The following is a 57,671-nucleotide window of genomic DNA, read 5'->3' on the forward strand; positions in this document are numbered from 1 at the left end:
CAGTTTTCAATGAGCTTCGTTGCCTGAAACGCTTTCCGCTGTCTCAGCGACAACTTCTATATACTACCATGTACCTGCTTAAGTTGTCAAGAACTTTTTTGAATGTTTTTTCATGTTCTTGTTTTTCATCCAACATGGTACTTGGCGTTCGCTCGTGGCGACAAGAAATAATATATCATGAAGCAGAGTCTTTCGTCAACTGTTTTTTTTAAAAGATATTTTATTTTGTTAAATGCTTGCCACAAAGCACTCTTTCTAAGGGTTACCAAGAAAGACTTTTTTTATTTGAGGTCTATATTATAAACAGAAAACGCTTTCTTGTCAAGTTAAAAAAACTCCCCTCTAAAACTAGAAGGGAGTTACATTGTCTATGGTTTAAAGACGTGTTTCCAATTCTGCTGCTAATTCTTCATGCCCCGGTTTACCCAGTAATGCAAACATATTCTTTTTATATGCCTCTACTCCTGGTTGATCAAAAGGATTGACTCCATTTAAGTAACCGGAAATCGCAACGGCCATCTCAAAGAAATAAATGAGTTGTCCCAAACTCTCCTCATCCATCGCAGGTATGGTTACAACAAAATTTGGGACTTGTCCATCTGTATGTGCTAGTAGGGTTCCTTGGTAAGCTTTTCGGTTTACTTCTGCAATTGTGGCTCCTTCAAGGTACTTCAGCCCATCTAAATTTTCTTCAGCTTTAGGAACCTCCATTTCATGACGAACTTGGCCTACCTGGATAACTGTCTCAAATATATTTCTTTTCCCATCTTGAATAATCTGTCCTATAGAATGAAGATCGGTTGAAAAGTTTGCAGATGCAGGGAAAATTCCTTTATGATCCTTCCCTTCTGATTCACCGAATAATTGTTTCCACCACTCACCAAAATACTGAAGCGCGGGTTCATAGTTAACCAGAATTTCAGTGTCTTTTCCTTTGCGATATAAACAATTCCGCAATACAGCATACTGGAGGGCTAAGTTTTGTTCAAAGTCTGTTTGAGTATATCGCTCCATTGCCTTCTGGGCACCAAACATTAGTGCATCAATATTAGCGCCAGTTACTGCGATAGGGAGTAGACCTACTGCTGTTAAAACAGTAAACCTACCTCCAATTCCGTCTGGAATCACAAAACATTCATAGTCTTTCTCATCCGCTTCTTGTTTTAATGCACCTTTTGCACGATCTGTCGTTGCATATATGCGCTTATTAGCTTCTTCTTCTCCATATTTACTAATCAATTTTTCTTTCAATACACGAAAAGCAATCGCAGGTTCCGTCGTAGTTCCCGATTTAGAGATCATATTAATCGAGAAATCGCGCTCACCAATCACTTCAATTAAATCATTAAGATAGGTTGAAGAAATATTATTCCCTGCAAATAATACTTGTGGTCTATTTAGATTTGGAGCCATTATATTGTAAAAAGTATGATTTAAGAATTCAATTGCTGCCCGAGATCCTAAATAAGAACCCCCTATTCCTACAACAATTAACACCTCAGAATCACTAACAATTTTATTTGCAGCTTGTTTAATACGTTCATATTCCTCTTTATTATATTCTTGTGGCCAGTTGACCCAATCGGTAAATTCAGCCCCAGCCCCTGCGCCCTTCAGCAACTGTTCCAAGGCTAATTGTCCATACAATTTGAGTTGTTCTGCTTCATGCTCGCCAATAAAAGTTTGAGCATTCTGATAGTTAAATGTGATTTCCTTCATTGTAGTAACACTCCTTTTCTAGACTTCCACTTTAGTATTGAATTCATTTTTATCAATAGATTCTAGCGCTTCCTCTATCCAACTAGGCATTTTCTCCTCGATGGTTTTAAAGCCTATTTTAGGACTGTTTCTTTTCTTACGTTTCTTACTTCTTTGCGGAAAACTAGGCACATTTATTTTTTCTAGCGCTCTCATTGAAAGTGAAAACTTCTTTGTATACTCATCGATATCAATCACTACGACTTTGACTTTGTCTCCAATTTTTACAAAATCATTGATATCCCCCATATAGCCATGTTTACACTCAGAAATATGGACAAGCCCCTGTTCTTCCTCTGTTAGATTCACAAAAACACCATAATTTTGAATTCCTGTGACTTCTCCTTCAATAATATCCCCAATTTTAAAATGGCTAGCCATTACTTAAATCTCTCCTAGAAAATTATTCATGTATTGTAATTGATTCAATTATAACATCTTGAACCGGCTTATCTTGTACACCAGTCTCTACATCTTGAATTGCTAAAACATTTTCCATCCCACTAACTACTTGTCCAAAGACAGTGTGACGATGATCCAACCAAGGTGTCCCACCTTGCGTCTCATATACATTAATAATCTCTTCAGGATATCCTAAGTCTTTCATTTGACCTAACATATCTGCCGGTACTTGACTTGCCGTCACGATGAAGAATTGACTTCCATTAGTATTAGGCCCAGCGTTTGCCATTGAAAGAGCTCCGTAGATGTTGAAAAGTTCAGCAGAAAATTCATCTTCAAAAGATTGGCCCCATTTGCTCTGGCCGCCCATACCCGTTCCTGTTGGATCGCCACCTTGAATCATAAAATCTTTGATAATCCGATGAAAAATCACACCATCATAGTAGCCTTCTTTGGCTAAAGACAGGAAATTTTCAACGGTTTTGGGTGCCTGATCTTGGAACAAGGCCAAACCAATTTCGCCATGATTAGTATGTAAAGTAACATTTGCTGAGTCTTCTGATAAATTAATTTGTGGATAATTTGCCATTCAATAATCTCCTCATACTTTCTTTTCTTATTCCTTTTCTATTTTAACCTAATTAATTGAAAATTTATAGTTAAAGCCTTATATTTTTGATAAGATAGAAAGCGACAAGAAAAACACAGAAGGAAAAGGATGCTATGAATTACCCACTTATTACAGCCTTTGCTGCCATATTTTTCGCTCAAGCCCTCAAGTACCCGATTGCTTTTTTTTCTAGAAAATCACCCGAACTCAAAATCATGACTTCCACAGGAGGAATGCCCTCTTCTCACTCCGCAGCTGTTTCAAGTCTAATCGCAAGTTTAATCTTTGAATATGGTTTTTCTTCTCCTTATGTTGCGATTGCAACCATCTTTGGGGTCATCATCATGTTCGATTCGATGGGAGTTCGACGTCAGAGTGGAGAACAAGGAATTGTTATTGATATTCTTGTTAAATATCTAACCGATAAAAAACAAAATATTAAGAAAGAAATCGTTGATAGAAACATGACACATAGTGAAAACCCCTTAGCAAACCAGCTAGAAATTGATCATTACGAAGACCTCGTTATTAATAACTATCTTGGTCATAAACCTACCGAGGTTTTCGCTGGAATTATGACAGGAGGCTTTGTAGCGATTGTTGCTCGCATGATCTACCTATCATTCTATTCTCAATAACTACTAGGAGGTTCTATGATAACTACAACACCCATATTTGATATTACAATTATTGGAGCTGGCCCCGTCGGGCTCTTCACAGCTTTTTACGCACAAATGCGAAATGCAAAAGTCAAAATAATTGACTCACTTGAAATGGCTGGCGGGCAACCTACTCATTTATACGGTGAGAAAACTATCTATGATATTCCAGGTTTTCCTGCTATTAAAGGGCAAGATTTGGGTCAACAATTATTAAAACAACTAGACCGATTCGATACTACTTTTTGTCTAGGGGAAGAAGCCTTAAAAATCATTCCTCCGAACCAGCCAAACTCTTACTTTGAAATTCTAACCAATCAAGCAACTCATTATTCCAAATCCATCATTATTGCTGCTGGAAATGGTGCTTTTCAACCAAGAAAATTAAATATTGATGGCGCAGATCAATTTGAACAATCGAATTTATATTATCTCGTTACCGACATCCAACAATATCACAATCAAGTAGTCGCTATTTGTGGAGGTGGCGATTCAGCTGTTGATTGGGCATTAACATTAGAAAAAACAGCCAAAAAAGTTTATATCATCCATCGTCGTAATCAATTCCGTGCGCTTGAACATAATGTTTCACTCTTAAAAAATTCATCAGTTGAATGCTTAACTCCATACTTACCTAAGCAATTAATCGCCAAAAAGGGATATATCCAGCAATTGGTGCTTGAAAAAGCCAAAAGCACGGAATTAAAAACGATCGCACTCGATCATCTTATCGTCAATTATGGATTCTCAACTTCAATCGGAGCCATTAAAGAATGGGGTCTCGAGATCGCCCATAACCAAATTCAAGTCGATCATCATTTAGAAACAAATATTAAAGGCATTTTCGCCGTTGGCGATATCGCTGATTACGAGGGGAAAGTACGTATTATTGCCAGCGGCTTTGGCGAAGCTCCGATAGCCGTTAACTACGCTCTTGCCCATGCCGATCCAGAATATAAACAGTCACCCTTACATTCAACTAGTCTATTTGAAGGAGAATAAGATGACCAATCAAGAAGTGTTTTTAAAACAAAGTTTATTAGAACAACAAGCTCATGAACTATTAAATCAACGCGGTGTCGAAATTAAAGATATTGCAGAAATTGTATTTGATCTACAAAAAGGATACATTCCGGATTTAACAATGGACACCTGTATTGAACATATCCACGGCGTTCTCCGAAAAAGAGAAGTTCAAAATGCTGTCATTACAGGAATCGAAATTGATATTGCAGCTGAAGAAGGTCACTTCTCCCCTCTCTTAAGCGATATGCTGATGCGTGATGAAGGTCTATACGGAATTGATGAAATCCTAATCTTGTCGATCGTAAATGTGTACGGTTCTATTGGACTTACTAACTTTGGCTATGTGGATAAATTAAAACCAGGTATTATCGGGACTCTAAACAATCAGAAAGATGAACATTGCAATACTTTTATCGACGATATTGTGGGAGCCATTGCGGCAGCTGCTGCTAGCCGAATAGCCCATGCTCAGCCGAAAACAGATTATGTAAGTATTCCCCCCAAAACACCTCACAATAAAAAACCTTAATAAAAAAACTAGCCCAGGGTTTAAAATAAACCTTGTGCTAGCTTTTTTAATTTAATTTCTTCGATAATAGTCCTTTGACCATGACAATATATAATTCATATAAAATAACCGTTATTAAAAATATAATCATAAAAAAACCTTGGGGCAAGACTTGAATCACCGGGTCTGCGACCGGGTCAAACAGCCATAAATCATTCCTAAAAAATACTTGATGAAACCATACAAAAACTTGATCGAACGCTAGCAATAAGGCTATGATCGCAAACACAGGCCAAACAATTGCTAAATTTAGCCAATGCTTAAGAAATGGAATTTTCCTTCTTCCTTTCTTTAATAGAATCATCAATACAAAAGAAACCACTAATGAAATAATTGCGATCATTAAAACTAATTGAACTAAAAATTTCACCTCTTCAAAATGCTGAAGCCCTGCAGCAGATGATGAAAAATCTGGCATTTCTAACTGAGTTTTATTAGGGGAAACCAAGTAGGTTAGAATCGCATCATAATTAACCATTAATTCTTGCTCGCTTAAGTTTACCGCTTGATGCATTGGAAACCAAGCGTTATACAACCGATAAATGAATGGAGACAAAGCGATACTAGACACAACAGCTAATGATAGACTAGCAACCACAAAAATCAAACTATGAATCGCTTGCTTAATTTGCTTCATTATCAAAATCAATCGCTCCTAAATCGCTACAAATATACGTTGGCTGATAACGCGTTGGATCGACATCCGCTTCTGTACTAACGCCTGTTAGAACAAGAAGCGTATCTACCCCCGCAAGATGACCTGCTTGAATATCCGTTTTATAATTATCTCCTATCATTAAGACGTCTTCTTTTGCTAGTTTCATCTTTTTAATAGCTGCTTCCACAATTGAAGGAGAAGGTTTTCCTATTAAATGCGCTTTTACTTGACTCGCTTCTTCTAAAAAAGCTGTAATTGCACCAGAGCTCGGAGAAGATCCCGTTTCGGTTGGAATTAATTGGTCTCGATTGGTTACAATAAATTCGGCGCCATTCAATAAAGCACGTGTTGCAGTGGTTAAGGTTTCATAGTTAACTTGGCGGTCCAAGCCTTGGAGAACAAGTTGAGCATTCTCTGACATATCAAGATCCAACCCTGCTTTTCTCACGGCATCTTTTAACGAGGCTTCTCCCAACACAAAAATACTCTTATTATTATGAAACTCCTTTAAATATTCAACCGCAGCAATCGCAGATGTATAGATTTGGCTTGGACTAACAGGCAACTCTAAATAATGACCCAAATGCTGATAAATTTCTTCTACCCCGCGCGTAGCATTATTCGTCATAAACATGTAGGCTAAGCCTTTGGCCTTTAAGCGATGAACAAAATCCTCTGCTGAAGTTAAACGTTGTTTTCCAACATACGTAGTCCCATCTAAATCCAATATGTAACCCCGATATGACTTCATCGTCACTCTTCACCCCTAGTTTGTTAGATTTTTTTGCTTTATCGTAAAATTGTGCTGTTTATGAATGGTTTTACTTGATTTATTCCCTTTATTTTTTTGGTTCGAGCGCTTAATTTGAAAATCATCCTTTCCAACCATTTCTTTATCATGAAGATTTCCCCTTGAGTTCCCCTTATTTTTCCCTTTTTCATTGATACTTTTAGAAGCAGGTCTTTGACGTTGCTGAGTCTGTTTACCTCGTATGCGGTTTTTGGAATTACGAGCATAGGGTCGCTTGTTTCTTGCTGAGTAATGACCTTTACTTTGAAGAGATCCTAAACGTCCAGATAATAAGTTCTCCACTAATTCTGGATACTCTTTAAGACAAGACTCTTTTGCTAATACAAAGTACTTTGCTCCAAAATTGCAATACTCCAAGAGATAATCCTCTAAAGAATCAATCCTTTGGTCATAAGCGACTTTAGGGGTTCCAATTTGATAAAATCCCCTCAACCTTAATTGCTGAAATGCCCAATCCGCCACAATATAATCAAACTTACTAAAATAATCTTGGTAACGATTTAGAAAAGCTTCATAGTCATAGGCATCCTCATGATTCAAGATTAACTGATAAACTTGGTCTTCAATCATTACCTGCCCATCATCAATCTTCTTTATCTTTTTCTCTATTTCAACAGATTGAGGCTCTTCCTTAAGAATCTCTTTTAATTGAAGATCCAAATGATCTAATTTTTCTTCATGTTCTAACATAACTGACTCCTTACTTATCCTTTCAACGGAAATTTCTTTTTTAAATATTCTGCCATTACATGGCGAATAAAATCTGGAAAATATAACTGAATGTTACCATAATCTCTCAGCTTAGGAAAAAAAGGTACGAAAGCATAATGATCAATACAGGCAATTCGATACTGCTGATCCAATTCAATGGGCTTATCTTCTACTAACCATTCTTCTCCATCGAAGATGAGACCAGCAAAAATAAATCGGCCAAATATCTTTCCTCTAAAGCCTGAACCTGCAACTAGCTTATATTCCAAGTCTTCTTCTTGCATTCTCATTTCTTCCAACATTTCATGCATTCTTGACCCTTTCATCGTTAAACTTGAAACATGAATAGGATGAGGGAGAGCTTCATGCAAATGGTTCAAGCTAATTTTTCCTGCCGGCAAATCAGCTAGAAAAAGACCCGTCGAAAGAAAAGCGAACTGAGCATCTGCTTTTTGCTTGATAGCTGTTAGAGCGTGTTGAATAAAAGATTGGTTGCCTTCTGTATGCTGACTATAGAGAGAAAAAGGAAGTTCCGCAATCATCTCCTGACTTAATAAATCGCGCCCTTTTTGTTCATAGTCTTCCCACTGCTCCATTCCAACTAGTTCTTGGATTTGCTCTATAGACAAAGTAGAGGCTTGGATCGTTTTAGCTTTAGAATCAAATTCAATTTGGCCCACAAACTCTCCAAATCTTCCACAGGCTGCTAATAAAGTATCTCCTATCATTTCACCATTCGGCAAATAATGATGACTGTGTGCTCCTAGAATGACATCCAATTGTGGAAAACGCTCAGCCATGATTCGATCTTCTTGTAATCCAAGATGAGATAACAAAATGATAAAGTCAAGTGGTTCATTACCTGAGTCCAATAATTTTAACTGTGTTTCTAAACAATCATATACATCAAGCACCTGATAGCCGTTCAACCGGTAAGAAGCATAGGGAGCTGTTAACCCAATAAAAGCCATACGCAAGCCAGCTATTTCTTTCACCACAAACGCATAAGCCCAATGTGGAAGATCCCCTGACTTTTGATCGATTAGGTTTGCACAGGTGACTGAAAAATTTGCCTTTGCATACAATGCTTCTAATTGATTTTTGGTGAAATTCAAACCTTCATTGTTTCCAATAGTAACCACATCATACGATAAATCATTAAATAAATCGACCACCACTTGTCCTTGGGTCGCTTCAACAAGGGGGTGAACGGTATCCATTGCATCGCCAACATCACATAGTAACAATTGATCACCACGCTGCAAAATCTCCTGACGATGTAAGTTCACATAATGAGCAATACTATCCCAATGCTCTAAATGACTGTGAAGATCGTTCGTATGGATGATATAAAACTTCATTCTTACCCCCTCTTTCCTCGCATATTATAACAATTTTAGCCAGCAAGAAACAAATCAGATACAAAAAAACTCAGATCTCTATGATGCAGACCTGAGTTCCAAAAAATTTATGCCATAATAAATGAACCTAATAAAAGGTAAGCAATCATTGCTATAATCATAGCTCCCATAATATAATGGGCCGTTTGTTCAGTAAGTCGGGGGATCGGGCGAGCTATGACAAAGCCGAAGGAGAGCGCTAACAAAACGATGGCTAAAAGATATTGAAATAGCTGTCGTCCAATAAGATAAGCAATAAAACTAATAAGGGGAAGCACAACGGCTACTGCAATTAGAGGCAACCCTTGATAACTATCCTCTCTCTCAGCTTGCAATCCCTGATATTCAACCGAGCGATTAAAGTGGGCTAAGCGAATAGCCACTGCTAATAAAAATAAAGCAACTACTAAGATCGCCCATATTTGACCATCCGCAACCGATAATAATGTTCCTGCAGGGATCAAACCAAAACCAACAAAATCCGCTAATACCTCTATCTCTAAAGCAAATGTAATCTGTGCTTCAGACTGTTGGAACTGTTCAGAAATTCGATAAGTCATATAACTTAGTATGGCGGTTATCATAAGTGAAATCATCGCATACTGCAACTGACCAATATACGCAAACGCAAGACCCACCACCCCAAACATAAAACGCACCAGTACTATCAAATTTGATTGATGCAGATTACCTATCACTTGATCACCTCTCTTGTTTCATTGTTATTTCTCTATCTTATATTCTACCCATTCTTTCCTCGTTTATGCAAGCTAATCACGGATATTTAATATTGCAGATCCATTGCAGGTTAAAGACAGGTTCGTTATACTTTATACAAAGCTAATATAAAAGTGAGGTCTCATCTATGAAATGGAAAATAGTAACAGACTCTGGTGCAGATATTCAGCACTTGGACTCTTTTTCAGAAAATATCGCCTACGAAGTAGTTCCTCTACTCTTAAATATAGGAACTGAGACATTCTATGATACACCGGACCTCGATATCCCTCACTTCTTATCACAGATGGAGAATGCTTCCCAAGCCTCAACTAGTGCTTGCCCAAGTCCTGATACGTATGCTGAAGCCTATCGAGGAAGTGAACACATTATCTGCTTTACGCTATCTGCCGGTGTATCAGGTTCATATAACTCGGCTAGTCTCGCTAAAGAAATTTTTCTCGAGGAAAATCCATCCGCTCAAGTACATATTTTCAATACGCATTCTGCTGGCTCTGAAATGGACCTATTAATTTTGAAAGCATCAGAATTAATCGGAGAGAACAAAGATTTCGATACGGTCATTAAGGAGCTTGAAATATTTCACCAAAATACGAATGTAAACTTTCTTCTAAAGTCCGTTGATAACTTAGCCAAAAATGGTCGCCTCCCTAAAATCGTCTCCCAAATGATTGGTTTCCTAGGCATTCGTTTAATCGGAAAACGTAGCGACAAAGGAACTATTGAGCTCGCTCAAAAAGCTAAAGGTAACAAACGAGCCCTAAAAGCTTTACTTGAAGAAATGAAAAAAAATGGTTATCAGGGAGGAAAAGTAATTATTTCTCATGTTCTAAATGAAGAACTCTCTTTAGATTTTGAGGAAATCCTTAAAGCTACCTTCCCTCATAGTGAGGTTCTGATTATTCCTTGTTCGGGTCTGTGTAGCTTCTATGCTGAACGCTCAGGCCTAATTATTGGGTATCATTGTAAATGATAAATTATGTAGCAAATAAAGAGCTTTTTAAACAATGCCCCTGGATCTGAATTCAGATCCAAGGGCATTGTTGCTTATTTTTCAAAAAGTTGATCACTATTTTGCTCGATGTAATAAATAATCGTCCGCATAACAGCCTGAAGCTGTTGATCATCTGAAAGAAAAATTTCATGCTTGCTTTCTGGTAGTACATAATTTAATGAATTAGGGAGATAATAAGCTAGATTAGCTAAGCCTTGAGGGGTCACCAACTCATCCTGTCCCGCCCTAAACAAGAGCGTTGGCATGGTCATTTTTGCAATATTAATCGGTTGATTAATGACTTGAAGGGTATCTAATGCAGCCTTTAACCAGTTATTCGACCCCAATTTTGTAGGATAGCGATGCAATTGATAATTCAACTTAAAGAAATGTTCTCCTCTCACTTTCGAATTAGTTAAATGATTATCGGAGCGATAACTTAAATGTGCCAGATCATTCTTTTTATCAATAGTAGTCGGAATATAACGGTGACCATATCCTAATTTTTTAGCAAAATCTACATATAAATGGATCAAAGGAGTCGGTAAATTCCCCATCTCAATATCAAACATCGGAACTGATAAGACAAGACCATCAATTAAACCAGGATAAGCTTGAGCAAAGCGACTGACAATAGCGCCTCCCATTGAATGACCCAATAGCCACAAAGCCGTTTGGGTCTCACTTATATGACGAGCTTCTGTCACCATCAAATGCAAATCAGCAACATAATCTCTAAAATCCCCTGTATTAATTTGAGTATTTTTCTCTGATAACTTTGACTGCCCATGGTCTCTTTGATCATATACCATGACTTGGATATTGGCTTGTAATAAATAATAAATAACTTCCGCATATTTCTCTTTATATTCATTATAACCGTGAACCACTAGTACCGTTATTTTAGGATCTTTTACAGGATAAAAGTCATACTTTAATTGGTAACTACCGGTTATCAATGATCCCGTTTTTTTACGAGCAGAGAGATACGGCCATAATTCTTCTGTCCATTGTTGATCAAAAGTTTCTTCCTTAATCCAGTTAATACGGTGCTCAATCGACACGTCATCCAACAGTCTTTCTTGGTGATTAATAGTCCTTAAGGGATGAGAATATTTCTTCATCATCCTTGCGAGTTGGTAACTAGCTATTCCCCCTAAAGCGGTATAAAAGAGTCTTCTTTTTGCCATTATGATCCTCCTAATCCATCAGTATCAAGATTCAACACCACGACCATTCTCACGTACGGAGCATCATCTATCTGATAATCGGTCGCCTGCGCATAGGCTGAAATGAATTGTGATTGATAATTTTGATAAGCCTCCTGGTCAAGACTGTCTTGAAACGCATCAATTAAATAATGTGCAAAAACTTCAGGATGCTCACCCCACGTTTTTAAATGGATATCGTCTGCTGCAATAAATAATTCATATAAATTTTCTCCCAAACGATAATCACTATTTTCAATTAAAGGAAACTGGGTTCTAAAGCTCTCTCCGTCAACTGTCATAGGTCCCAAGTAATGGTATTCTCCCAATTCTTTTGCCCTTGAAAGATTCCCATCTTTTAAATGATAACCCACTTCTATATTCTTTTTTCCCTGACTAGATTGAGCAAGTTGCTCTAAATATGCTTGATTCAATTGATCAATATCTATACTTTTATTAAAAAAACTCGCCTTCTCTTCAGCGTGCTGATAAGCTTCCAAACTTTTAATTTCTTCATCGATCACCACAGGTTGACTATTGCCTGGATGCCCTACGATCTTACTTGAAAGATTAGGCAAAACTGGTGAAGTCTGGCTAGGATACATTCCTAATAAAGATCGGAAAATCATTCTACCTTGCTGACCATAAGTCAAACTATCATCCTGAATGGTCTCAATAATAAAGGGGCCTCGCCAATAATATGCGAAGCCAAAGACTAGAATGATCACTATTAATTTGAAATAAAAACTAATGGGTAATTTTTCTTGCATCGGCATCATCTTTCTTATTGCATAGGTGCAGTTGAATTTTCTTGTGATTTAATAATAAGCGGATCCACAATGTGATAGCCTTTTTCGCGATAGCCATCGATCATTCTCGCTAAAGCATCTGAGGTCCATGACCGATCATGCATTAAAATATTGGCCCCACCGCGCAAATATTCATTATTGACGGAAACCTCAGCCAAAGCATCGCCATCCAAATACTCATCCATCCAATCATAACCAAAAGACCAAGTCATCAATTGCATTCCTAATTCATTACAAATTAGGATCGTGTCCATATTAAAAAGTCCAAAAGGAGGTCTAAACCATCTTGGTTTTTCACCTGTAATTTCTTCTACCATCTGACTCGTTTGAGAAATTTCTTCATATTGTTGATCATACGTTAATTCTCTCAGATTGGCATGCGTTTGGGTATGATTGCCAATTTCAAAGCCCATGTCATAGACTTCTCTTATCATATCTCTTCCCTCAGTTTCTTCCAAATACATTCCATTCACTAAAAAAATAGCATTAACATCCTTTTCTTTCAGTGTTTTAGCTATCTCCAAGCTATAAGCTTCGGGCATCTGAGGAGCATCGTCAAAAGTAAATAATAAAACGTCTTCGCTATTTGTAGTATGTAAGGGGAAAATTTCTGAAGAAACATCTGGATCATCGTGAATATAATAGCCATAACCTTCTTCATCTAATTCAGCATAGGCAGAATAATCGGTCCACGCAGAACGCGTTCCATCTGATTTTGCTGAATCAGCTTCTTCTATATTCTCTTCAGAACTTGCCTCGGTTTCTTCAGAAGTTTCATTATTAGCAGCATTTTCTTGGTTAGAAGATATTTCATTTTGACTATCGGCATGGGGACTAGACTGACAACCTACTAGGAGCAAAGATAGAAATAGTAAAGTAATTCGCTTCATACCAAAAAATCCTTTCTTAGTCGTTAATCATATTCTAGCATAGATCAACGGAATTAAGAAAGGATCCTTTCAAATAGTTATTTAGAATGTTTCTAACCACTCTTGGATAGCCGTCACTACTGCAGGCGTTATTTCATGACCACGGACCCAAAATTCTTCAATTTGGGCCCCACGATTTTCAAACAACTTAACCACTCTCTGCGAATCTTCGCGTGACACAATAGGGTCATCATTCCCCATTGAAATAAAAACATGCTGGTGCGAACAATCCAAGTCTTGACCAACGGCTACTGGGTACATCGGAGCCATCAAGACACCATACCGTATCACAGTATCAGGGCGCATCAACACATTGATTGCTATATTAGCTCCGTTTGAAAAGCCCATTAAGATCACTTGTTCTAGATTGAAACCATAATAATTCGCAGCCGCTTCGATAAATTGCTCTAATCTTGCTCCTCGCATCATCAAATCTTCGACATCATATAAGCCTAAAGCTTTACGCTTAAAGAACCGCAACTTTCCCTCTTCTTCCACGTCACCTTTTACAGCTAAAATACCAAAATCAGAATCCACTTCACGAGCAATTGGAATCAAATCTTTTTCACTGCCACCCGTCCCATGCAACAATACAAAAACTGATTCACCTTCTTTACCAGGCTGATAAATATGTTCATAGATCAATTCTTGACTCATTTCATTTCCCCCTTAAATTCTGGACGCTCTAACGCAAATACTTCACCTATATAGCTATAGTCTGAACCAGCTAAACGAGCAACAGGATCGAGTTTTTTGGGATCTATGTATGTTTCTTGATAGATCTCTTCAGCAACATGAAAATAAACAACTTTCAGAAGAAGAAGGTCTGCTGTTATTTCCTCTTCATCTTGAATGATAACATGTTTAAATAGACTTGTCTCAAATCGCATCTTGCTTGGGAGTAAACCCGGTACATTAATCTGGCTAGAATTTACTAATTCAAATTTAGCGAGATCTAACTCACTCCGTTCAGGCGGATAATTAACAGCTGCTTGATTAGCCAATTCAACATTCTCTCTATCCACAATATGAACAACTGCTTCTTGTCCATTCACAATATTAATGGCTGTATCTTTCATACTACCATTCACTCTTTGAACCGCTACACCTAAGACTGGAGGCTGGTAAGTGACAATATTAAAATAAGAAAAAGGCGCAAGATTAACCACACCATCTTTGTTTTGAGTGGATACCAAAGCTGTCGGACGAGGAATGACACTTCCGATTAACAACTTCTTCTGTTGTTTAACAGTTAAATCCTCTAACGAAAAACTCAGCATAATATTCTCCTAGTCTTTAATGGCTTATTGGTTCTTCTTGTGTCGAAGGTGATCTAAAGAAGTATCAAAAGGTCGAATGACGCTCTCAATCTGTTCTCGTTTACCTTCTAAAAAGGGTGGAAGCGAAAGTGATTCTCCCATTGTTTCATAAGGTTCATCCGTATCAAATCCTGGTCCATCAGTAGATAATTCGATCAAGATATGACCCATCCGAGCATATAAAGCACCAAAATAAAAACGATCCACTAAACCGGAATTTCTAATTTCTAACGCCTGATATTTCTCTAACCATTCCTGCAAGGCCGTTTGATCTTGAACACGGAAGGCAACATGATGAACTTCTCCATAACCTTGTACAGATTGACGACCTTTAGAATTATGTCGTAAAATCATTTGCCCACCATTTCCCCCTTCACCAATCTCTAAAAGAGTGGCATCTGGTTCTTCTTCAACTATTCTGAAACCATAAACTTCCTGCATTAATTGTTTAAACTCTTGATAATAAGCAACGGTAATTTCCACTGGCCCTAAACCGTATATCGCCATTTCTTTTGGCACAGGCCCCTCTTGCCAAGGAGTACCTGGTCGGACCCCTTGATTATGTTCATCTGAAATTAATTGATAGCGCTGACCATCCTCTTCTTCAAACGGCAGCACTTTAGTTCCAAAAACCTCTTGAATTTCTTCATGTTTAACCTGATAACTCTTGAAGCGATCCCTATAATATTCTAGAGCCGCATCATTCGGTACCCTTAAAGCTGTTCGAGTAATTGAATTCGTTCCTCGCACTCCTTGCTGAATATTAGGAAAATCAAAAAAAGTTAAATCGGTTCCAGCTAGTCCTTGATCATCCGCATAAAATGTATGATAAGTTTGTATATCGTCTTGATTAACAGTTTTCTTTACTAAGCGCATCCCCAAAACCTCAGTCATAAAATGGTAATTCTGCTCGGCTGAATGCGTCATAGCCGTTACATGATGTATCCCCAATAATTCTTGTGTCATTCTATTCACTCCTTTTTTCTACTTAAATTCATTTTACCTCGAAATCGAGGTAAATGTCAAATTTTTCATCTTTTACTGTCACGATCTAAAGTAAAAAGAAAAGCATATACCTCCTTATGGCATATGCTTTCTCATTATTCGTAGTGGCTCATCCGCTGTAATGTTTTCTTCATTGCTAAGATTTCATCATCAGAGACCTCTTCAAAGAATTCTACTAAATGATCTCGATGCTCTGGATAGACTTGGTCCATTAGCTCTTTCCCTTTGTCTGTAATCGCTGTGAAAGTTACGCGACGATCATTTGCATCTGGAATTCTTTTTGCATACCCTTTATTACATAGCTTATCCACCACATAAGTAGTAGATGATGATGCGATTAAAATACGGCTTCCAATTTGTTGAATGGGTTGTTGACCCCGATTATATAACAATTCTAGAACCGCAAATTCAGTCACATTTAAACCATAACGATTCGCATCTTTTTTGACTAACTTTTCAAATTCTCCGTGCACCCTCATCAATGCAATATATGTTTTTAAAACCTCTTGTTGGCGATCCATATATCTCTCTCCTATCTTAATACATTAAAGTTTTGTTTATCTCGAAATCGAAGAAATTATATCTAATCTCAATTTGAATGTCAAGACTTTATTTACTCAAACTTTACATAAAATTTACATTTAGATACTTGTATTTTGGCTACAAAAATTTATAATTACGAGGGATTCATAATATTTTAAAGGAGGCTTCCACCTATGTTATTTCAATCATCATCCTTACACTTAAGAACAGCAAATCTGAGTGATGCTGCCGGTATTCAGAGAATATATCGCCCCTACATTCTAAATACTACTTATAATTTAGAAGTGGAAGTCCCTAGCGTCGAAAGTTTAGAAGAGAGAATTGCCAATACCCAGATTCAATACCCCTTCATCGTAGCAGAATATGAGAATCAAGTTGTTGGCTTTTGTTATCTAAGTAACTTTTATCACTATAATATTCCGTCCGCAGGGCTTTTAAGTATCTATGTCGCAGAAGATGCACCAATCCGTGGAATTGGCCATGAATTATTTACAAGTTTAGAATTTATGTTAGCAGACACACCCATTCAAACCATTATCTCTTCTATTGTAGCCAATAACATTCGTTCCATTCGTTTCCATGAAAAACACGGCTTCACAGAGATGCTCAGAATCCCAAATCTTGCTCAAAAAGAGCAGCACTTTCTAGACATTGTCTGGATGCAAAAAAGTCTTCCTGCCACGATACCATATATCCAATATTCAGACAGTCTCGAATTCGATATGGAAATGGATACAGAAACTATTATGGCAGAAATATTCTAATTTTTAACAATCATTCATATTTAACAGTCACCCCTAAGTTCACTTAGGGGTGACTGTTTTTTTCTAAACTTCTGGATAAGCAAAAGTTAAATCCTCAACCTCTGATAAAGTTTGACAATATCTTTTACTCTGATATTTTGCCATCGGTAAGTTTTGATCTAAATAATTTCCGCAATCTTTAGGACTCGCTCCTGGTATCTCCCCTTCATAATCAGCAGTGAATTGAAAGGTCTCCTTAACAAAATCTAACAAATCCTGCCCAACTACAGCATCCGTCATGATTAAATAAAATCCTGTCCGACAGCCCATGGGGCCAAAATAAATCACTTCTTCTTTGAAACGGGGGTGATTTCTTAAGAAAGTAGCCGCGATATGTTCAATCGTATGAATTTCAGCTGTATTCATTACTGGCTCATCATTTGGCGCAGTAAAGCGTAAATCATATGTATATAAAGTTCTTTCCCCCACATGATCAGTGCGCGAAAGGTAAAGTCCCGGTTGTAATATAATATGGTCAATATTAAAACTTGGTATTTTTTCCATTAAGCATCCTCCTCTTTGTTTATTTCAATTTAGATGAATCTTTTTTACTTGTCAACAGCTAGGGCTGTTTTGAGCGACCAGCCCCACCATGGATGATACTTTAATTGGATCGCTCCTTCAGAATGAGTCGAATAAAACTTAACTTGCTGATTTTCGAGTCGGTCAATCACTTCTGAATGGGGATGCCCATAGGAATTATCTACTCCAGCTGAAATAAAAGCTAGTTTCACTTGTAAATGCCGTAATAAGTTTTCACTAGTGGAAGTTCGGCTACCATGATGTCCTACTTTCAACATATCCGCTCGTAAATCAGGATATTCTTTTATTAACACAAGCTCTTGTTCAGTAGATAAGTCACCCATATTAAGCAAAGTATGATGTTGGATTCGAATCAAACATAAAAGCGAAGTATCATTCGCAGATAAAGCTCTCTCTTCCTTTAAAGAAAAAATTGAAATGGCCCCGCCTGCTAAGTGCGTCATTTCTCCGGGACGAATCACACAAATCTTTGTGGAAGAAGGAAGCTTTCCTTGAATCGTTTGCCAGAAAGGGTCCCCTTCCGTATATTGAGAAACAAAAATGGAGTCAATAGGAATTTTTTCAGCTAGTTGAATAATATTCCCCACGTGATCAATATCAGGATGGGTGATAATCACTCCTCTCAAACTAGAAATGCCCTGAGCTTTTAAAGCAGGCAATAAATTTTTGTCCGCAAATCCTTCCTGAATTTGTTGATCTCCTTGCCATGACCTTTTCCCACCTGTATCAACCAACCATGCCCCCTGTTTAAAAGACGTTTGAAATAACAACGCATCTCCTTGTCCGACATCAATCACAGTCAAACGAGTCGATAAATCACATAAAGGAAAAATGAAAAAAACAAGTATATATGTCACTGCCACTGCTAAATAAGCTTTTCTTGGCTTGGTAGGTCGTTCATAGACCCAATATATTGCCCCTCCTAATAACAAGAGAATTTCCCAAGGACTCGCTATTCCATGCACAAAATTGGTCATATCCATAAGCCAAGAAAGTGAAACACTTTCCCAACAGTAAGAAAATAGGTTAGACAAACAAAAAATCACCTCATCACATATTGAAAACCACTGCCCCAATATTAGCAATATTGTGAGAACTAACATGCCTGGCATGATCCATTTCTCAAATACCCATCCTAATAACACAAGAACCAGTAATTGCATCACATTCCACTCAAAACGAGTATTAAGTAATAAAGGCCAAGAAAAAAGCAAACACATAAACAGATTATCAAAAGAGTTTTCTTTTGACTCTTTTCCATTATCTTTCTGTATCACTAATAAAAAAGACATTAAAAAGGAAAAGACAAAACCTAAATTATGTAACAAAAACGGATTGAAAAAAAGAGTCATTAAACAAACAATGGCCATCACATCCATATGAGAAAATGACAAATTAAAATAGGCCAAAAAAGACCGACTATAATAGACTCCCAAAGAGCGAACAACTCCTATTGGCCAGGAAATTAAGCAAGCATAAAAAAATAAAAAAACAACCGTGATATAAAAGGCTCCAGTGGGATCTACCCCGATGCGCAAAAGCCCTTCATTAAAATGCCGTCGCAAATAATTTAAATGAAAACCCGAAATCGAAAAATAATGTAAAATCCCTAACATTGCAAATTTTAACTTATATTTCTTATAAGTTTCTGATTCAAGATTAAATAGCAATTTATTATGCAAGGCAACAAGGTCATAATGCGCCAACCGTCGCAAAAAACGGGTCAGTTTCATCCTTATAATCGGCCAAGAAGATAAACCTTCTGGCTGGATATCCGACACTTTTTCAATTTTAGCCATTTCCAATTGCCAAATAATTGCTTGATCTTGCAAATAAGTTCGATAATCAAAATCACCAAAGTTTCGAGCCGAATCTGGATAGCTAAAACTCCCCTCTCCCTCAATTACAGTAATTCTCTCTGTAAAAGGATAGCTTTGCCAGCGATCATTCGACTGAAACCAATAAGTAAAAATAATAGGCCTCTCAAATTTTTCTTCACCTTTTAATTTAAGCCAAGCTTTACCTGAAAGATACGTTTCCGTTTGGGTCACCTGATCCGGTTGAATCATTAATTGCACCGTATCTGCCTGTTCATCTAAATGTAATAACTTTTCAGCCGCTCGATTAGAATTAATCTTATAAACTCTAAAGCTAATGCCAAATAGACAGGCAAGGGTTAATAATAAGACAAGCGGCCTTTTTAAGTACCAAATTCTTAATAGAATCACACCGAAGATTAGAGCAAAGATTTCAGTTTTATTTTCGATCAATAACAGCCAAGCCACAACCATACTTAAAATGAAGAACCAGTGGTACTCTAATTGACTAAAGAATTTGTCTATTTTCACCATTACTTGCCGCACAACCACACCTACTCATCTACAGTGATCAAGCTCTTTAAGGTTTCAAAAGTTTTGGGACCAATTCCACTTACTTCTTGTAATTCTTCTACCGACTTAAACGATCCCTGCTCTTGACGATAAGCAATAATGTCAGATGCTTTCTTAGGACCTATATTAGGTAAAGTCTCTAATTCTGTCTGATCTGCTCGATTAATATTAACTAAAGAGTTCTGAACACTTCCTTCTTCTCTCACAGAATGAACATAAGTAGGTAAAGAATCACTCACTAGTCCTTCACTTTCTGTAGAAGTTAGTCTGTCTCTATTATTTATTTCATCCACCGTTAAAACTTCAATCATCATCTGATCTTCTAAAAGCAATGCCAAATTTAAAGCATCCTGTCCAGCATCTTCAGTAAATCCCCCAGCTTTTTCAATCGCATCAAACAAACGGGCACCTTGGTTAAGAGCATAGACACCTGGATGTTTCACTGCTCCTTTTAAATCCACATATATTACTAACTCGCCCTTATCCTCTTGATCCATCTCGGTACTTTCTAAAACCAAACTTTCTTCGACAAGTAGCTCTTGATCCAGATCAATCACATTGGAAGACGAAAGAAGATTCAAAGACGAAAAACCCCAAAATATTCCTAGCATAATCAACAAGCCCAGAGCTCCAATTCCAACCTTTCGCCAAAACCTGTTCTCTATTTCATCTTGGCAATCAAAATAGTTCTTCACTTTATCCCTCATTTCAGCCTATTTTTTTATAAATAAACCGTTATAACACAAATGCGTTTCAAAACTAAATTAAAAGCCCCCAAACTCTACATTTAGAGTTTGGGGGGCTCATATAAGGGCAATTTTTATTTCTTTAATTTTTCCATGATTGCTTTTTCCACATTTGGCGGAACCATCTGGGAAATATCTCCCTTAAAAAAAGCAATTTCTTTAATCAAACTAGAACTAAGATAACGGTACTTTTCATTCGCAACCAATAGAATTGTTTCAATTCCTGAATGCTGCATTTTATTGACAGTGGCAATGTTAGACTCATATTCAAAGTCTTGCGCAGAACGAACACCTCTAATGAGACTCGTAGCTCCCACTTTTTGATAATAATTAGCAATCAACCCATCTTTTAGCGAGTCAATCTTAATATTATCCAAGTGTCCTGTTACTTCACTAATTAATTGCTGTCTTTCTTCCAGCGTAAAAACTGACCGTTTAGAAGTATTCATTGCAATTAGCACAATAACTTCGTCAAAAAGCTGACTCGCACGTTCAATTAAATCTAAATGTCCATAGGTTAAAGGATCAAAAGACCCTCCAAACACCCCCACTTTTTTAGACAAATTATTCAACTCCCTTATATTGATAGAGCCTTAAAGTCGTGATCCCATAAGACTTCTGCTTCAGCAAATAAAACTCTTCAAATTCACCTGGCAATTCAAGATGGTCATCACTTTCGCATAATACAAGTGCTTCATCAGTTAAAAGCCCCTGTTCCTTGAGCCAGACCATATCTTCTTGAAGTTGGGCAGAATGGTAAGGTGGATCTAAAAAGACTAAATCAAATCTAAGTTGACATTGTTCGTACCATCTTTTTAGACGTGAACGATTTTTCCCTCTTAACAATATAAACTTAGCTTCTTCTCGAGTCATTCGAATATTTTCTTCTATAGTTTCGATCGCCGGACGATACTGTTCACACAGAATAGCTTGACCAACTCCTCGTGATACCGCCTCTATCGCTAATGCTCCTGATCCTGCATAAAAATCCAGCACCCGACCTCCAACCGGAAGGTAAGAACCTAACAAATTAAACATCGACTCCTTGATTTTATCAGTCGTAGGGCGCGTGTTCTTGCCAGGCACGGCTTTAATGGGTCGCGAGCGATATTCTCCTGCCACTACACGCAATTTAATTCACCTGCTCTTTATCTATCCTTTTTTCATCCAATTCTTGAGCTAGCCCTTTAAAGAAATCCTCTAAGTCTTCTTCTGATTCTTCAAGCGCTTCTTTTAAATCTGGATCAATTCGGTTAGGAATTGCATCCTTAAAAGTCATATCAATTTCTTTACGATGAGATAATTCGATGCTTCTTACAAAATTTAATTTCTCTAATTCTTCTATCACTTTGTCTAAATTTTGTTGATTCACATAAAGAACTGCATATTTCATTCGGTGACTAATATAATGTATGTTGCCAAACTTTCTCAATTGTTTCCACTGCTTAAGTGTATACAACCAAACTGTAATGGATTGACGTTCTAATATTTCAAAAGGCATTCCTATCTCAACCCTCCCCTATCTGTCTTCATTAATCTTGCATTCATTCGCATTTGTTTTTCTTCTGCAATTAACTTTTGCACAATTCCGATCATCATCAAGTTGATAATCATACTCGAACCACCATAAGAGATAAAAGGCAAGGTCACCCCTGTTAGTGGGATTAGCCCCGACAAACCTCCCACATTTACAAACATTTGTAAGAGCAATAAAATCGCAAAACCAGTTAAGCAAATACGATGGAATCGGATATTCATAGTCGCTGCTGTTCTAAGTAAATGAAAAATCAAAGCTAAGAGCAAGCCAACCACAACGACTACACCTAATAGTCCAAATTCTTCCGCCACAACTGCAAGAATAAAATCCGTATGAGCCGCAGGTAAATTTGCTTTAATTTGGCCTTGTCCTAGACCCACTCCCCATAATCCACCCCTACTAAAGGCTAGATAACTATTAATAATTTGATAGCCCGTACTTTGCGCGTAGTTAAACGGATTAACAAAGGAACCAAAGCGCTCAAATGCATGATAGTTAGAATTCACTAAAAAGTCCGAAAAATAATTGGTTAAGAAAATAGCCAATACATAAACAATGAGTCCCAAGCCTATCAACTTTAGATTATTAATAGGCGCAAACCAAAAAACCATTAGCATAGCGACCGTTGTCCCAATGATGATCATAGCTCCACCAAAATCTGGCTGTAAAACAATCAACAGCAAGGAAAGAAGCATACAAGCAATCGGGAAATAATAACGCCAAATTGGACTCGTCTCAAGTTTAATCAAATAGGTCCGCGAAAATTGAGCGATTATCCGAGCTATGACAAGAACCACAACCAATTTAAATAACTCAGAAGGTTGAAAATTCACCCCTGAGAGTGCAAGCCATGAAGTCGCTCCACCCGCTTCCTGCCCAAGAACGGCAGTCAAGCCAATTAATATCAGCACCACAACCAACACTACATTCATCAATCGGATACTCAAAAACCAATCAAGTGGTACCAAACGAATCATCGCAACCACGACCATCCCCACTATCATTGAACCGACTTGTTTTAACATAAAGCCCATCGGATCTTCATAAATAGTCGCAGAAAAAACCATCATAGCAGAAAAAATCAATAATAAAAGACTCATAATAAAAATAAGCGGATCCCCTAGACCCATTAATTGTCTATTCCTAAAAATCTTTTGAATCCAAGTCGTCTTTTGTTCTTCCTCCATTTTCTGGAATTGATTACCGTCACTAGAACGGGGTATTGTTCTAAAATTATTAGCCATAAGAACCCCCTTTATAAACTGCAATTATTATAACATAACCATATCTCAGTGGGTATGTAGAGAACAAAAAAGATGACCTGTAAAAATACAGGTCATCTTCTTATATATTTTTTTAAGCAGCGTAACGCTCCGCTACCTTATCCCAATTGATAACAGACCAGAATGCTTTAACATACTCAGGACGTTTATTTTGATATTTTAGATAATAAGCATGCTCCCAAACATCCACCCCTAGTAAAGGTGTTAAGCCGTCCGTAATCGGATTATCTTGATTAGGAGTTCCAACTACTTTAAGTTGGTCACCCTCTTTCACCAACCAAGCCCAACCGGAACCAAATTGACCTGTTGCAGCTGCAGTAAATTCTTCTTGGAATTTCTCAAATGAACCAAAAGTTTCATTGATCTTTTCCGCTAATTCACCACTTGGTGCATTCTGATCACTCGGACTTTGCAATAATTCCCAGAAAATAGAATGATTTAGATGTCCCCCACCGTTATTACGGACAGTTGTTCGAATGTCTTCCGGTACTTCATTTAAGTTGGCGATTAACTGATCAATTTCCTTATCAGCAAATTCAGTACCTTCCACTGCTGCATTCAATTTTTCAACGTAGGTATTATGGTGCTTCGTGTGATGGATTTCCATTGTTTCTTTATCAATTGCTGGTTCTAAAGCATCGTAAGCATACGGTAATTTTGGTAATTCAAAAGTCATGATGATTCCTCCTAAATACTTGATCTTATAATCATCTTAACATTGCTATTTACTCTTTCAAAACAATATGCTCGACTTTATGAAAGCTATTGGCAAAAGACTGATCTCTTACGAATCCCTTTGTGAAAAATAATGATTATGTTCAAGTGTGCATTAACTAACTATCTTTTGATAAAAGCGTTTCAAAAAACCACCTCCATGACCTATGGCCACAAAGCTGGTTTAGTTAATAGCTACTATTTTATTTTTTCTTTGATTTTTCCCGAGTTGATTTATCTAGAATTCGTTTACGCAAACGAATCGATTCTGGTGTTACTTCACAATACTCGTCATCCGCCATGAATTGAATCGCTTCTTCTAAAGTCATCTTACGCGGCGTCTTGATAACCGAAGTTTGATCCTTGTTAGCAGAACGGACATTGGTTAATTGTTTCGCGCGCGTAATGTTAACCGTTAAGTCATTCTCACGACTATGTTCTCCGACAATCATTCCAGCATACACTTCAGTTCCAGGTTCTACAAAGATCGTTCCACGATCTTCTAAATTCATAATAGAGTAGGTTGTTGCCTGACCACTATCAATCGATACCAACGTCCCATTGCGACGTTGACCGAGCTCTGCATTAATATATGGGCGATACTCATCAAAGGAATGGTTCATAATCCCGTATCCATGAGTTAAGGTCATAAATTCCGTCGCAAAACCAATTAAACCACGTGCTGGCACTGAGAACACTAGACGCATCTGACCATTACCTGTATTAACCATATCCGCCATCTCACCTCGACGATGACCCATCGCTTCAATAATCCCTCCCATATATTCTTCAGGAGTATCAATTAATAAACGCTCAAACGGCTCAGATTTCACCCCATCAATCTCGCGAACAATTACTTGCGGTCGAGAAACTTGGAATTCATAACCTTGGCGACGCATATTTTCAATTAAGATTGATAGATGTAATTCACCGCGCCCCGCCACTTTAAAAGTATCGGGTGAATCAGTTGGTTGAACATCAATCGATACATCGGTGTGCAATTCTTGCATCAAACGGTCTTGCAAGTTACGAGCTGTCACATACTTACCTTCACGCCCCGCAAATGGTGAGTTATTGGTTAAAAAGTTCATCTCTAAGGTTGGCTCATCAATATGTAAGAGAGGCATGGCATCCGGTTGACTCGCTGATGCGATTGTTTCACCCACAAAAATATCATCCATTCCTGAAATCGCAATCAAATCCCCTGCTTGTGCTTCAGTAATCTCAATTCGATCCAAGCCAAGGAAACCAAATAATTTTGTGACACGAAAATTCTTCTTAGAGCCATCCGTTTTTATAACGGTGACTTGATCACCAATTTTAATCTTACCACGGAAAACACGTCCGATTCCAATACGTCCCACAAATTCGTTATAATCTAACATCGTCACTTGGAATTGTAACGGTTCCTCTGAATTATCAATCGGAGCCGGCACATGCTCCATCACCATATCAAAAATGTGATCCATTGTATTCTCTTGATCTGCCGGATCTGGTGATAATGAAGAAGTTCCATTAATGGCTGAAGCATAAACAACAGGAAATTCCATCTGATCTTCATCAGCACCTAATTCGATTAATAAGTCTAAGACTTGATCCACAACACCTTCAGGACGAGCAGATGGTTTATCAATCTTATTCACAACTACCAAGGGAACTTTGCCTTCTTCAAGGGCTTTTTTCAAGACAAAACGAGTTTGTGGCATTGTTCCTTCGTAGGCATCCACTACTAAGATAACACCATCGACCATCTTCATGATTCGTTCTACTTCACCACCAAAGTCCGCATGCCCTGGGGTATCCATAATATTAATACGATTTCCCTTATAGTTAACGGCTGTGTTCTTCGCTAGAATCGTGATTCCACGTTCACGCTCAATATCGTTACGGTCCATCGCTCGATCATCAAGGTGAGTTCGCTCGTCTAAAGTATCAGATTGTTGTAAGAGTTCGTTAACAAGTGAGGTCTTGCCATGGTCAACGTGGGCGATAATTGCGATATTTCTTAAATTGTTACGTATATTCATTAAATTTTTCTCCTAATTCTTTTACGGGTTCATCAGTTGCATTGCTTCTTGATAGACAGTAGGATGAGCGAAAACTCCAGGACATCGTTCGAGCAGTGATAAGGCTTGACCGTCTGGTTGACTGGCAGCGTACCCCATCGCAGTTAAAATCGCATAACCAGCAGCAAAGTCCCAAGGACATAGGCCTGCTGATAGATATAGACCTGCTTCTCCCCGAATCACAGCGATCATTTCATAGGCTGAACAACCATAGGAACGTACTCCCAATGACTGCTCTAATAGAGCTCGGGCGTTAAAATCATTATTAACAAATAAATGAACATTTCCCACAATCAGGCTATCTGCTAAGCTTTCAATTGGAAGTGGATCCAAAGGCACTTGATTGTGATAGACCCCATCATTGACAATCCCATAATATAGATCATCCTGCATCACATCATAGATATAACCAGCAATAGGTTGTCCCTCTTGATAGATCCCTATCATAATCCCAAAAAAACGCTGTTGTTTAACAAAATTCAAGGTTCCATCAATCGGATCAATGATCCAAAGCATACCTTCGGTTCCATTCACACGATCAGCCTGTTCCTCTTCTCCTAAAATCTGATGATCTGGATAGTAGGTTTGAATTTGTTGGACTAAATAATCCTGCGTTGCCTGATCCATTTCAGTCACTAAGTCACGCGGACTCGTCTTCTCGCTCACTTGAATCGTTCGATTGAAAGATTGCCTCAGCGAATTCCCCGCAATCTGTAACCACGTTAAGACACGATTGTGTAATTGATAATCCATTTGGTCCCTCCTATGGCATAGTTAACACTTGAGAATCTTTCAAAGTTTGAGCTTTCTGAACAGTGCGGTAAATGGAATAACCGGAAATAGCCATAAAGTCACGATCCAATTGCTTTTCCTCACTCTTAGACGTCACGATTCCTTTGAAAGTGCGATATTTATCTTTAAAAGTAGCGTTAGAAATCCCCTGCTCATAGGCCGTTTCAATCGCTGCAAAGAAATCAACGACTTGTGCAATTTCAATCGTTGACCACGCTTCATAATCAATTGGATATGTGTAGTTCGACATCCTATACCCCTTTCCGAAAATTAACCAGTGTCTCTTCTAATATAATCCATTTAAGTCTGAATGCAAAAACATTTCGAATTTTAAAACGTTTTCCACATCAAATTGTAATAAAAGTCTTGGATTATGCTTAATCCTCTTTGAATATTAATCGAGAGCATTTCATGATCACTCATTATTTAAAGCTATCTACAAAAAAACTACCTTACTTTAATCATCTCATAATAAAACAAGATGCTTAAAGCAAGGTAGCAATAGGATGCCTATCGATTATTAACAATTTAAATCGCTTGTTCCTTCTGTCTTATTTCATCTAAATTTAAAACTTCATCGAATTGCGATAAAATCTTGGGATCACGCGTATGGGTGATCACAATGACCATTTTATTTTGAAGCTTAAAGATCATATCAAAAATCATGGACTGTGTCGCGCTGTCCAAATTACTAGTCGGCTCATCAAAGATCAGAACATCATAAGGACTGATCATGAAGCGAGCAATGTCTACACGTTGTTTCTCACCACTTGAGATGACATTGCGACTTGAAGCTTCAATAGACTTCTCCAATAATTTTGACGATAGATTCAATTGCTCTAAAATCGTGGTATCAATCAAATTTTGTCGGTGCATCCGAACATTATCCATGACTGATCCCGAAATCAAGAAATCATTTTTTTGAATTAAGGCCACTCGCTGATACAACGATTCACTCTTAATTCGATCCAAATCAATGCCATTAATTCTGATGCTCCCATTATAGGCTGAACTTGGATAATATTTCATCACTAATTTCATCAAGGTCGATTTTCCACGGCCTGACTCCCCAATAATCGCATATTTTTTCCCTTGCTCAAAACAATAATTAAAGTCTTCAAAAACAATTTTTTCTTCAGAATACTTTAAGTCTAAATGAGCAATGCTAATTTCATGAATGGGCTCACTGATTTCGCAACCTTTAGCCGTTTTGGTATCTAGCAACTGGTTGAAACCCTCACGCAATTCACCAACTGTCCCCATTAAATTTTTATTGTGGGCAAACATTTGAACCGGATTGAAAACCCCATTTAATAAGTTGATAGCAGAAATTAGTAAACCGATGGTAATTTCACCTTGCATGACAAACCAAATACCAATTGACATACATAATAACTGGGCAAAGAAACTGAAAAAGATCCCCAAGTTATTTGCAAACCATGAAGCAAAAAGGAATGATTTCCGACTCTTCTCAAAGTTTTGATCTTTCTCAAGATAATCGGTTAAGAATAAATCCGATACATTTAATAACTTGATTTGCTCAAAACCATGAAGCTGATTGGTCACCGCTTGTAAGTAGGATTCATTCTGTTTAGAAAAGGAAACCGTCTTCCTCGCCATAATCACACCTGGCAATTGTGATAACATGATCGTCAGAACTGTTACTCCAACAAACGCCGCCCCCAATTTCCAATTAATTAAGAAAATAAACCCGATACTCACCACAGCTGAAATTACATTGGAGACAATATCGCATTTAGGACTCAAATAATTCTCTGTGAAGATATCAATATTCTTGGTAAATAGATTGAGGTAATATTCAGATGTATGGGCCCAGTAATCATTTAAGTTTTTACGATAGAGAGCATGATACATTTCATCTTTCGCATCTTTTAACACATTAGCAATATATGTCGATTTCAAAAAAGAAAACAAGATAACTACTATAAACCAACCCGTAATAATCACTAAACATGAGATAATCGCCCGTTTTAAATCCCCTTCATTATTAACAACCGCATCAATGACCTTTCCAAGTCTCACTGCAAAATATGCCATTAAAAAAGATGAAATAACACTCATCACAATTGTTAAAAAATAAATAAAACGATGTTTCTTCAAAAGCTCTTTCATCAGTCCCTGTTCCCTCCCGAGTATTTATTCTTCAAATTTCAAAAGTTTCTATATCCTTGAATCATTTATTATTTTTGATCTAGCTTATATAAACAGCCACCTATATATAGTTAAATAACATTAATCACTGATTGAAGAAAAAACTTAGAAATGATAAGCTTTTATATGGTCAAGGTTCTGCTCTTCGCAAGAACAATCTAGTCCAAATACGCAACTCATTATAATTCCCGATTAACACTTTCAGAATTGTTAGACACCCAAATATGATAGACAAAACCGTCATTATCATTTTTCAAACTTTTCTACATAAACTTCATTACTGATTTCCCCCTCTTTATATTTCAATTATATGCAAACCTTTCATCGTAATAATATTTTTAGCGTATGTTGTAGATTTAATAACATTAAACAATGAAAACGATAACAAGGAGTTTAAATATGGATAATTATGGTACAAGTTTTCAACTTTTAAGAAAGGGTAAACATTTAACACTGAATCAACTTTCAGATAATATTATTTCACCCCAACAATTATCAAAGTTCGAACGAAATATTCACTCCATTACTGTGCCAGTTTTTATTGAACTGCTCGAACGAATGAATGTCTCTATAAACGAATTTATGGTCTATCATAATCAACAAGCACAATTTAGTCAGGGAAAATTTTTAAGTCAATTAGAAGCAGCAATTGCTGAAAAAAAAGGTCAAACTATGAAAGATTTAATTTTCCAAGAAAAAAATCTTTACAATAGAGATAAAAATATTCGACATTTGCATAACATAAATATATTACAACAAAATATTTTAAAAATGAAAAACCAACCCGTTAATCAAGAACTTAGTAAAGAAATCAGTGATTATCTTTTTGACTGCGAGGATTGGGCTTTCTATGAGCTTTGTCTATTTAACAATTATCTAGAATTCTTATCTATTTCTTTCATAGAAAATTTGATTAAAGATGCCTCTATAAAAGCAAAGAAATTTTCACGTTTACTTTTAAACCAAAATATCGAAACGGTTTTATATTGCAATGTAATATTTCACTTGTTAGAAATCGATAAGCTGAATATAGTTCCTAACCTAATATCATTAGCAAAAAAAAATCTCACTAACACTGTTTTTTTCTTCGATATGAACCGATTAAACTTTTTAGAAGGAATTTATCTCATTAAGATTGGCAATACAGCAATAGGAAAGAGAAAATGTGCCAAAGCTTTGAGTATTTTTGAACATTTTGATACTAAATATTATTTTCAAAGTCACCGACAAGATCTCATTGACTTTTTTGGTAGCGATTTCTCCCTTGAAGACTAAGAAAAGCAAGTGAACAAAGTTTGTTTCTTTGTCCACTTGCTTATTTGAATCACCATATTTCTACTACAAATGATAAACCTGATTTAATTGACGAGCATAATCGTCTGTCAGATGGTGTGTAATGAAGATCACCGTTGCATGGTCAAGATTCAATAGATAACGCTCAATGGATTCTCTTAAGCTCAGATCAAGACTGGATGTTCCTTCATCGACTAGTAAGATAGGGGCCTTCTGAACTAAGCCACGAGCTAAACCGACTCTTTGCCCTTGTCCGCCTGAAATTCGCGATCCTTCTTGTCCGACCGTTTCTTCCTTTGCCTCCATAACTTTTATCAACTCTTCTAACTGCATCACTTGAATTAGCTCTTGATAGTATTCAGCTTGATAATCTCGTTCTAATAATATATTCGCTCGAATATCTAAATTAAAGAGATAAGTTTTCTGAGGGACATAGGCCAGGCATTGATATAACTCTCGCTCAGGAATCTGTTTCAACTCCTGTCCATTCAACCGAATAGAGCCTTGATAATCCGGCAATTGCCGCAGTAATATTTTGAATAAGGTTGACTTCCCACTCCCACTTGGTCCGATCAACGCATATTTGCCACCTGCTTTAAAGCTCATATCAGGATAGGTCAATTGACGATCACCAAAGTGGTATGAAAGATTTTGTAACTCTAAGTCTATTCCTGTTAATGGAGGTGTAGTGATTTCTTTCTCTTCAGATACTTCCTCAACCTCTTCAACTTTATCGAACAATTTCAACACAGCATTGAACCCAGCCAACTGATTGATGACATAGTTAGTATTTCCAAAAAAATTCCCAGTCAAATCCCCAATAGAGAAGATGGAACCTGCTGTCAATGCACCTCCAATGATTAATAACCCACAACCAAAGATAATTGCATATTGAAATACAACTGCAGCCACTTGAACCCAGGCATCCATCGTGGCCCTCTTCTTCTCCAAATGAACCTTACTATTTTTCAACAAACCAAAAAAGGGCATCAGAAATTTTTCAATCAAATTTTGACTGTTGAGCACATACAACGTATTAAAACCACCCAACCATTCAGAAGCCTTGGCTGTAGTATATTCATTCTGATTGGAAACTTCCTTATTCGCATCGGCCAATCCCTTTTTAAAAAACTTTGGAATTACGGTCATAATCAAAGCAAATATTAAAGTCACCAGCATTAGTAACCAATGATAAGACCATATGGCTATAGCACCAAAAATTAATAAAGCACCCGAAGAAATCATGCCATACAAACGGTCAAAGCACTGAGTTTCAACCACTGCCATATCATTGCTCAGCCATGAAACATAGTCACCCACCGGACGCTGATTAAATTGTGAATATTTATAATGAGCTAATTGCGTCAAAATATTCGATCTGAGCTGGTTAATTTGTGATTGCTTCACTCCTTCAATATAAACTGCTGCAATAAAATTTAAAATGATCGATATTCCCATCCACAAAACACAATAAATAAAGGCATTTAGGAAGCGATCATACTCAGCAAAAAATAAGGCATTCATGATATCTGTTAAGAGAACAGTTGACCGAATAATAGCATATGCTCTCACACCATATAACATTATAATAAATAAGTTTTGTTTCCAGTGCTGCTTCAAGACCTCTGTAATCATCCAAAACCCCCTATTCTACCGTATAAGTTAATAAATCATACTCTTCCATCATGTGAAGTCATTTTATAAATTCCTTATTAGTAAAAAGACCTTATTTACTCTTAGCATCAATGCATCTGCAAATGATTTGAAAACCCTTTCTTTAACTTCTATTATACTCCTATCATTCAGTGACTTCCATAACCTATTGTTTATAATAAAAAAACATTAATAAAGTGCGTTTTCGCAAAAGAGCTTTCAAAATGAAACACGATTAAAACTCCATAAAAGGCAGTCACTCATTCTAGAGGAAATATTATAAAGAATCTAATCCTTCAACCATTAGCACCCTTCGAAAGAAACAAACACGATATTCCTTTATTTGATTCAGAATAGAAAATGACTATCGCTAGCACAAGATGTTCTTTGTCTTTATGATTTCAACTGATTATTTAGCTATCTATTTATGCTATGCGTATTAATTGCAAAACTTCTTACTTATTATATAATTCCTAGTAATTAAGAAAACATAAATAGAAAGCAAGGAGACTAATTTATGAAAAAAGTATTACTATTATTTACGGGAATGTTTATCTTAGCGGGTTGCGGAAATTCAGTTGGAAATGATACAACAGATAAGGAGGAGGCAACTCCTATTGAACAGCAGGAAGCGAAAAACGAAGAAAACGATGATATGGAAGAAAATAATGATGTAAATGAAATGATGCAAAACGATGATAATGGAGATATCGCAGAAGAAGATGATGATGCAAACGAAATGCAGAACGACGATGAAGGAGAGGATGCAGAAGAGGAGGATGATTAACCAATCACTTCCGCTTAATTCCAACTTTTTCTGTGAATACGTAAATCTTTTAAACACACAAAAACGACCGCTCCATGTTGGGAGCGATCGTTTTTTGTATTATAAATAATAATTCTTGATATTACATATGAATTGGCAAGCCGAGCGCAGCTTCTGCTGCATCCATTGTTGCTTCTGATAAAGTTGGATGAGCATGAACTGTTAAAGCAATATCTTCTGCATTCATTCCTGCTTCAATTGCTAAAGTGATCTCAGCCAGTACATCGGATGCACTTGGCCCCGCTACTTGAGCCCCTACAATCACATTGTCGTCTTTTGTAGTAACTAATCGAACAAATCCGCTATAAGAATCAAGAGCTACTGCACGACCATTTCCTCCAAATGGGAATTTAGTCACTGTCACCTCTAAACCAGCTTCTTTAGCTGTCTCTTTTGTGTGTCCAGCGGAAGCTAACTCAGGATCAGTATAACATACAGATGGCATTGCTTTATAATCGACTTCATCTTTACCACCTGAAATCGCAGATGCAGCTACCTTCGCTTCAAATGAAGCCTTGTGAGCTAACATTGCACCTGGAACAATATCACCGATCGCAAAGATATTTGGATTAGAAGTACGTCCTTGTTTATCCACTTTAACAAGTCCACGTTCATCTAATTCAACACCTGCTTGTTCTAATCCACAGTTATCAGTGTTTGGTCGACGTCCAACCGTTACCATTACATAGTCTGCTTCTACAGTCTTTTCTTCACCTTTATGCTCATAAGTAACAACCACACGATCGCCTTTTGTTTCAGCGCTCTTAGCCATTGCATTAGTTACAATTGTTGCTCCCTTATCTTTGAAATCTTTCTCAACTAAGCGAGCCATATCTTTCTCAAATGAAGGAATAAATTGTTTTGAACCTTCTAAGATCGTTACTTTTGAACCTAGGTTTGCGTAAACAGAACCAAGTTCAGAACCGATAATTCCTCCACCGATTACTACAAAATCTTTTGGAATCTCTGGTAAGTTTAATCCGCCAGTCGAATCAATAATTCGGCCGCCAAATTCAAAACCTTTAATTTGAATAGGACGAGATCCTGTTGCTACAATTGCATTTTTAAAAGTGTATGTTTGAGCATTCTCTCCATCTACCACTCGGATAGTATCCTTATCAGAGAAGAAAGCTTCTCCTTTAAGAATTTCCACTTTGTTCTTCTTAAGAAGCATTTCAACTCCTGAAGTCATTTTAGCAACGACTTGATTTTGCTTCCAGTCTTGAGTTTTTTCCCAATCAATTTCAACACCTTGAGTCGAAATTCCAAAAGTTTCTGGATGTTTTGATTGATGGTACACATGACCTGCTTGAATCAATGCTTTAGACGGAATACAACCAACGTTTAAACAAACGCCTCCAAAATATTCTTTCTCCACAATCGCCACTTTTTGACCAAGCTGAGCGGCACGAATAGCAGCAACATATCCTCCAGGTCCTGCTCCAATAACAACTGTATCTAATTCAACGGCGAAGTCTCCAACTACCATTTGATCACTATCCTTCCATTAATAATAGTTCTGGATCTGCTAAGAAGCGCTTAACTTCATTTAACGCTCTTTGGGCAGTTGCTCCATCTACAATTCGGTGGTCGAAGCTTAAAGATAACTTACATACACGTCCTACAGCCAATTCACCCTTTTCATTTACAATGGGTTGTTGAACAATAGAGCCAAATCCTAAAATTGCAACTTCTGGATGATTAATGATTGGACTAAACCACTTACCTCCAGCAGAACCAATATTTGAAATTGTGATAGTTCCTTCTGACATTTCTGACATAGGTAACGATCCATCATGCGCCTTACCTGATAACTCCACAATCTCGTTAGCTATTTGGAACATATTCTTAGTATTAGCATCTTTAATGTTTGGTACGTATAGACCCCGATCAGTATCTGTAGCAATACCTACATTATAATAGTTTTTGTAAACAATTTCACTAGAAAGATCATCAATTGTAGCATTAATAACTGGATACTTCTTAGCAGCTGCTATCAAAGCCTTAACCACATAAGGTAAGAAGGTTAATTTAACATTATTCTCGGCTGCAATTTCCTTATATTTCTTACGGTGATCCCACAATTTAGAAACTTCTACCTCATCAAATAAGGTTACATGTGGTGCCGTATGTTTAGAGTTAACCATTGCTTTCGCAATCGCTGCACGAGTTCCTGATAAAGCAACTCGTTCTTCTCGTTCCGCTTGTGAAGAAACAAACGGTTTAACAACTGCTTGGCTTTGCGCTGACATGCTGGTCTCTCCATCGGCTTGAACAGAAGGAGTTGCTTCAACCTTTTGATTATTTGTTTCTGTTTCGGAAGTTTGACGAGAGTCTTCTGTTACTGAAGAAGCAGATGGATTAAAGTTTTGAACATCTTCCGCTGTAATACGTCCATTCTTACCAGAACCAGGCACTCGTGTGATGTCGATTCCGTTATCACGGGCTAATTTACGAACAGAAGGCATTGCTAGAACTCGGCGATTAGCCGCTTCCTCTTCAGAAAGCCCTTGACTTGGAGCGGTGTCTACTACAGAAACGGTTTCAGTCGGATTCTTCTCAGCAGGAGCAGCTGCATCATCAAAGGAATTAGCAATCGCCTCTCCTTCTTCTTCTGAAGAACCATTATGGTCTGGAGAATCAATGTCTACAATCACTTGGCCTAATTGAGCAATTTGTCCAGCAGGCACATGAATTTTTTTGATTTCACCAGAAACCGGAGAAGGTAGTTCTTCAACAGACTTATCGTTTTGAATCTCAACCAAAGTATCATCTTCTTTGATTGTATCGCCTTCTTTTACAGCCCAAGAAACAATTTCGCCTTCCATAATTCCTTCCCCTAATGCTGGTAATTTGAATTGGAAGAAGCCTCCAGTATTTTTGGTTTCTTTTGCTTCTGCTACTACTGATTCAGAAGGCTCGCCAGCTGGTGCGGCAGGTGTTTCTTCCACTTCAGGAGCCTCTTCATTTTCATAACCTGGAGCCTCTATTTCGACAATAACTTGACCAAGTGTAGCAACTTGTCCTGCTTCCACATGGATCTTCTTAACTTTTCCTGAAACGGGAGAAGGAAGTTCCTCTACCGATTTATCATTTTGCACTTCGACTAACGTTTCATCTTCGTTCACTTGATCGCCTTCTTTTACAGCCCAAGAAACGATCTCGCCTTCCATAATCCCTTCTCCGAGGGCAGGTAGTTTAAATTGGAATGCCATACATTTACTCTCCTTTATATCATTGATTTCATTAGGATACAGGACAGGGCGCTTAGCCCTTGTCCTGATTGTCATCCTACTCTTTAAAATTCTTCTAATTCTTTTACTTTAGCTACAATATCGTCAGCTGATGGTAACCAATCTTTCTCTGCCATTCCAAATGGAAAGACCGTATCAGGCGCTGCAACAAAACCAATTGGAGCCGTTAAGGAAAGAATTGAGCGTTCAGAGATTTCAGCAATCACTTTACTTCCAATTCCTGCTTGACGTTGCGCTTCTTGAACCATGACTACTTTGCCTGTTTTCTCAACTGAAGCCACAATTGTTTCGATATCCAAAGGTTGAACCGTCCGAAGATCTAATACCTCTGCAGAGACCCCTTCTTTAGCTAAGGTATCTGCAGCTTTCACAGATTCCTGCACCATGGCACCATATGCAATTAACGTAACATCTGTTCCTTCTTTTACAATCTTTGCTTTACCTAATGGTACTGTATATTCTTCTTCTGGAACGTCTTCACGGAAAGAGCGATATAGTTTCATATGCTCTAAGAAATAAACAGGATCATTGTCACGAACGGCTGAAATTAATAATCCCTTAGCATCATAAGGATTTGAAGGAATTACCACTTTAATTCCAGGTGATTGAGCTAACAAACCTTCCAATGAGTCAGCATGTAACTCAGGAGTATGAACGCCTCCTCCAAAAGGAGCACGGAAAGTAATCGGAAGGTTGCGAGTTCCTCCCATACGATAGCGCGTACGAGCGGCTTGACCTACCACCGAATCCATCACTTCAAAAATAAATCCATTAAATTGAATTTCAGGAATGGGACGGAAACCTTCTAATGCTAAACCTATTGATAGCCCACCAATCCCTGACTCAGCTAAAGGAGTATCCATTACACGGTCTGCACCAAACTCTTCTTGTAGCCCTTGAGTCGCACGGAAAACTCCACCATTCTTTCCAACGTCTTCTCCAAAAACTAAAGTTCGATCATTTGTCCGCAATTCATTTGCTAAAGCATTTGTAATTGCTTCAATCATTGTCATATTGGCCATAATTATTTATTCTCCTTTGCTTCAAATTTATTGATTTGTTCTTGAGTGACGAAATCTGGTGTTTCGTACATATTCTTCAAGAATTCAGAAACTTTTTGTTTTGGCACTTGGTCTGCTGCCTTAATCGCTTCCTTCACTTCATCCTTAGTCTTTTGAACAATGGCTGCTTCTTTCTCTTCATCCCATAAACCTTTTGCGGTTAAATATTTACGTAAACGGATCAATGGATCTTTAGCGCGCCATTCATCTTGGATTCCTTCTGGTTGGTAACGCTTAGGGTCATCACCAGAAAGCGTATGTGGACCATAACGATAGCAAAGTGTTTCGATCAAGACCGGACCATTCCCTGCTACGGCATATTCACGGGCCGCTTTAGTAATCGCATATACTGCTAAAATATCCATTCCATCTACTTGAATACCAGGAATACCGGCTGCCACTGCTTTTTGAGCTAAAGTTGGAGCTGCAGATTGAAGTTCACGTGGAGTCGAAATAGCCCAGCCATTATTTTGAACAACGAAAATCGCGGGTGCTTTAAATGCTCCTGCAAAGTTAATCCCTTCATAGAAATCTCCTTGAGAAGAACCTCCATCACCAGTCCACGTCATCGCAATGGCTTGACGCTCATTCTTCTTGATTCCAAGAGCCACTCCTGCAGTCTGAACATACTGTGCTCCGATAATAATCTGAGGAGGATAAGCTTTTAGATCTTCTGGGTAATCATTACCTGCAACATGGCCTTTAGACCATAAGAAGGCTTTCTCTAATGGTAAACCATGTTTAATTAATTGTGGAACATCTCGATATCCTGGCAAAAGAAAATCTTCTTTTTCTGTTGCCAAAACGGTCCCTAATTGTGAAGCTTCTTGACCGGAAGTAGGAGCATAGAAACCTAAACGACCTTGGCGGTTTAAGGCTGTTGAACGCTCAAAAAGTTCGCGCGCCCATACCATTTCCTCCATAAACTTAACCATGTCCTCATCGGTAATATCACCTAATAAGGCCTCATTTACAATCTTTCCTTCTTCATCCATAATCTGTACAGTTGAAAAATCAAAATTATCTGGACGTAATAACTCTTCAATTTTAACTGTTGCTTTAGCTTGTGCCATAAGTCCACAATCCTCTCTTATATTTTTTGATTATTACACAATTTAAAAACTGTTACAATAACCTCTCTAATTAAAGATACCACCCTCACATAATAAATACAAGTACGAAGCGATATTTTTTCACAAAACAAATAGCAAGTTGTCTTACAACTGTACAGACTATTACAAAAGAATTCGATCAAATTATACGTGTGTAACATCTGTATCAATCAAAAAACAAAACTGTTATAAAACCTTGTGAACAAAGTCACTTTTAAGCGAAGGATATATTTGACATTAGTTGGGAAATATTATATACTGATGGAGTTATGTGCCAGTAGCTCAGCTGGATAGAGCAACGGTCTTCTAAACCGTAGGTCGCAGGTTCGAATCCTGCCTGGCATACTCAAAAGCTCTTGGGAGTCTCCCAAGAGCTTTTTATTGTCGTTTTATTTTATTCAAATCTTTTCCTTTAGCTAATTCATCTACCAATTTATCTAAATATCGCACTTCTCGCTCTAAGGGATCTGCTATCTCCTCCACACGAACACCACAAATCTTACCTCTTATTAAATCGCGACTAGGATTTAAGGCAGGTGCCTCTATAAAAAAATCTTGAAACTTTACATGCATTTTAATACTTCTTTCAATGTCACTATTATTATAACCTGTTAACCACTCTATTATTTCATCTAATTCCGCTTTATTACGGCCCTTTCTTTCCACTTTTGCTAAATATAAAGGGTAGACCTTTGCAAATGACATTTCTGAAAATTTAGACAATTTTATTCCTCCTTAGTAGGAAAGCTTTATAAGATTTAAGGCCTATCCCAAGTAATCTGTTACCTTTGATCTTTACATCGAAACAACACATTGTGAAATATACTACACACCTGTCTTACTCACTCATATATAACAGAAAGGATCCCATTCAGTTGATAGGATCCTTTCTAAAAGATTTAATTATTCAATCCCATTTCATCTTTCATTCGTGCTAATTCTTCTTCAACTGTTGCAGAAGTACTTTGAGCATACTTTTCTTCTAAGTCTTTTGCTTCATCTTTTGGTTGGGATTCTAATTCAGACATAGCAGTTGCTTCATCTAGCATGCGATCTGCTTTTTCTTCCATTCTTTCAAATTGACTCATAGCATTCTCTGATTGACGACTAGCCGTTGATGTTTTATTAAGAGTTTCTTGTGTCTCTGCGACCGAAATTTTACCTTTTATCATCGCGCGACGATTCTTCAATGTCTCGATATCTTGAGAAAGTTTATCATGCATTTGTCGCATTTTAATCGCATTTTCATGCGCACTCGCATAGGTAGCGGCTAATCCAGCTCCAAGATTTTCTACCTCTTGTTTCTTAGTTAGAAAGACACGAGCATCCGCTTCGTTACCAGCTTCTAAAGCTTTTTTAGCTAATTGTTCGTATTTTTTCACTTCAGCTTCATTCTCATCCACTTCACGCTTCGATCGCGTTTCTTCAGCCATTACACTCGCAGTATTTCTCTTTACTTCGGCTAAGTCTTCACTTAGATCTCGTAAGTATTGGTCAATCATTTTTTCCGGCTCTTCCATTCGATCAATAATTGAATTCATATTCGCTGAAATAATATCTTTAAAACGATTTAATATTGACATAATTTTTCCTCCTAATATCTATCTTCTGGATCCTGATACTTCTTCGCCAATTCATCAGCCTCCGATTCTTGACCGAAGGTTTCTAATGGCCGATTTAACATTTCTTCCGTACGTTTCGCTTCTAACTCCTCTTGCTCTTTGTGCTTCTTCCACCAATTAAACAATAATAGTAAAATTGTTGCGAGTCCAAAAACCATTAAAACAGGAATCCACGGGGATTTTGTCACTTGCATTATTCGATCAGCTGCTTCCGTAAAAGACTTGCTAAAATAGTGAGAAGTATTAAGCGATCCATCATAATAATATCGATCTAGATAATCTAATAATATATTAGCAGCCTCATCATCAATGACCTGTTTAGCCTGACTTCCAGTAACGTAGTAAGTAATGTACTCATTCGGAACTCCTTCAAAAAATACCAACAGCAAATGCGCTTCATCTGTGAAGAGTTCATCATATTGACTTTCTGCAAATTCTGCTACCTGATCGATATCAGCATATGGATCTCCCGCAATTTCATCCGCAATATATAAATGAGGTTGAACACCTGTTTTCTGGTAGAAATATTCCAAACCTTTCTCCAACACGCTTGAATTTTCAACCCAATGCGCCTCATCCGTATAATAATCGGTTTCATTAACAGACCCCTTGGGTAAAGCCTCCCTTTCAATTGTAGAAGGAGTCACTTTTGTGTTACTACCTTCCATCCCACCGCCATTTAGAAAAGTTGGTAAGATGGAAAATAAAGCAAACATCATCAATACCATAGGTAAGAATCCTAAGCCACAGCCGGGGCTAGGTCCCTGAGGTCCTCCAGAACTTCTTCTAATATACGGGCGTCCTCCTCCTATTGGTATAAAGATAGGACCACCCCCAATGATTGGAGGTCTTCGTGGAGGTCCTGATCCAAATCCTCCACCGAAACTGCCGCCAAATCCTCCACCAGTAGGGCGACTTCCAAAACCACCTCGACCACCAGAGCTTATCCGCCCTCCTCCGGATCGAGATCCACCAAAGCCTCCACCACGCGAGCCTCCACCGGCACCTCCTCCTCTTGCCATCATCATCACCCTCTCTCCACTAAAGACTTAAACTTACTATCTAAAATAATTATATAATATTGCTATTATTTTTTCGAAGAAGATGCTTCTAACCCCACAAAAATACGATCCCAAAAGGGATCGTACGATTTTTATTTCTTTATTAAACTATTTCGAACGTCCTTTGTAAGAACCATCAGACGTCCCTATTTCTAATTTTTCTCCTGCTTCAATAAAGTCAGGGACATTCACTACTAAACCTGTTTCCATCGTAGCAGGCTTACCAGAACCTGTTACTGTTGCACCTTTTATCGAAGGTTGTGTTTCTTTTACTTCTAATACGACTGTTCCAGGCAATTCAACTCCAATCACCTCATTACCATAGAACTGAATTTTACAATTCATATTATCCAATAGATAAAGTAACTCATCTTGAATCGTATCAGCTGGAATTTCATATTGTTCATAACTTTCTAAATCCATAAAAACAGCTGTTCCATCCATATTATATAGATACTGAACTTCTTTGGTTTCTAAGAAAGCTCGCTCAAACTTTTCATCTGGGCGGAAAGTGGTGTCATAAGTAGCCCCAGTTCTAACATTACGCAATTTCATGCGCATAACCGTATTTCCTTTTCCAGGTTTATGATGGCTAGCTTCCAATACACGAATTAAATTACCGTCCTGAATAAATGTCATACCGGATCTTAAATCAACTGCAGAAATCATAATTATCTTCTCCTCACTTCATTCAAATTACTCTCGTATTATAGCATACATTCTAATTTCTCGTCTTCGATTTTAAGAAAATACTATAAAGTACCTAAAAGCTTTTCAAAATGAACCGCATAGCGAATTGGATCTTGATCATTCAGGGTCATCTGAATCGCTTGACTTACAAATTTAGTCGCTTGATTTAGTGCTGCCTCTTCCTGATTCGACTGCATCATTTCTCCTACAAAAACCGAAGCAAAAACATCTCCAGTCCCATGAAACACTTGATCGAAGAATTCCGCATAGCTTTCAAACGACCCCTTATCCCCTACCATTAAAGCTCCAATTTGATCCGTATTTCTCACACCTGTCATAATCACATTCTGGGCTCCGAATAATCGCAATTCTTCTGCTAGCTCCTGTGCCAGTATAGGGCTAAAGCCGTCATCTCGATAGTCTTTATCGAGTAGATAACAAGCTTCCGTGTAATTCGGAAAAATGTAATCACTAACAGCAATTAACTGTTTTTGGGTCTCCACATAAGCTTTATCAAAGCCACTATATAGTTCTCCATGATCTCCGAAAGCGGGATCCACAAAAACTTTACCAGTCGGATACAATAATTTTTCTATGACTTCTAGCAACAGTGGAACATGTTCCTCTTCGCCAAGATATCCAGTGTAAATCGCATCAAATTTCAAGCCTAAATCCATCCAATGTTGAATGGTTGCCTCCATATGAGAATACAAATCGGTAAAAATAAAGCCAGGAAATTCTGGACCTGTATGAGTTGATAGAATTGCGGTTGGTAAAATACTGGCTGTCAACTGATAATGACTTAATATCGGCAGAGCCACTGTAGTTGAACATTTACCAAAGCATGATATATCTTGAACGACTAGTACATTTTGCATATTTACTCCTCTCAAGACTTTAGAGAATGGTAAGATCTTCTGTTTTTCCCCATGGTTTCTCTTGATTAATATGGTCATAAAACATAATTCCATGTAAATGATCAATCTCATGTTGAGCCACAATAGCTTGGTAATTTCTCAGCTTCAACGTATGCTTTTCGCCTTCCAAATCTTGATACTCAATTGTAATAATCTTAGGACGTGGCACATACCCCGCTACCTCACGGTTTACCGAAAGACAGCCTTCCCCCTCGCTTAAAGCAGCTAACTGGACAGAATGACGGATGATCACCGGATTAATAAACACCTGACTGATCTCTTCTCCTACTTTATGGCCTTCTTCATCATACTTATAGATTTGCATAGCAAAAATTTGTTTGTTTAGGTTGATTTGAGGCGCTGCTAACCCCACTCCTGCACGAAGCTCATTTTTAGCGGCCAGATCTTCATCTTGACTGTTTTTAAGAAATTCCAACATCTCTTTTGCTTTAATTTCTAACTCTTCCGATAACGGAAATTCTACTTTTTCCGCTGGAGTTCTTAAAGAAGGGTGGCCCTCCAATACTATATCTTGCATTGTTAACATCTAATCATTTTCCTCCTAATCTTCTTTTCTATGATGACTTCGTCTATATCCACTAATTCGATAATATTGACCTTCTTCATCATATTCCATCGAAACAACCATCGTTTTCTGTTGATAAAGAGCCAATAAATCAGATTCTTCTGGTAATACTGTAACCGTATAATAATCCGCTGTCTGAATACATTCTGTCCAGATTGCTTCCTTTAATACTTCTAAATCTTCGTGATCTTTAGCAGAAATCACAACATTTGGCTTGAGAATCGGAACAAAGTTTTCATTCGCTAGGTCTCTTTTATTATACACAGTTAGAATCGGCACATATTTTAAATCCATGTCTTCCAGAATCCGCAATACCGTTTCTTCATGCATATCCCTTGCTGGATTAGAAGCATCCACTACATGTAACAATAAATCCATGTAACGAATTTCTTCTAAAGTTGATTTAAATGCTTGTATTAATTCGGTTGGTAACTCTTCAATAAAACCAACAGTATCCGTCAGGGTAAAAACCGGATGTCCTTTAATGGTAAGTTGGCGGGTCAAAGGATCCAACGTTGCGAATAATTGATCTTGGACATAGGTTTCTGAATGGGTTAATTCTGTTAAGAGAGTTGATTTTCCGGCGTTCGTATATCCTACCAAGCCGATGTTAAATTCTCGTCCACTCTGTCGACGTAGCCTTGTTCGTTCACGATGCGCGACTACTTCAACTAGTTCTTTCTTTATTTGGTTGATTCTTGAGCGAATATGCCGCCGATCACTTTCTAATTTCGTTTCCCCGGGTCCTCTGGTTCCTATTCCTCCACCTAGCCGTGACAGACTTTTCCCTTTTCCACCAATTCTAGGCAACAAATACTCATATTGAGCCAAACTCACTTGTAGTTTTCCTTCCCGACTATTTGCTCGCATCGCAAAAATATCCAGAATTAATTGTACTCGATCAATCACTCTGACTCCTAGCTCATCCTCAATAGCACGGTTCATACTCGGAGTTAAAGCATTGAAAAAAATAACTAAGTCAATATTTTCAACCTCTACTTGCGCTTTAATCTCTTGAAGTTTCCCGGACCCCACACCTGTTCGATGATCTAATCGAGACATTTTTTGAACTATCTTTTGTATCACTTGTCCTTGGGCCGTTTCGGTTAAAGCATGCATCTCTTTCATTAACTCCATAAATTTTTGATCTTGATACTGGTCGGTTTGAACCCCAACAATCAAGACACGCTCTGGTCCTGAAGCAACTTCTAACATTTCATCATCCTTTTTTATTGTATGTGTTGATCAACGAAGTGACATGCTTTTATCAAATAATTTGTTTGACTAACATCTAGCCAACAAGGTTGTTTCATCCGATTTCTAAACCAAGTTAATTGTCGTTTAGCATAACGGCGAGAATTTTGTTGTATTTTAGCAATTACCGTCTCGAGCTCTTCTTCTCCTTGAAAATATGAGAACCATTCTTTATATCCAATTCCTTTTATACTTGATAATTGTGGGTCAAGCTTTTGATCAAATAACCATCGAGCTTCTTCTTCTAAACCCGCCTCTATCATTCCAAGGACCCGCCTATTAATTCGATCGTATAATTCTTCTCTTGGACGATCCAGAACAAATAATAATTCATTAAAACGTGATCGCTGCTCATTATGTTCTGCTTGGTCAGAAAAATTTTGTCCTGTTTGTTCAATAACTTCTAGCGCTCGAATAATTCGGCGTCCATTTTGAACAGGAATTTTATTCGCTGCCTTAGGATCAATTGTCGCTAATTTATCCCATAGAAATTGATTCCCTTTTTGTCTTATTTTTTTTTCTAGATTCTCTCTAATCTCAGGATCAAAGCTTCCTTTACCCCCAAATTCAAGCTGATAGAGTAAACCTTCTAAATAAAGACCAGTGCCACCTACTAGGATGGGCAAATCTCCTTCTTGGGCAATCTGACGAATACAATTAACAGCATCTTTTTGAAATTGACTAGCGCTATAAAACTGATCGGGATAACAAATATCCAATAAATGATGAGGAATCTCCTCCATCTCCTCTGGCTTTATTTTACCCGTTCCAATATCCAGTCCTTTATAGATCTGCATTGAATCAGCATTAATGATTTGTCCGCTAAATTGTCTGGCTAAATGTATGGATAGATCTGTCTTTCCTACCCCCGTAGGCCCTGCAAGTACAACCAGAGAAATTTGTTCATCTGGCAGTCCCATTTAACCCCTCCTTTAATGATATGAACTTAATAATTCATTCGCTAATTCATAAGAAGATTGGCTAATCGTTTCACCAGCCATCATTCGTGCAATTGTTTCAATTCTTTCTTTATGTGTCAATTCATAGACAGCCGTAACCGTCCGATCCTCAACAATTTTTTTGGCAATCATTAATTGATTGTTAGCCGCAGCTGCTACTTGAGGGAGGTGAGTAATACACAATACTTGTCGATGAGCTGCAATTTCTGACATTTTGTTCGCAATGGCCGTTGCAACCCTTCCTGAGACCCCACTATCAATTTCATCAAAAACAATCGTTTGAACACTTTGACTTCTCGAAAAAACCGTCTTTAAGGCCAACATAAAGCGAGACAGTTCGCCCCCACTTGCAACCTTAATAAGCGATTTACTACTTTCTCCTAGGTTAGTAGCGGCATAGAATTCTAAGAGATCCATGCCATCAGCCTGAATTCTTAAAAACTCCTGCCCTGCCATTAATTTACTTATTTTATCATCAACCTTTACCGATTCAAAATGAATATCAAAGCGACTATGAGGCATATATAATTGGCTCAATTGTTCCTCTATTTCCTCTTTCAGTTGTTTGCCTTGCTCCTGCCGAATCTGACTCATTTGTATTGCTAGAGCCATACATTCCTGATAGGCTTTGGTGAATTCTTGTTTCAAATCCTCAAGGAAAGCTTCCTTATGGTTGATTTGATAAATTTCTTCTGCAATTGAATCTTGGTATGCCACTAGCTCCTCTAGATCCATCGCATATTTACGTTTGAAATGTTCTAATTGACTAAGTCGACTTTCGATTTCATCAATTGTCGCATCATCATAATCTGGTAGATCATATGAAAAAGCAATTTTTCTAGCTATTTCTTGTAGATCAATCTGTAAACTTTGAATTGACTGAGCATATTCCTGATATTGCGGGTCGAATGGACTAAGTTCTTCTAAGAGCATCACTACTTGATCCATCTGTCCAGCAACGCTTTGATCCTGATCCGTTAAAAGTAAGTTCACCCTATCAAGATTTTGAGTAATTTGTTGAGCATGTTGTAATTGCTTACTTTGTTTTTGTAGCTCCTCATCCTCGCCCAATTGAATTTGCAAACCTTCTAATTCTTGCAACTGAAATTCAAGGAAACTTAAACGCTGAGCCTGACTCTGTTCATCTTGCTGAGTGTTTAATAATTTCTTTCGCAAATCATTATAGGTATGATAACTTTGCCGAAATTGATTAAAAACTAATCCTAAGGCTTCCGAAGCGTATTGGTCAAGCATCTTAATATGAGTTGTAACATCCAGTAATGCTTGATGTTCATTCTGTCCATGAATATCTACCAAGTAACGTCCAATTTCTTTTAATAAAGAAACATTCGCTAGTTGACCATTGATTCGAATTGTATTCTTCCCAGCAATATTTAACTCACGTCGAATTAACAGTTGATTCTCCTGATCTCTCGTGTCAAAGCCCAATTGATCTAATTTTGTCAATAACATTTCATTATGTTGAACAGTAAATATACCTTCTACTACAAACCGATCAGTTCCTTTACGAATTAAATCCACAGAACCTCGACCTCCACATAAAATACCTAGAGCATCGATAATAATTGACTTCCCCGCCCCCGTTTCACCAGATAAAACGGTCATCGTTGAAGTGAAACCAATCGTCACCTGATCAATTATGGCAAAATTTTCAATATGTAAACTCGAAAGCATAAGTCCACCTTCTTTTTTGAATAATTTCTATTCGAACGTTGAATGACTCTCCCTAACTATTTCCTCCACATCAATGTCTAGATGGCTTTTATTATCTTCTTCACAAGAATTAATTAAATGCACCAAATACTCTATATTACCTTCGCCACCCGTGATTGGGGAAAAGGTTAGGTTTATAATCCGAAAGCCAATCTTAGCAATAAAAGCTAAGACTTCTGTCACAACTTCCAAATGTACTTGAGGGTCTTTAATAATACCGTTCTTACCAATTCTCTCTTTCCCCGCTTCAAATTGCGGCTTAATAAGAGCGACCACTTCTCCACCTTCCTTTAAAATGGGAGAAAGCGCCGGCAGAATCAAAGCTAAAGAAATAAACGACACATCAATCGTCGCAAAAGTCGGTTGTCCTTGCTCAAAATCTTTAGGTTGCGAATACCGAAAATTTTGACGCTCCATAACGATAACTCTCGGATCTTGCCGCAAAGAATAAGCTAACTGATTATAACCAACATCCAAAGCATAAGATTGTTTAGCACCATTTTGTAACGCTACATCTGTAAAGCCACCCGTAGAAGCTCCTATATCAAGCACAATCTGATCTTGTACTTCAATGCCAAAGACTGCTAAAGCCTTCTCAAGCTTAAGCCCGCCACGTGAAACATATGGAAAAGGTTTCCCTTTTAAATAGAGCTCACGATCAATGGGAATTTTCTCACCTGGTTTATCATATCGCTGGTCATTTTGATCATAAATTTGACCTGCCATAACCATTCTTCTTGCTTGTTCTCTCGATCCCGTTATGCCTGCTTGAACCACCAGCTTGTCTACCCTTTCTTTTTTCATCTAAGTCCTCCTATTTTTCAATAGACAATGGTTTTAGAAATTGAGCTAGTCCCTGATAATTAAGTTTGCTTTCTAGTTCTAATATCTTCAAACAACGATGACAAGCATCAATCTCTGCTAATAAAGCTTCTTTCGCCCCGTCAATTCCTAATAAAGTTGGGTAAGTCGTCTTGCCATTCGCTTCATCCGAATGAAGCAGACTATCCTGATCCATTCCAATATTGACAACGTCTTTCAAATCATTGTGAATCTGGTAAGCAACCCCGTAATGATTTCCAAATTGATTTAACAGATCTTTTTCCTTACTATCTGCACCACTAATAATGGCTGCTGCTTTGACTGCAAACATAAATAAGTAACCTGTTTTTAAGAGATGTATTTGTTTGAGCTCTTCAAGTGTAATTTTTTGACCATCAGAATTGATATCATATAACTGCCCTGCCACCATTCCATTTGATCCAGCAGCAAAGGAGAGTTCAAGAATTAATTGTAAACGTTTTTCTTCTGACAATTGATCATCATTAGCAATAATCCCAAAAGCATCTGTTTCTAATGCATCCCCTGCTAAAATAGCCGTTGCCTCATCAAATTTAATATGAGAAGTAGGCTGCCCCCTCCTCATGTCATCATTATCCATTGCAGGCAAGTCATCATGGATTAAAGAATAAGTATGAATATATTCTAGAGCTATAGAGGTTTTTAGTCCTTTTTCGACTAGTTTAGGGTCTTTAATATTTAAGGCTGTTAATAGCAAAAGAGGACGAAGCCTCTTTCCACCTCCATTTAAAGAATAAACCATTGGTTTAACCAACTCTAAAGGAGTTTGCAAGGAAACAATATGCTCTTGTAACGCCATTTCAAACTTTGCTCTCAACTCACCCGTATGTGCCATCTACACGCGCTCCTCATCTAAAGGCTTTAATCCTGATTCTGTCATCATTTGAGTCACTGTTTTTTCTGCTTCATTAAGCTCTTTATGACAGTATTGACTCAAAGATACGCCTTGCTTAAAAGCAGATAAAGCATCTTGCAGCGGTAAGCTTCCTCTTTCTAGCTCTTGTACAATGGTTTCTAGCTGAGCCATTGCAGCTTCAAAATTTTCTGGTTCATTTATATTTTCAAGATTTTCAGACATTTAATTTTCCTCCTCATAATCAATATTGTTCAAGGGGTCAACTTGTAAAACTTCAGCTTTAACCAATCCATCAATAAATCTTACTTTAATGTGGTCATTCGGTGTCAACTCTTGACTCGATTTAATAATCATCTGTTCTCTCTCCACAAGAGTATATCCCCTTTGCATAATTTTCAAGGGACTATATGCATCTAGAAGCGCAAGATTTTTATCTAATTGTTGACGACTATTTTGTAAGTATTCTGGTAATAATTTCAAGAGCTGAGATTGAATGTGAGCTAATTTTTGCTCTTTCATTTTGATTTGTTGAATTGGCTGTGAGTATCGAAGCCTTTGATCAAGATGATCTAAGCGATAGTATTCTTCTTGAAATCTTTTATTCGTTTGTACCACTAACTTATCAGTTAACCAATTTAAACTCTGAACATAGCTTTCATAAAGTCTCTGAGGCTGAGTTAATACATAGGATTGACGATACCGATCTAATAATTGACTTTTATGCCTTAAGTATTGGTACAGGCTCTGTCTCATTCGCTGTGTTTTTTGCTCAATTTCCATCACAAGCTCCTGCAAAACTGGTACAGACAGCTCCGCAGCCGCAGTAGGAGTTGGTGCCCTTAGATCTGCTACCAAATCTGAAATTGTTGTATCTGTCTCATGACCGATAGAAGAAATAACTGGAATATTACAATCTAGGATGGCTTGTGCGATCAATTCATCATTAAAACACCACAGGTCTTCAATAGAACCTCCTCCACGAGCTAGAATAACACCGTCAATCTTCTCAGGGAAATTTGCGATCATCTCAAAAGCTTTAACAACTTCTCTCACGGCTTCTTGTCCCTGAACACGTGTTGGAAAAACAATCACTTCCACAATAGGGAAACGACGATTAATGGTGGTTAATATATCTCGAATAACAGCTCCGGTTGGACTGGTAATGACCGCTATTCTTTTAGGAAATTTTGCAAGTTCTTTTTTGGGACGATCAAAAAGCCCCGCTTGTTTCATTCTCTCTTTTAATTGTTCCAAAGCTAAATACAAAGCCCCAACACCATCAGGTTCAATGCTTTCAATATAAAGCTGGTAACGTCCTGCAGCCTCATAGACTCCAACTCGAGCGGTAACAATTACTTTCATTCCCTCTTCTAGCTGAAATTTTAATCGCTGATATTTATCTGGAAACATCACTGCATTGATCACGACTTGACCTTCTTTCAGAGCAAAAAACTGAGGCCCTTTTGGTCTAGGTCGAAAGTTCGAAATTTCACCGATGACTTGCAGTTTTTGTAAATGAGGATCTCGATCAAATTTTTGACTAATATATTTAGATAAGGCTGATACTGTCAAATAATTTTGAGTTCTTTCTGTCATTAAGTAGCACCCCTAGTCTAGTCATTCTTTCCTATTTTAGCATAGTTCCTCCGAGCGAACTATGCTTTACCATTCTATTCTATAAAAAAGAAAGCCTTCTATGCAATGATTACTAGGCAAAACGGTTAGCTTTGCTGTGGAATCATTTCGAGAAGGCTTCCTATTTTTTATAATTTTATCGGTGGATTATAGACCTGCTTCCTCATCCACACTTGTTTCTTCCAAAGTAGATTCAGTCGTTTCTACAGGTTCTTCATCACTAGACGTTTCTTGAGTGGTTTCTTCCATCGTAGACTCATCAACAGTCGATTCTTCATTAGAAGTTTCTTCCTCCGTTGTTTCTTCTGGCACATAACCTGGAATAGTATAGTCAGGAAGAATTTCAACTGAAGGAACATATAAATTCTCTACCGCGACACCATAAACAGACGCAAAATCAAATGTGTCAGTTGCCATTGGAGCTGGCTCCATTGAAATTTCATCAACTTCAGACAAGGTTTGTGTTTCTAAATCGTATTGATAACGAGCTAGAACCGTTAACTTCTCTGGTGAGTCTTCTGCTACCGTAAAGGAAATAACCTTTCCTTCTTGTTCAAACTCCATGTAAGTATAAACTTCCGGTGCATAGCCAGTCGCATTCGCTGTTAACTGAACAATTTCTGCCAAAACAGGATCACTTGTTCGAAGTGAGTTCGCTGCTTGTAATTTTTGTACCCACTGATCTCTAATCGTGTCAGGATTCTCAGAAGTGGCCGTTGTATATTGGAACATTAGTTCACGCAATTGATCTAACGCAGCTCTGGATTCAGTAGACAATTCAGGTTGCATTTTTTCTAGGATAAAAGTATGAGCGTATAAGTCATCAATTCTTGTTCCTTCTTCAGCTTTAGCATAGAAAGCATCAAACATCGCAGGAATGATTGGATGAAACTTATCAGAATCAGAAAAATCAGCAGGTCCTTGAGCTAAAATATCTTCTAATGACATTGTAGCTTCTAACCCAGGCAATACAGCTGACCAATCCTTATCTTCCATTGAGGCATCCAGTTGTTGAACTGTTTCTTCGTTACTTGCTGCATCTGTTTGAGCAAACTCATCAGCATATTGCTCTAACTCTTGTTTTGTTTCGTTACTAATAGTAATGTTAGTTTCATTGGAGTTGTCAACAACGTTACCATCTCCATTGATCGTTGTATTATTAGTAACATTATTAACCACAGTATTCACAATCTCAGTGGTATTAATTTGCCCATTATTTTGGCTCTGAACTGCTACCTCTTTTTTAATTTCTGCAATAATAATATTCACTTGATCATCTGTCAGACCAGTATCATCCTTAACATTGTTAACCACTGTGATTTCTTTTTGAGCTGTTTGAACATCTTGTTGATTAATTGCTACTCCTTGCTCTTCTAGAAGGGCATACAAACCTGTCAATGCTCCTTCACCAGTAACAGGAGTCACTGTACCGATTCGTACTAAAGCATCCTTAGCTCCCGCTGTAATTGCAGCATTTTGATAAGTGGTTGTCGAAACAGCTGTAATATTTTCAGGTGTCACTATTTCCACTCGCACACCGCTTCCTTGTGCCTGAGGTTGAATATAGGCACTAGAATAAACACTTGTAGAAGCATTTGATCCATCATTTAGATAGCGATTAATCATATCTCCATCTACATAAATTGTGTTCTCTGGAGTCACACTACCAGCACCTAATAAGCTAATTGTTTGTTGAGATTGTTGTGCAGATAAACTACCTCCCAAGGCTAGCATTTGTTTACCTTGAGTTTGATCGGCCTCTTGAATTGCATATACTGAAGTAGAACCTACTGGTAAAGCAACGGGTGTAATGGCTAAAGCCGCCAAAGCTACTAATAATAATTGACGTTTTTTCATTCTATCTCTCCTTTGAAAGCTGTCTAAGCAACTTGCTAACATCTGTATTATATTATACATTTGCAAACTCTTACAAGAGTTGGGCATTTCTTTCCCAACTTCTCCTTTAAAAATGCCCAGAAAAGGAATGATTTCTTCATAATTCCTTTCTGGGCAAGAACTAAGCTTGATTCTCGAGTAATTTGGCGAGGACGCCTGAAATAAATTTACGAGATTTATCGTCGCTAAAAGTCTTACTTAATTCAATCGCTTCGTTTACAGCTACTTTTGCAGGAACAACATTTTCTTCCATAAAAGCTACTTCATAAAAGGCTAGCCGCAAAATGGTTAAATCAATCGAAGCAATTCGGTCGAGTGACCAGCCTTTTGTCAAATAATCTTCAATCATTTTATCAATCGCCATTCTATTCTGATTAACGCCTTTGACGATTTGTAAAAGGTAAGGATCTACTTCTCCTTCAATTCCAGAATCTGGATCATTTCCAGCTTCTAAAGCAAAAGCAATTGCAGATTCACTTTCAAAATTATCTATTCCATTTATCAATTGATACAAACTCTGAACCGCTTTTTCTCTGGCAGTATGCCGATTTAACTTGACCATAGACTTATACTCCGGTTTCTATTTTAGAATCTTCACCATATTCTTCTTCTAATTGCAAAAACTCTTGATCACTATAAGAATCCGTTTCGATCGCTAGAATATGCACATTCACTTCGTTAACCACTAAATCTGTCATAAATAAGATTTGCTCTTTAACACGATCTTGAATTGAAAAAGCTACTTCCGGTACCGAATAACCATATCGAATTCTTACCGAAACATCGATAGAGATTCGTCCATTCTCTTGGTTCATTTTTGCAACCACACCAGTTCGTTCAATACGTAAAAATTTCCCAGCTTCAAGTTTAGGAACCGTTGTTAGCACACCTGAAATTTCAGATGCTGCTTTTGCTGCAATGTTCTCTAACACACCCGTTGTAATATTAATTTCTCCCAATGTAGAATTATCCTGTGTATCAAAAGCTACAGGTCTATCTTTTGCCATTATGCTTCCCCCTCCGTAAGAATAATCAATTCTTTTGGACTTGAATTGATGCTTTCAACCCCATTTTCTTTAATAATTAGATCATCTTCTATCCGAACACCACCAATACCTGGCAAATAAATTCCTGGCTCATCTGTTATAACCATATTTTCCACCATTACTGTCTCACTTCGGCTAGAAACGGCTGGCATTTCATGCACATCTAAACCTAATCCATGACCAGTGGAATGCCCAAAATACTGGCCGTAGCCTTTTTCAGTGATATAATCACGCGCCAAAGCATCCACCTCTTGTCCTGTCATCCCAGCTCGAGTTCCCGCGATCACACGATTATGTGCTTCTAAAACAATCTCATAAATTTCTCGCAATTGATCACTCACTGAGCCAACCGCAAATGTTCGGGTCATATCAGAAGAATAGCCTTTATAGTAACAACCAAAATCAATTGTCACCATATCGCCGTTCTCAATTACCTTCTCACTAGCAACTCCATGCGGCATCGCAGATCTTTCACCAGAAGCTACAATTGTATCAAAGGACATAGAACTAGCGCCTTTGTTCTTTAGAAATGATTCTAGTTCGTTGGCTACTTGTAACTCTGTTACGCCGGCTTTCACAAAGTTTAGAATATGCTCAAATGCTAGGTCCGTAATTTCACAGGCCTGACGAATAATCGCAATCTCTTCTTGATCTTTCACTTGACGCAACTTTTCTATCAACGCATCAGTAGGCTTAATATCAAGATCGAATAATTTCTGAATTTTTAAGTATTGACTTACATTCATTTGATTCGCTTCGATTCCCAAAGTACGAATTTGATCTTGCTCAATCAATTTTTGAACTTCTTGATCAACTCCTTGTTGATGAATCACAACCTTCGCAGATGTTACTTCTTTGTTAGCCTGAGTAACATAACGAAAATCTGTTATAAAATAAGCTTCATCGTGAGTCACTAAAACCGCACCCGCTGATCCAGTAAAACCTGTTAAATAGCGAACATTTAATAAATCTGTCACATATAGAGCTTCCAGTTGTTCTTCTTTTAAAAGTTGACGTAAACGATCTAGTCTTTGCATTCTAGTTACTCCTTCTCACTTTTTTGCTTTATCTGACGAGGACGAACCCCTTTTTTGATATCTAATAAAATAGGCATAATCATGGGCGACCTTTGTGTCTTTTCATAAATAATGGGTTGTAATTCTTCAAAAATAAGATCTCTTATCATTCTTTCAGAAACATTATTCCCTTTTTCATTCAAGCCTCGATTAATAATGGCTCTAGCTTGATTCTGGATTTCATTAATTAAGTCTCCGGATTCACGCATATAAATAAAACCACGAGACATAATATCTGGACCTGAAATAATTTGCTGACTTGTATAATCAATCGTTGCGGTCACAATAATTAAACCTTCTTCTGATAAGGCTTTTCGATCACGAAGAACAATGCTACCAATATCTCCTACACCATTCCCATCTACATACACATCTTGAGCCGGAAAATGTCCCGCTATTCGAGCTGAATCCGCAGTTAAAGCCAACATATCTCCGTTCGACATTACAAAACAGTGATCTTTTGGAATACCTGTCAGCTGAGCCAATTCTGCCTGAATGCTTAACATTCTATATTCACCGTGGACTGGCATAAAATATTTCGGCTTCATCAGTCGATGCATCAACAATTGTTCTTGCTGGCCACCATGTCCAGAAGTATGAATGTTGTTAACCTTTCCATGAATAACCTTTACTCCCTGTTCGCTCAACTGATTAATGACACGGTTAACACTCATTGTATTACCAGGGATTGGTGATGAAGAGAAAATAACTGTATCATCAGGTTGTAAACTAATCTGACGGTGTGTCCCATTTGCGATCCGACTTAAAGCCGCCATGGGCTCTCCCTGTGATCCAGTACATAAGATAAGGATCTCATTGGCTGCATAACGATCAATATCTCGTGCTTCGATAAAGATATCCTCACCTTTATCATCAATATATCCTAATTCTCGACCTGTTTTAATAGAAGATTCCATGGATCGTCCAAAGACTGCAATTTTGCGTCCCGTTTCTTTTGCTGTCATTACAGCCTGTTGTAACCGTGATACATTCGATGCGAAGGTCGCAAAAATAACTCGACCTGTTTCCTTTTGAATAATATTTCGAATAGATTTACCTACAATTTTCTCCGAATTTGTAAAAGTAGGGATTTCTGCATTTGTTGAATCCCCTAAAAGAAGAAGCACCCCTTCTTCCCCTATTCTTGCCATCCGGTGCAAATCTGCCGGTTTACCAACTGGCGTAAAGTCAAATTTATAATCTCCCGTGAACACAATGTTTCCTGGAGGAGTTTTAACAACAACCCCATACGCTTCTGGAATAGAATGCGTCGTTAAATAGAAACTAACACTTGTCTTACGAAAACGAATCACCGAATCTTCATCTATTTCATGTATCTCGGCATCTCTTAGTAAGCCTCTTTCATGTAATTTATTTCGAATTAATGCCGATGCCCATTTCCCCGCATAAATCGGTACATTGATTTGCTGTAAAAGAAATGGTATTCCACCTATATGATCCTCATGTCCATGCGAAATGACTACGGCTTTAACTTTATGTCGATTTTGGAGGATATATTGAAAGTCTGGGATCACATAATCAATTCCCAATAACTCATCTTCCGGGAACATCACACCAGCGTCCAAAATAATTATCTCATCTTGGAATTGAACACCGTACATATTCTTCCCAACTTCATTAAGTCCCCCTAAGGCAAAAACACCTACCTCGTTGTTTTTAATATTTACTGCCATACTAAAACTCCACTAATTTAAAATCTGGATTATGCTCTTGCTCATATGCTAAATGAGCTGAATCTAATTCCTGAACAAATTCCAAATTATATTCCGTATTCTTAGTTAATTTATCGATAGCCTCTACTCGATCTTCTGCTTCAATATATAAAGATTGAGTTGCCTCACGTTTAGGCACTTGATCCTTATTCTCCTGGTAAGTCACTTTAAAAATCATTCATAAAAACTCCTTTATTGATATTTATACTGTGGTGAGTGTTCGCCACTCTCTGTCAACTCATTTTAGCACACTTTGATTTTCAAGTATAGATTAGGGCTTTGTATGAAATTCAAAAACAAAAGCGCAATAGTTTCTTTAACGGGTATCTATAAACAGACTAGTCTAATAGGAGATAGGTAATGATCGAAAACGATGCTCATAAATTAATTCAAAAAGCTATTCTCTATCAAGTTTCTGATATTCATATCATGCCAGCCAGCACTCACTATCGCATATACTTTAGAATAAACGGTCAACTGATTCCACAGAAGCAGGTAGATTTGAATTTGGGAAAAAGATTGATTAGCTACTTCAAATACTTAGCCAATATGGATGTCGGCGAGAAAAGAAAACCTCAATCTGGAGCATGTGACTTTCTTTTTGACGAAGAAATGGCTCCTATTGAGCTACGCTTATCAACCATTTCAGATGTTCATATACTTGAATCCTTGGTAATAAGAATTATCTTTTCACATTTTCATCAAGCAAGTCGCATACAATGTTATTTCCCACAAGTTCTCGAATTATTACGCCAATTCATACGACGTAAAAGCGGGCTAATTCTTATCTCGGGACCTGTAGGTTCAGGCAAAACGACCACCATTTACCAACTGCTATCAGAACGGATGGATCAGGAAGCGCTACAAGTAATCACAATGGAAGACCCTGTTGAAATCAAGGAAGAACGTTTTTTACAAACGCAAGTAAACTATAAGGCAGGCATTACTTACGACCTCCTGATCAAATCCGCTTTGCGCCACCATCCTGATGTACTCTTTATTGGTGAAATCCGAGACGAAGAGACAGCACGAATGACAGTTAGAGGCGCTCTAACAGGCCATCTTATGATTGCAACCATCCATGCAACAAATTGTCTCGGTGTCATTGGCCGTCTTGAAGAATTGGACGTCACTCCTCAGCAAATTGAGCAAACGTTGATTGCGGTTATTTCTCAGCGTCTCATTCCTAGGCATTGCCCGTTTTGCCGATCTGATAATTTACTTTCCTGCCTCCATTTTGAGGATCAACACAAAAGAGCTGCAATATTCGAAATTTTATATGACTCCGATTTGAAATCACTTTTATCAAAGCAAAGCAATTTGAATTTCAGCTCGAATTTTATCCCTTTAAA

At 37.7% G+C, this 57,671-nt stretch carries 59 protein-coding genes and 1 tRNA gene (1 of these 60 running past the window's edge); 9 read left to right on the top strand and 51 right to left on the bottom strand.

Annotation, left to right across the window (positions count from 1 at the left end; translation table 11 throughout):
• Window positions 1–375: 375 nt before the first annotated feature.
• Genes HZY91_RS06795 through HZY91_RS06805 form a run of 3 tightly spaced genes read right to left on the bottom strand, consistent with a single transcriptional unit; the run spans window position 376 to window position 2,749 of the window.
• Complete coding sequence (locus HZY91_RS06795) at window positions 376–1,719, bottom strand: glucose-6-phosphate isomerase (protein WP_197115531.1); 1,344 nt, start codon at window positions 1,717–1,719, stop codon at window positions 376–378.
• An 18-nt stretch (window positions 1,720–1,737) separates the two neighbouring features.
• Window positions 1,738–2,139 carry a CvfD/Ygs/GSP13 family RNA-binding post-transcriptional regulator gene (locus tag HZY91_RS06800; protein ID WP_197115532.1) on the bottom strand — a complete coding sequence of 134 codons (402 nt, stop codon included), beginning with the start codon at window positions 2,137–2,139 and terminating at the stop codon, window positions 1,738–1,740.
• 22 nt (window positions 2,140–2,161) lie between these two features.
• On the bottom strand, window positions 2,162–2,749 hold the full coding sequence (locus HZY91_RS06805; protein WP_197115533.1) for a peptidylprolyl isomerase: 588 nt from the start codon (window positions 2,747–2,749) through the stop codon (window positions 2,162–2,164).
• Window positions 2,750–2,883: 134 nt separating this feature from the next.
• On the opposite strand from HZY91_RS06805, the gene HZY91_RS06810 reads away from it, so the two are divergent.
• From HZY91_RS06810 to HZY91_RS06820, 3 genes are read left to right on the top strand one after another with little or no spacing between them, the layout of a single operon-like run.
• Window positions 2,884–3,408 carry a divergent PAP2 family protein gene (locus HZY91_RS06810; RefSeq protein ID WP_197115534.1) on the top strand — a complete coding sequence of 175 codons (525 nt, stop codon included), beginning with the start codon at window positions 2,884–2,886 and terminating at the stop codon, window positions 3,406–3,408.
• Between the two features lie 15 nt (window positions 3,409–3,423).
• On the top strand, window positions 3,424–4,431 hold the full coding sequence (locus HZY91_RS06815) for an NAD(P)/FAD-dependent oxidoreductase (protein ID WP_197115535.1): 1,008 nt from the start codon (window positions 3,424–3,426) through the stop codon (window positions 4,429–4,431).
• Between the two features lies 1 nt (window position 4,432).
• Window positions 4,433–4,984: a phosphatidylglycerophosphatase A family protein gene (locus tag HZY91_RS06820; RefSeq protein ID WP_197115536.1), complete on the top strand. Its 552-nt coding sequence runs from the start codon at window positions 4,433–4,435 to the stop codon at window positions 4,982–4,984.
• A 46-nt stretch (window positions 4,985–5,030) separates the two neighbouring features.
• Here the strand turns inward: HZY91_RS06820 and HZY91_RS06825 are convergent, their stop codons facing one another.
• The 5 genes from HZY91_RS06825 to HZY91_RS06845 all read right to left on the bottom strand — a co-directional run bounded on the left by HZY91_RS06825 (window position 5,031) and on the right by HZY91_RS06845 (window position 9,301).
• Entirely contained in the window at window positions 5,031–5,660 is a 630-nt protein-coding gene (locus tag HZY91_RS06825; RefSeq protein ID WP_197117605.1) for a TIGR01906 family membrane protein, read from the bottom strand.
• Window positions 5,647–6,432, bottom strand: a complete 786-nt coding sequence (locus HZY91_RS06830) for a TIGR01457 family HAD-type hydrolase (RefSeq protein WP_197115538.1) — start codon at window positions 6,430–6,432, stop codon at window positions 5,647–5,649. Before HZY91_RS06830 ends, HZY91_RS06825 begins: the two co-directional genes overlap by 14 nt.
• 15 nt (window positions 6,433–6,447) lie before the next feature.
• Window positions 6,448–7,182 carry a YutD family protein gene (locus tag HZY91_RS06835; protein WP_197115539.1) on the bottom strand — a complete coding sequence of 245 codons (735 nt, stop codon included), beginning with the start codon at window positions 7,180–7,182 and terminating at the stop codon, window positions 6,448–6,450.
• Between the two features lie 14 nt (window positions 7,183–7,196).
• The gene (locus HZY91_RS06840) at window positions 7,197–8,564 is read right to left on the bottom strand and encodes a bifunctional metallophosphatase/5'-nucleotidase (protein WP_197115540.1); all 1,368 of its coding nucleotides are present in this window, start codon (window positions 8,562–8,564) and stop codon (window positions 7,197–7,199) included.
• A gap of 107 nt (window positions 8,565–8,671) precedes the next feature.
• Entirely contained in the window at window positions 8,672–9,301 is a 630-nt protein-coding gene (locus tag HZY91_RS06845; protein WP_197115541.1) for a CDP-alcohol phosphatidyltransferase family protein, read from the bottom strand.
• Window positions 9,302–9,468: 167 nt separating this feature from the next.
• Between HZY91_RS06845 and HZY91_RS06850 the strand changes: the two genes are divergently transcribed.
• Window positions 9,469–10,314: a DegV family protein gene (locus HZY91_RS06850; RefSeq protein WP_197115542.1), complete on the top strand. Its 846-nt coding sequence runs from the start codon at window positions 9,469–9,471 to the stop codon at window positions 10,312–10,314.
• Window positions 10,315–10,388: 74 nt separating this feature from the next.
• Here the strand turns inward: HZY91_RS06850 and HZY91_RS06855 are convergent, their stop codons facing one another.
• From HZY91_RS06855 to HZY91_RS06885, 7 genes are all read right to left on the bottom strand, one after another.
• Window positions 10,389–11,525, bottom strand: coding sequence for an alpha/beta fold hydrolase (locus tag HZY91_RS06855; RefSeq protein WP_197115543.1), 1,137 nt, complete (start codon window positions 11,523–11,525; stop codon window positions 10,389–10,391).
• The gene (locus HZY91_RS06860; protein ID WP_197115544.1) at window positions 11,525–12,313 is read right to left on the bottom strand and encodes a hypothetical protein; all 789 of its coding nucleotides are present in this window, start codon (window positions 12,311–12,313) and stop codon (window positions 11,525–11,527) included. The genes HZY91_RS06855 and HZY91_RS06860 overlap by 1 nt, the downstream gene beginning before the upstream one ends.
• Before the next feature lie 14 nt (window positions 12,314–12,327).
• On the bottom strand, window positions 12,328–13,242 hold the full coding sequence (locus HZY91_RS06865; RefSeq protein ID WP_197115545.1) for a polysaccharide deacetylase family protein: 915 nt from the start codon (window positions 13,240–13,242) through the stop codon (window positions 12,328–12,330).
• Window positions 13,243–13,323: 81 nt separating this feature from the next.
• On the bottom strand, window positions 13,324–13,938 hold the full coding sequence (locus HZY91_RS06870) for an alpha/beta hydrolase (protein ID WP_197115546.1): 615 nt from the start codon (window positions 13,936–13,938) through the stop codon (window positions 13,324–13,326).
• On the bottom strand, window positions 13,935–14,561 hold the full coding sequence (locus tag HZY91_RS06875; protein WP_197115547.1) for a flavin reductase family protein: 627 nt from the start codon (window positions 14,559–14,561) through the stop codon (window positions 13,935–13,937). Before HZY91_RS06875 ends, HZY91_RS06870 begins: the two co-directional genes overlap by 4 nt.
• Window positions 14,562–14,585: 24 nt before the next feature.
• Window positions 14,586–15,566, bottom strand: coding sequence for a ring-cleaving dioxygenase (locus HZY91_RS06880; protein ID WP_197115548.1), 981 nt, complete (start codon window positions 15,564–15,566; stop codon window positions 14,586–14,588).
• A gap of 134 nt (window positions 15,567–15,700) precedes the next feature.
• Entirely contained in the window at window positions 15,701–16,126 is a 426-nt protein-coding gene (locus tag HZY91_RS06885; protein ID WP_197115549.1) for a MarR family winged helix-turn-helix transcriptional regulator, read from the bottom strand.
• Between the two features lie 195 nt (window positions 16,127–16,321).
• On the opposite strand from HZY91_RS06885, the gene HZY91_RS06890 reads away from it, so the two are divergent.
• Window positions 16,322–16,912, top strand: a complete 591-nt coding sequence (locus HZY91_RS06890; protein WP_197115550.1) for a GNAT family N-acetyltransferase — start codon at window positions 16,322–16,324, stop codon at window positions 16,910–16,912.
• A gap of 63 nt (window positions 16,913–16,975) precedes the next feature.
• Here the strand turns inward: HZY91_RS06890 and HZY91_RS06895 are convergent, their stop codons facing one another.
• The 12 genes from HZY91_RS06895 to HZY91_RS06950 all read right to left on the bottom strand — a co-directional run bounded on the left by HZY91_RS06895 (window position 16,976) and on the right by HZY91_RS06950 (window position 29,155).
• Window positions 16,976–17,455 (bottom strand): S-ribosylhomocysteine lyase, encoded by a 480-nt coding sequence (locus tag HZY91_RS06895; RefSeq protein WP_197115551.1) that lies wholly within the window; start codon window positions 17,453–17,455, stop codon window positions 16,976–16,978.
• 44 nt (window positions 17,456–17,499) lie between these two features.
• On the bottom strand, window positions 17,500–19,857 hold the full coding sequence (locus tag HZY91_RS06900) for a DNA internalization-related competence protein ComEC/Rec2 (RefSeq protein WP_197115552.1): 2,358 nt from the start codon (window positions 19,855–19,857) through the stop codon (window positions 17,500–17,502).
• An 8-nt stretch (window positions 19,858–19,865) separates the two neighbouring features.
• Window positions 19,866–20,579: a helix-hairpin-helix domain-containing protein gene (locus HZY91_RS06905; protein WP_328752300.1), complete on the bottom strand. Its 714-nt coding sequence runs from the start codon at window positions 20,577–20,579 to the stop codon at window positions 19,866–19,868.
• Between the two features lie 125 nt (window positions 20,580–20,704).
• Entirely contained in the window at window positions 20,705–21,193 is a 489-nt protein-coding gene (gene coaD / locus HZY91_RS06910; RefSeq protein WP_197115554.1) for a pantetheine-phosphate adenylyltransferase, read from the bottom strand.
• 1 nt (window position 21,194) lies between these two features.
• On the bottom strand, window positions 21,195–21,752 hold the full coding sequence (gene rsmD, locus HZY91_RS06915; RefSeq protein WP_328752422.1) for a 16S rRNA (guanine(966)-N(2))-methyltransferase RsmD: 558 nt from the start codon (window positions 21,750–21,752) through the stop codon (window positions 21,195–21,197).
• Window positions 21,753–21,762: 10 nt separating this feature from the next.
• On the bottom strand, window positions 21,763–22,131 hold the full coding sequence (locus HZY91_RS06920; protein WP_197115556.1) for a YlbG family protein: 369 nt from the start codon (window positions 22,129–22,131) through the stop codon (window positions 21,763–21,765).
• 2 nt (window positions 22,132–22,133) lie between these two features.
• Entirely contained in the window at window positions 22,134–23,411 is a 1,278-nt protein-coding gene (locus HZY91_RS06925; protein WP_197115557.1) for an FtsW/RodA/SpoVE family cell cycle protein, read from the bottom strand.
• Window positions 23,412–23,523: 112 nt separating this feature from the next.
• Entirely contained in the window at window positions 23,524–24,126 is a 603-nt protein-coding gene (locus tag HZY91_RS06930) for a superoxide dismutase (RefSeq protein ID WP_218957779.1), read from the bottom strand.
• A gap of 241 nt (window positions 24,127–24,367) precedes the next feature.
• Window positions 24,368–26,191 carry a translational GTPase TypA gene (typA, locus tag HZY91_RS06935; protein ID WP_197115558.1) on the bottom strand — a complete coding sequence of 608 codons (1,824 nt, stop codon included), beginning with the start codon at window positions 26,189–26,191 and terminating at the stop codon, window positions 24,368–24,370.
• 21 nt (window positions 26,192–26,212) lie between these two features.
• Complete coding sequence (locus tag HZY91_RS06940) at window positions 26,213–26,983, bottom strand: inositol monophosphatase family protein (RefSeq protein ID WP_197115559.1); 771 nt, start codon at window positions 26,981–26,983, stop codon at window positions 26,213–26,215.
• Window positions 26,984–26,993: 10 nt separating this feature from the next.
• On the bottom strand, window positions 26,994–27,272 hold the full coding sequence (locus tag HZY91_RS06945; RefSeq protein WP_197115560.1) for a UPF0223 family protein: 279 nt from the start codon (window positions 27,270–27,272) through the stop codon (window positions 26,994–26,996).
• Window positions 27,273–27,550: 278 nt separating this feature from the next.
• Complete coding sequence (locus tag HZY91_RS06950; protein ID WP_197115561.1) at window positions 27,551–29,155, bottom strand: ATP-binding cassette domain-containing protein; 1,605 nt, start codon at window positions 29,153–29,155, stop codon at window positions 27,551–27,553.
• Window positions 29,156–29,593: 438 nt separating this feature from the next.
• On the opposite strand from HZY91_RS06950, the gene HZY91_RS06955 reads away from it, so the two are divergent.
• The gene (locus HZY91_RS06955) at window positions 29,594–30,469 is read left to right on the top strand and encodes a helix-turn-helix domain-containing protein (RefSeq protein ID WP_197115562.1); all 876 of its coding nucleotides are present in this window, start codon (window positions 29,594–29,596) and stop codon (window positions 30,467–30,469) included.
• Window positions 30,470–30,532: 63 nt separating this feature from the next.
• Here HZY91_RS06955 and HZY91_RS06960 read toward each other — a convergent pair whose 3' ends face one another.
• Window positions 30,533–32,122, bottom strand: a complete 1,590-nt coding sequence (locus HZY91_RS06960; RefSeq protein WP_197115563.1) for an ATP-binding cassette domain-containing protein — start codon at window positions 32,120–32,122, stop codon at window positions 30,533–30,535.
• Between the two features lie 535 nt (window positions 32,123–32,657).
• Between HZY91_RS06960 and HZY91_RS06965 the strand changes: the two genes are divergently transcribed.
• Window positions 32,658–32,927, top strand: a complete 270-nt coding sequence (locus HZY91_RS06965; RefSeq protein ID WP_197115564.1) for a membrane lipoprotein lipid attachment site-containing protein — start codon at window positions 32,658–32,660, stop codon at window positions 32,925–32,927.
• 121 nt (window positions 32,928–33,048) lie between these two features.
• Here HZY91_RS06965 and lpdA read toward each other — a convergent pair whose 3' ends face one another.
• From lpdA to pdhA, 4 genes are all read right to left on the bottom strand, one after another.
• The gene (lpdA, locus tag HZY91_RS06970; RefSeq protein WP_197115565.1) at window positions 33,049–34,455 is read right to left on the bottom strand and encodes a dihydrolipoyl dehydrogenase; all 1,407 of its coding nucleotides are present in this window, start codon (window positions 34,453–34,455) and stop codon (window positions 33,049–33,051) included.
• A 7-nt stretch (window positions 34,456–34,462) separates the two neighbouring features.
• A complete protein-coding gene (locus tag HZY91_RS06975) occupies window positions 34,463–36,181 on the bottom strand; it encodes a dihydrolipoyllysine-residue acetyltransferase (RefSeq protein WP_197115566.1) in 1,719 nt (572 codons plus the stop codon).
• An 83-nt stretch (window positions 36,182–36,264) separates the two neighbouring features.
• Entirely contained in the window at window positions 36,265–37,242 is a 978-nt protein-coding gene (locus tag HZY91_RS06980; protein ID WP_197115567.1) for an alpha-ketoacid dehydrogenase subunit beta, read from the bottom strand.
• Between the two features lie 2 nt (window positions 37,243–37,244).
• On the bottom strand, window positions 37,245–38,354 hold the full coding sequence (gene pdhA / locus HZY91_RS06985; protein WP_197115568.1) for a pyruvate dehydrogenase (acetyl-transferring) E1 component subunit alpha: 1,110 nt from the start codon (window positions 38,352–38,354) through the stop codon (window positions 37,245–37,247).
• 310 nt (window positions 38,355–38,664) lie between these two features.
• On the opposite strand from pdhA, the gene HZY91_RS06990 reads away from it, so the two are divergent.
• A tRNA-Arg gene (locus HZY91_RS06990) sits at window positions 38,665–38,738 on the top strand.
• Window positions 38,739–38,771: 33 nt separating this feature from the next.
• On the opposite strand, the gene HZY91_RS06995 is transcribed toward HZY91_RS06990, so the two are convergent.
• The 19 genes from HZY91_RS06995 to HZY91_RS07085 form a co-directional block, all read right to left on the bottom strand.
• Entirely contained in the window at window positions 38,772–39,098 is a 327-nt protein-coding gene (locus HZY91_RS06995; RefSeq protein WP_197115756.1) for a DUF2200 domain-containing protein, read from the bottom strand.
• A gap of 194 nt (window positions 39,099–39,292) precedes the next feature.
• Window positions 39,293–39,976, bottom strand: a complete 684-nt coding sequence (locus HZY91_RS07000) for a PspA/IM30 family protein (protein ID WP_197115569.1) — start codon at window positions 39,974–39,976, stop codon at window positions 39,293–39,295.
• A gap of 11 nt (window positions 39,977–39,987) precedes the next feature.
• Window positions 39,988–41,043 carry a hypothetical protein gene (locus HZY91_RS07005; protein WP_197115570.1) on the bottom strand — a complete coding sequence of 352 codons (1,056 nt, stop codon included), beginning with the start codon at window positions 41,041–41,043 and terminating at the stop codon, window positions 39,988–39,990.
• Window positions 41,044–41,184: 141 nt separating this feature from the next.
• Entirely contained in the window at window positions 41,185–41,745 is a 561-nt protein-coding gene (gene efp / locus HZY91_RS07010) for an elongation factor P (RefSeq protein WP_197115571.1), read from the bottom strand.
• An 83-nt stretch (window positions 41,746–41,828) separates the two neighbouring features.
• Window positions 41,829–42,644: a pyridoxamine kinase gene (locus tag HZY91_RS07015; protein ID WP_197115572.1), complete on the bottom strand. Its 816-nt coding sequence runs from the start codon at window positions 42,642–42,644 to the stop codon at window positions 41,829–41,831.
• 19 nt (window positions 42,645–42,663) lie between these two features.
• Window positions 42,664–43,230 (bottom strand): peptide deformylase, encoded by a 567-nt coding sequence (def, locus tag HZY91_RS07020; protein WP_197115573.1) that lies wholly within the window; start codon window positions 43,228–43,230, stop codon window positions 42,664–42,666.
• A gap of 15 nt (window positions 43,231–43,245) precedes the next feature.
• Window positions 43,246–44,484, bottom strand: coding sequence for a GTPase HflX (gene hflX, locus HZY91_RS07025; RefSeq protein WP_197115574.1), 1,239 nt, complete (start codon window positions 44,482–44,484; stop codon window positions 43,246–43,248).
• A gap of 14 nt (window positions 44,485–44,498) precedes the next feature.
• Window positions 44,499–45,443 carry a tRNA (adenosine(37)-N6)-dimethylallyltransferase MiaA gene (gene miaA, locus HZY91_RS07030; RefSeq protein WP_235991529.1) on the bottom strand — a complete coding sequence of 315 codons (945 nt, stop codon included), beginning with the start codon at window positions 45,441–45,443 and terminating at the stop codon, window positions 44,499–44,501.
• A 12-nt stretch (window positions 45,444–45,455) separates the two neighbouring features.
• Complete coding sequence (recN, locus tag HZY91_RS07035; RefSeq protein ID WP_197115575.1) at window positions 45,456–47,177, bottom strand: DNA repair protein RecN; 1,722 nt, start codon at window positions 47,175–47,177, stop codon at window positions 45,456–45,458.
• Window positions 47,178–47,204: 27 nt separating this feature from the next.
• Window positions 47,205–48,020 (bottom strand): TlyA family RNA methyltransferase, encoded by an 816-nt coding sequence (locus tag HZY91_RS07040; protein WP_197115576.1) that lies wholly within the window; start codon window positions 48,018–48,020, stop codon window positions 47,205–47,207.
• A gap of 10 nt (window positions 48,021–48,030) precedes the next feature.
• Complete coding sequence (locus HZY91_RS07045) at window positions 48,031–48,912, bottom strand: polyprenyl synthetase family protein (protein WP_197115577.1); 882 nt, start codon at window positions 48,910–48,912, stop codon at window positions 48,031–48,033.
• Complete coding sequence (gene xseB, locus HZY91_RS07050; protein ID WP_197115578.1) at window positions 48,913–49,155, bottom strand: exodeoxyribonuclease VII small subunit; 243 nt, start codon at window positions 49,153–49,155, stop codon at window positions 48,913–48,915.
• Entirely contained in the window at window positions 49,156–50,529 is a 1,374-nt protein-coding gene (gene xseA, locus HZY91_RS07055; RefSeq protein ID WP_197115579.1) for an exodeoxyribonuclease VII large subunit, read from the bottom strand. It lies immediately after the preceding gene.
• Window positions 50,530–50,715: 186 nt separating this feature from the next.
• The gene (locus HZY91_RS07060) at window positions 50,716–52,425 is read right to left on the bottom strand and encodes a DUF1002 domain-containing protein (RefSeq protein ID WP_197115580.1); all 1,710 of its coding nucleotides are present in this window, start codon (window positions 52,423–52,425) and stop codon (window positions 50,716–50,718) included.
• Between the two features lie 160 nt (window positions 52,426–52,585).
• The gene (gene nusB / locus HZY91_RS07065) at window positions 52,586–53,026 is read right to left on the bottom strand and encodes a transcription antitermination factor NusB (protein WP_197115581.1); all 441 of its coding nucleotides are present in this window, start codon (window positions 53,024–53,026) and stop codon (window positions 52,586–52,588) included.
• 4 nt (window positions 53,027–53,030) lie between these two features.
• On the bottom strand, window positions 53,031–53,471 hold the full coding sequence (locus HZY91_RS07070; protein WP_197115582.1) for an Asp23/Gls24 family envelope stress response protein: 441 nt from the start codon (window positions 53,469–53,471) through the stop codon (window positions 53,031–53,033).
• A complete protein-coding gene (locus HZY91_RS07075; protein WP_197115583.1) occupies window positions 53,471–54,547 on the bottom strand; it encodes a M24 family metallopeptidase in 1,077 nt (358 codons plus the stop codon). Before HZY91_RS07075 ends, HZY91_RS07070 begins: the two co-directional genes overlap by 1 nt.
• 5 nt (window positions 54,548–54,552) lie before the next feature.
• Entirely contained in the window at window positions 54,553–56,280 is a 1,728-nt protein-coding gene (gene rnjA, locus HZY91_RS07080; RefSeq protein ID WP_197115584.1) for a ribonuclease J1, read from the bottom strand.
• Between the two features lies 1 nt (window position 56,281).
• Window positions 56,282–56,497, bottom strand: coding sequence for a DNA-directed RNA polymerase subunit epsilon (locus HZY91_RS07085; protein WP_197115585.1), 216 nt, complete (start codon window positions 56,495–56,497; stop codon window positions 56,282–56,284).
• Window positions 56,498–56,679: 182 nt separating this feature from the next.
• Here HZY91_RS07085 and comGA point away from each other — a divergent pair, with 182 nt between their 5' ends.
• A protein-coding gene (comGA, locus tag HZY91_RS07090; RefSeq protein WP_197115586.1) for a competence type IV pilus ATPase ComGA crosses the window boundary here: on the top strand, window positions 56,680–57,671 show its 5' portion. 73 nt of this gene lie beyond the right edge of the window; only the first 992 of its 1,065 coding nucleotides appear in the window; it begins with the start codon at window positions 56,680–56,682; the stop codon falls past the right edge of the window.

This window comes from Facklamia lactis (assembly GCF_015863205.1).
In the GTDB taxonomy this organism is placed as follows: domain Bacteria; phylum Bacillota; class Bacilli; order Lactobacillales; family Aerococcaceae; genus Facklamia; species Facklamia lactis.

Bases quoted from the DNA above. Each gene is read 5' to 3' on its own strand.
- HZY91_RS06795 (WP_197115531.1), bottom strand. From the start codon at position 1,719: ATGAAGGAAATCACATTTAACTATCAGAATGCTCAAACTTTTATTGGC.
- HZY91_RS06800 (WP_197115532.1), bottom strand. From the start codon at position 2,139: ATGGCTAGCCATTTTAAAATTGGGGATATTATTGAAGGAGAAGTCACA.
- HZY91_RS06805 (WP_197115533.1), bottom strand. From the start codon at position 2,749: ATGGCAAATTATCCACAAATTAATTTATCAGAAGACTCAGCAAATGTT.
- HZY91_RS06810 (WP_197115534.1), top strand. From the start codon at position 2,884: ATGAATTACCCACTTATTACAGCCTTTGCTGCCATATTTTTCGCTCAA.
- HZY91_RS06815 (WP_197115535.1), top strand. From the start codon at position 3,424: ATGATAACTACAACACCCATATTTGATATTACAATTATTGGAGCTGGC.
- HZY91_RS06820 (WP_197115536.1), top strand. From the start codon at position 4,433: ATGACCAATCAAGAAGTGTTTTTAAAACAAAGTTTATTAGAACAACAA.
- HZY91_RS06825 (WP_197117605.1), bottom strand. From the start codon at position 5,660: ATGAAGCAAATTAAGCAAGCGATTCATAGTTTGATTTTTGTGGTTGCT.
- HZY91_RS06830 (WP_197115538.1), bottom strand. From the start codon at position 6,432: ATGAAGTCATATCGGGGTTACATATTGGATTTAGATGGGACTACGTAT.
- HZY91_RS06835 (WP_197115539.1), bottom strand. From the start codon at position 7,182: ATGTTAGAACATGAAGAAAAATTAGATCATTTGGATCTTCAATTAAAA.
- HZY91_RS06840 (WP_197115540.1), bottom strand. From the start codon at position 8,564: ATGAAGTTTTATATCATCCATACGAACGATCTTCACAGTCATTTAGAG.
- HZY91_RS06850 (WP_197115542.1), top strand. From the start codon at position 9,469: ATGAAATGGAAAATAGTAACAGACTCTGGTGCAGATATTCAGCACTTG.
- HZY91_RS06855 (WP_197115543.1), bottom strand. From the start codon at position 11,525: ATGGCAAAAAGAAGACTCTTTTATACCGCTTTAGGGGGAATAGCTAGT.
- HZY91_RS06860 (WP_197115544.1), bottom strand. From the start codon at position 12,313: ATGCAAGAAAAATTACCCATTAGTTTTTATTTCAAATTAATAGTGATC.
- HZY91_RS06865 (WP_197115545.1), bottom strand. From the start codon at position 13,242: ATGAAGCGAATTACTTTACTATTTCTATCTTTGCTCCTAGTAGGTTGT.
- HZY91_RS06870 (WP_197115546.1), bottom strand. From the start codon at position 13,938: ATGAGTCAAGAATTGATCTATGAACATATTTATCAGCCTGGTAAAGAA.
- HZY91_RS06875 (WP_197115547.1), bottom strand. From the start codon at position 14,561: ATGCTGAGTTTTTCGTTAGAGGATTTAACTGTTAAACAACAGAAGAAG.
- HZY91_RS06880 (WP_197115548.1), bottom strand. From the start codon at position 15,566: ATGACACAAGAATTATTGGGGATACATCATGTAACGGCTATGACGCAT.
- HZY91_RS06885 (WP_197115549.1), bottom strand. From the start codon at position 16,126: ATGGATCGCCAACAAGAGGTTTTAAAAACATATATTGCATTGATGAGG.
- HZY91_RS06890 (WP_197115550.1), top strand. From the start codon at position 16,322: ATGTTATTTCAATCATCATCCTTACACTTAAGAACAGCAAATCTGAGT.
- HZY91_RS06895 (WP_197115551.1), bottom strand. From the start codon at position 17,455: ATGGAAAAAATACCAAGTTTTAATATTGACCATATTATATTACAACCG.
- HZY91_RS06920 (WP_197115556.1), bottom strand. From the start codon at position 22,131: ATGCCTTTTGAAATATTAGAACGTCAATCCATTACAGTTTGGTTGTAT.
- HZY91_RS06925 (WP_197115557.1), bottom strand. From the start codon at position 23,411: ATGGCTAATAATTTTAGAACAATACCCCGTTCTAGTGACGGTAATCAA.
- HZY91_RS06930 (WP_218957779.1), bottom strand. From the start codon at position 24,126: ATGACTTTTGAATTACCAAAATTACCGTATGCTTACGATGCTTTAGAA.
- typA (WP_197115558.1), bottom strand. From the start codon at position 26,191: ATGAATATACGTAACAATTTAAGAAATATCGCAATTATCGCCCACGTT.
- HZY91_RS06940 (WP_197115559.1), bottom strand. From the start codon at position 26,983: ATGGATTATCAATTACACAATCGTGTCTTAACGTGGTTACAGATTGCG.
- HZY91_RS06945 (WP_197115560.1), bottom strand. From the start codon at position 27,272: ATGTCGAACTACACATATCCAATTGATTATGAAGCGTGGTCAACGATT.
- HZY91_RS06950 (WP_197115561.1), bottom strand. From the start codon at position 29,155: ATGAAAGAGCTTTTGAAGAAACATCGTTTTATTTATTTTTTAACAATT.
- HZY91_RS06955 (WP_197115562.1), top strand. From the start codon at position 29,594: ATGGATAATTATGGTACAAGTTTTCAACTTTTAAGAAAGGGTAAACAT.
- HZY91_RS06960 (WP_197115563.1), bottom strand. From the start codon at position 32,122: ATGATTACAGAGGTCTTGAAGCAGCACTGGAAACAAAACTTATTTATT.
- HZY91_RS06965 (WP_197115564.1), top strand. From the start codon at position 32,658: ATGAAAAAAGTATTACTATTATTTACGGGAATGTTTATCTTAGCGGGT.
- lpdA (WP_197115565.1), bottom strand. From the start codon at position 34,455: ATGGTAGTTGGAGACTTCGCCGTTGAATTAGATACAGTTGTTATTGGA.
- HZY91_RS06975 (WP_197115566.1), bottom strand. From the start codon at position 36,181: ATGGCATTCCAATTTAAACTACCTGCCCTCGGAGAAGGGATTATGGAA.
- HZY91_RS06980 (WP_197115567.1), bottom strand. From the start codon at position 37,242: ATGGCCAATATGACAATGATTGAAGCAATTACAAATGCTTTAGCAAAT.
- pdhA (WP_197115568.1), bottom strand. From the start codon at position 38,354: ATGGCACAAGCTAAAGCAACAGTTAAAATTGAAGAGTTATTACGTCCA.
- HZY91_RS06995 (WP_197115756.1), bottom strand. From the start codon at position 39,098: ATGTCATTTGCAAAGGTCTACCCTTTATATTTAGCAAAAGTGGAAAGA.
- HZY91_RS07000 (WP_197115569.1), bottom strand. From the start codon at position 39,976: ATGTCAATATTAAATCGTTTTAAAGATATTATTTCAGCGAATATGAAT.
- HZY91_RS07005 (WP_197115570.1), bottom strand. From the start codon at position 41,043: ATGATGATGGCAAGAGGAGGAGGTGCCGGTGGAGGCTCGCGTGGTGGA.
- efp (WP_197115571.1), bottom strand. From the start codon at position 41,745: ATGATTTCTGCAGTTGATTTAAGATCCGGTATGACATTTATTCAGGAC.
- HZY91_RS07015 (WP_197115572.1), bottom strand. From the start codon at position 42,644: ATGCAAAATGTACTAGTCGTTCAAGATATATCATGCTTTGGTAAATGT.
- def (WP_197115573.1), bottom strand. From the start codon at position 43,230: ATGTTAACAATGCAAGATATAGTATTGGAGGGCCACCCTTCTTTAAGA.
- hflX (WP_197115574.1), bottom strand. From the start codon at position 44,484: ATGTTAGAAGTTGCTTCAGGACCAGAGCGTGTCTTGATTGTTGGGGTT.
- miaA (WP_235991529.1), bottom strand. From the start codon at position 45,443: ATGGGACTGCCAGATGAACAAATTTCTCTGGTTGTACTTGCAGGGCCT.
- recN (WP_197115575.1), bottom strand. From the start codon at position 47,177: ATGCTTTCGAGTTTACATATTGAAAATTTTGCCATAATTGATCAGGTG.
- HZY91_RS07040 (WP_197115576.1), bottom strand. From the start codon at position 48,020: ATGAAAAAAGAAAGGGTAGACAAGCTGGTGGTTCAAGCAGGCATAACG.
- HZY91_RS07045 (WP_197115577.1), bottom strand. From the start codon at position 48,912: ATGGCACATACGGGTGAGTTGAGAGCAAAGTTTGAAATGGCGTTACAA.
- xseB (WP_197115578.1), bottom strand. From the start codon at position 49,155: ATGTCTGAAAATCTTGAAAATATAAATGAACCAGAAAATTTTGAAGCT.
- xseA (WP_197115579.1), bottom strand. From the start codon at position 50,529: ATGACAGAAAGAACTCAAAATTATTTGACAGTATCAGCCTTATCTAAA.
- HZY91_RS07060 (WP_197115580.1), bottom strand. From the start codon at position 52,425: ATGAAAAAACGTCAATTATTATTAGTAGCTTTGGCGGCTTTAGCCATT.
- nusB (WP_197115581.1), bottom strand. From the start codon at position 53,026: ATGGTCAAGTTAAATCGGCATACTGCCAGAGAAAAAGCGGTTCAGAGT.
- HZY91_RS07070 (WP_197115582.1), bottom strand. From the start codon at position 53,471: ATGGCAAAAGATAGACCTGTAGCTTTTGATACACAGGATAATTCTACA.
- HZY91_RS07075 (WP_197115583.1), bottom strand. From the start codon at position 54,547: ATGCAAAGACTAGATCGTTTACGTCAACTTTTAAAAGAAGAACAACTG.
- rnjA (WP_197115584.1), bottom strand. From the start codon at position 56,280: ATGGCAGTAAATATTAAAAACAACGAGGTAGGTGTTTTTGCCTTAGGG.
- HZY91_RS07085 (WP_197115585.1), bottom strand. From the start codon at position 56,497: ATGATTTTTAAAGTGACTTACCAGGAGAATAAGGATCAAGTGCCTAAA.